This window comes from Idiomarina sp. ST20R2A10, from assembly GCF_051842345.1.
Taxonomy (GTDB): domain Bacteria; phylum Pseudomonadota; class Gammaproteobacteria; order Enterobacterales; family Alteromonadaceae; genus Idiomarina; species Idiomarina loihiensis.
The window spans coordinates 1-57,523 of record NZ_JBNIEY010000001.1; the positions used below are offsets into that span (position 1 = coordinate 1).

A 57,523-nucleotide genomic window follows, 5' to 3' on the forward strand; every position below is an offset into this window, starting at 1 on the left:
GTCATCTTGTCACCTAATTGTCTCTTGGTGCATGATAGCACCTCTAATTAGGTGGCCAAATTTAGTTTGCCACTACATATCGAACTGCACAGGTTGCGAATTAAGCTTCATGACCTCATCGGTTAGTGATGGTTTTTCTCTGATTGGAGAATAGGGCACTCTTCCTTTCGTGTTGTCTACGCTTAATCCTTTTTTCTTGCTTAGTTTTATCTCCACAGAGACACCAGTGGCTAACACTGAGGAGCTATTCTTTAGTCTTAGTATAAGCAGTTCGGCTCCACCCCAAACTTTTAGGTAATCAGCGCGGTGGTGGAAAAAGTCAGGGTGTAAACGCTTGCCCTGATTCACGCCAGGAACTCCTGGTAAATTGAATATAGACTCATAATGAGAGGGAGCCTCCAGTGTTGGAATGCTTTCTCTGTCTGGTAGCTGAGTGATAACCCCTCTCAACTTTATATCAGGAGTTTGAAGTTCCTCCATGTCGATGTTTAACAATTTCAGCTCTAATTCAGGCTTTGCCTTTTTGGTTTGTAGTAGTGCTTCAACTAGGTCTTTTCCTACCGTGATAGCGAAATGATAGACAACGCCAATTAGTATTATAATTAAACCAAGCCAAGGGGTAGTCGTCCCCTGAAATAAATCGATTAAAATTTCTGAGTTACCAAAGAGAAGCTCGCAAAAATAAATTAGTGCAACTTGTAGAATATTTATTTGCGACTCGATAACGATCGTGACGCCTGCTATCACCAGGGACCTAGCGATAATGTTGTACGTTTTAGGTCGAATAATTTCTAGAAAACGCTTTAAGCGCTCCAGCCAAACATCCATTTAACGTGCCTCCGAAGTGCGTTGAAAATTATGTGCTACCCGCGCCTGTACTCGCTCGTTTTCATTGTCTACATCAAAATGAGTAAAAACTATTGGCAGTTAACCCTGCAACCTATCAACTGTCAACAAGGAGCAAAATGTCGAATGTAACGGTGGTACGCACGAAGTTAAAACTAGAACGAGCCATCGAAAGGCGCGATAAGACCAATTGCCTTTAAAAGCGCGAACCAACTTTGAATTGCGTAGTTAAAACTCAGCAGCCTGACACCTTGATTTGACCTTTCATCATGCAAAGTGACGGCTTCACGGCTTTTGAGCCCATTCTAATTTTGGTTTGACAAAATAGGGGCAAAATAACTGGACTAATTAACAGGGTGATATGGATATCCAGCATTTGGGGGCTTACCAAATTCTGAACGGCAACAGCTTCTTTCAGCAAAACTTCAAACCTATATCACGGCTGTGCATTGCCAATAATTAAGGAGAGAAGCTATGCACAGATACTTATGTATGGAAAGTTGTTGTTTGCAGGGCTTTGGTCATGATTAATGAGCATGGGCTATTAGCCATTAAAACTGAGCCTGGCAAAATAACTCTCATTGAGAATCCAAGTGTTATCTTGCTACGTGCAGCTGGAAATTATGTCGAACTGTTCTTTGAGGATGGGCGTTTGCTTCACCGGGCAACATTGCAGTCTATGCTTGGGAAAATGCCTGAATACTTCGTACAAGTTCATCGTAGCTATGTTGTGAATTTAAAACACTTGAAGCACATACAGAGTGAGTTAGGGCGTTATACCGAGTGTATTATGTCAGATGGGCAGCAAATTCCTATAGGTCCCCAATTCAGATCGTTGTTAATGATGCAGCTAGGTCTGCAATCAGACGACTAACCCTCCATATTCACCATCAATATCTACCGTTTACTCCCTTATTCGTTAGTGCTCGTCACAAATTACCATCAATTACTGCAGCGTGTGTAACCCTCTAGTCTGAGTCTATTCGTGTTTATTCATCGAGGATTAGTTAAATGGACGTTCGGGTTTATGGGGTACGCGAGTTACCTGATGTAAAGTTGAAGAAGTTATTACGTGACCACGAGTCTTTCGTCATCGAGAAGGTTCCGCGCAAACACTTCAAAGAGGTTATCAAGACGCTGGAAAGTCATATTGAGACACTCGATATGAAGTGCCGAGTTTTTTCAAAGGGACGTAAGACATTAATGGCAGGGTCTTTCTTTGGTCCAACGGCAATATGGGGTGTCGCTTCAGCGGCGTTTATGGGCGCACACAACGTAGCAACGTGGGACCCGGACTATGAAATTGCTAAGAACCGGGTAACTGGCACCTTAACCGTTACCTACAAGAAAAAGGACGACTGAGGGCTCTAGGAGCCCTCTTTATTTTTTGTCTACTCAAGTTCATTGTGCGTTCAGCAATACGTTGCTCTATCCACTCTTAAATTTCGTTTTTGGAATTCGCTTGTTAATAACGGTTTGTGATTGAGTGAGTGTCCTCACCACGTGATTTTCTGAGGCATTGCATTAGCCATTCGTCGACTTCACTTTCTAGCCAGCCACTAGCTCTGCCGCCAAGTAATACTGGTTTGGGGAATCCGTCGTTTTCTATGCGGCGGTAAATGGATGAACGACTAAGGCCAACTTTGTTAATGACTTCTTCTAAACGAATGAATCTCATGAGTTTTCTCCTATCTGAGTTTGTCTCATGGGATTGGTTGACCCTGTAAGAAATTATTTGAGACTGGTTTACGGCTCGCCTTAAGCTCGAGCATTAATTAGTTCGTTGTCTTTAAGCACGCACTCGCCCTTCATTTTGTCCGTCTGATCACAAACAACCCTGCACTAATTAGGCATGTGGAAATCTGGGCTAACGTTTATTCCAATGACTGAAAGGAGCTAGTCATGAAAAGGGCATTATCTATTGCATTGTTTGCTGGACTTTTAGCTGCGTGTAGCGATCCGGATCCTCAAGTAAGTATTGAGGCTTGGGAGCATACCAACCGGCATACAGGTGGCACGTACTTCGTAATTGAGATTACATCAATTGAAGAGCAGGTAACGGTGGAAGATATGTTGGTTAATCGCGGGAACTGCGACTACAGTGATAAAACGCCTTACTCAAGAAAGCCATACCTACCAACCGATCTGAAGTACGGTGAATCTATTGAGCTTAAAATCTACGATGACTGCTCGCTGACTGAGATTGAAGTGGTAACTGGTAGTGGTTCAACCGTCGTCAATTACTAAAGTGCTCTGGGAGCTTAAGGGCTCCCTAGTGTTATTCATCCAGTCGAATTTGAAACCTATATTACCGCTGTGCATTGATACGTTAATACTTAAGGAATCGATATGCACAAGCAAATACAAAATGATAAGAGCGTTTTGTTCAACTCAGAGCGAGAGTTGTTGAGCAAAGCGCATCTCCTAATCCAGTCACGATTTAAACAGGGAGAAGGCTTTACCGAGCCTTCAATGGTTAAAGAATTCGTCCAGGGGAACTATCAGCAGTGCTCAACAGAAGTTGCGGGTTTACTGCTACTCGATAGCCAACACCGACTCATAGACAACGTTGAGTTTGAAGAGGGTGAAGAACTGGCAGCTTCAATGGTGTACCGCGAAGTTCTCAAGGTTAATGCTGCCGCTGTTATTGTCAGTTACTTCTCACCTTCTAAAGAGCTGAGTCACTCTGGCAAAGAGCATGAGTTATCAACACTTAAGTCGGCCCTGAACCTGATTGACGTAGCACTACTGGACTGCATGCTCGTAACTGATGAGGTCGTCTCGCTTGCTGAGCGGGGGCTACTATGACTGGGCGGCTGTACTGCTAGGGTACAGCCGTTTTGCATCCTGAGTTTTATAAATCGACCAATCTGACCCAACGCTTTCTGCGACCACCTAACCACGTCTTCTTTATTTTTTGGCAAGCCCCGTAGTCTCCGTTTACGTCATAAGCCATTTTTATAGCGGCAGTAAGCGACACAGCCATGTCTTCATCGAGAGCTATATCAGCAATGTCCATAGGCACATGAGGCCGTTGAAGATGGAGAGACTCAACATAGCTTTCAGCTCCTGCATAAGCACCGGAAAGGCAGATAGCTAAAGTTTCATGGTCTGCGTGTCGCTCTACGAAATTGTAAAGGTACTGCTGTGTACAGACAAAACCGTGACCGTAGAGCCTAAGGAAAAGCAGGGCGCAGACCAAAGCCGTATCACCGCTTTGTCTACCAAAAGCGTTTGAGCGAATGAGCTGGTACGCGTAAACGCCAGCCGCTTCAAAAGCTCCATATGTCGGGTTATTCCAAATTTCGTTGGACGCTTGTTTTACTGCAGACTCCAACGCATCCCTTTTAATGTAGTAAGGGTCGTCGTGAAAGTGATTGTGGATGAGTTCGATATGCTTTGCGTCAAAGGTAAAAGGGTTATACATGATGACTCCAAGTTTCTGTTGTGTTGATTGATCGTGCTTGCTTTCAAAGCATCGGTCGGAGCCGTAATGTTTTATTGCGATAGTTAAGAGCCCATCAGATTTCAGACCTATATCACTGCTGTGCATTTACCAAATTAGGAGGTTAACAATGCACACACTTGATAAAGGCTGTTACTCATCAGCCAACAATGAAGCTGAGCGAGACGTTTTTCATCGCGCCAGTCAGATCCTGGAAGAGCGTCACTTACGAGGCCAAGAGCCTTACAACCCGAACGTCATTAAGGACTTCCTGACGTATAAGCTGGCGCACTACGAGCGTGAGGTATTCAGCATCATCTTCCTGGATGAAACGGGACACTTCATCGAGTACCGCGAGCTGTTCTACGGCACCATCAATGCGGCCAGTGTGTACCCACGGGAAGTGGTTCGAGCCGCACTGGAAACCAAGGCGTCTTCACTCGTCCTGTCACATAACCACCCCTCAGGAGAGCCGGAGCCTTCCAATGCGGATATCCGTTTGACGGAGCGCCTGAAAAAGGCCCTGGCTATTATCGACGTTGACGTGAAAGACCACATCGTTGTCGGCAAAGAGTGCGTGTCATTCTCTGAGCGCGGTCTTCTTTAGCGCTAGTTCACTTGTGTAACCAAATACTGGAGTAAAGCTTTATGGCGGCAATATTTAAGACACCGGCATCTAGAAAGTGGGTAGTGCTGGGAATTAAGGCAGCAATAACAGCACTGGCACTTTTACCGCAATTGCGAGAGCGCCAGCAAAACACTGGATGCTTACGGTCAGAGTCAGACTTTCCTAACGCTATGTCAGCAAGCCCACTGGGCCTGCTCCTGCTCGATGAGCGGGGCTATGTCATCACGTCCTACCAAATCCGTCACCACATCAGTGATGACTCTGCGGTTGATAGTGACGGCATAAAGCGGGCAGCGTCCAAAGCGAAAGCGTACGGAGCTGTTTTAACGTTCGACAAAGGTGTCTATGCCAATGGCCTGTCGATAGAGCCTGACGTTGTTGAGAGCGTTAGAGCGGCTTTGGAAGAGGCTGGTGTACGATTATTTAACCAAAGCTTTTCGTCTAGAACGGGACCTTAAAAAGCTGTTCCGTTTCTAGTCTATTAACGACACTACAGCCCTTGTCTAACGAGGGCTTAAAAACGGAGTGTCGTAATTTTTAAAGCATAGAAAAATAAGGAAACTTAACCATGGCTGAAGTACAAGCAGTGAAGGACTTGGACCAGGTGAAGCTTATTGGCCATCTCCTTCGAAAAACCTACGGTCAACAGATAGCTGATATCTGGAACGTAGGCTTAAACTTAGCTTTACGCATTTCTGATTTACTGTCAATTCGGTTCAGTGATATCCAAGGGGATAGATTAGTTCTCAGGGAGAGCAAAACCGGGAAGTTAGCAAGTATCAAACTCAATGATAAAGCTAGAATGGTTATTGAACGGATACGTTCGGAGCACCCTGACCATACTTACTTGTTTCAGTCCTATCGTAATCGCTGGTCTCTTAACCAGTCACCCAGGCCATTGAGCAGCCGGTATGTAAACCGTGCGATCTCAATGATCGGTGAAGAGGTAGGGTTAGACCTGGGAACGCACTCAATGCGTAAAACACGAGGCTATCACCTCTACAAAAACACTAACGACCTTGCACGGGTCATGAAGATGCTCAGACACAGTAATGAGGCGGTTACCTTGCGTTACATTGGTATTACGCAGGAAGACGTTGATAGGGACTTTGTTGAGCTGGAGATTTAAGGGGAATGCTCCCCTTTATTTTTCACTAAAATTTTCAAACCATTATAGGAGTCAGAATTAATTATACTTGCTCGCACAAGCTTAGTGAGCTTAAAGTCTTTATATCATCAAGTCTTCCGGATTAACTTGGAAATGTTTTGACTGAAGCTCGTAGCTCACCTTTACTGCACGTATTGCAGATTCAAGCTGTCGTATAAATGCTCTAGTCTTCCCATGTAGCTCAGGATTAGCCACCATAAATTTTGCTAAAGCGTGCCCCCATTCTTTACCTTTTATTGAGCGGTGTGTTTCTGAGTTGTGCTTATACACTTTCTCAAAATCCTTACCTTTTTTTACCTTCGACCAGTCTGCCTTCATCAAATTGGTTACGTCATGCCCTTTCGATTTGTCTAAATCCACTGCGATACCTATCAGTTCTTCAAGACTGAAGTTTGCGAACTCAAAGTCAGGGTTGTTTTCAGCTACGAGCCCACAAACTTTGCCCTTGTTTACTTGTGTTTTTATTGTTCTAACATTTTCACTTACGTCTTTATCGTAGGTGATAAAACTAAAGCGTCGCAGTTCTATGTCTGCGGATAGGCAGTCAGAAAGTTTTAGAGCTATATTGTGTTTCTCTGTAGCGATATTACCTTTTAAATCCACCACTTCAATATTCAATTTTGCTGGGGAAGGGATTATTGCGAGAACTGCATGTAATTCCGTGGGCCCCTCAACATACCAACGCACGCGGCTACCGCTAAGCAGGCCAAATTTTCGTAATAGGTTATCTTTAGCTAAATATTGATTGTCGAGCGGGTGTACAGAGCCATAAGCTAGAGCTCGAGCGTCGTCTCCCCAGTAACCAGAGCAATAATCTTCTTGATGCCACCTTACATTATGTACTTCTTCGAAACCGAGCCTTAATACTTCAGCTATATGTCGGAGCCACAACGATCCTGCAATAGCACCTTTAAGGGTACTGCGATTTTCCCAATGAGAGAGCCTCAGGAGAAGGTATAGCTCAGAGTTGTCATCCATTTTAGCCGCATCAAACTTGATTGATTGATGTACCTTCTTCCACTGATCAACATCTAGCTTCCCGAGAAGTTCGAAGGCTACTTTTTTGTATTGGAGGACATCTTTATCTCTTGATAATTCGTTGAAGTGGTTGAATCGAATCAACCCAGTTATGGAGGGCCAAAAAACTGGTTCGAGAATGATCGCTAGGTCAACAATTTTGTTCCAAACCGAAGCTTGCTCAAGTAACCCGCAATGCTCTTGTGTTCTGGAACGTAAAAGTCGATTCAAAACCATTAGTCGAAAAGGATGAAAAGTCGGCTTGGTATCATGCAAGTTGCCATCGGACTTTAGAAGCCCAAGACTGTGAAACTCTGAGGGCTCACCTGAAACGACACCACGTATAGGAAGACCGCATTCTCTTGCAAAACGAATAAACTGTGGTTCAGTCTTGAGGTTGTTCTGACTTAGTTCTAACCATTTAGTGTTTATAATAGACTTCAGTTTTTTATCATTAAGCAGTTCAAGCTGGTCTTCACTTAGTTTCATTAGTTCCTGCCTTGTTTGCACGGGTACCATAGCATTTTGCTTAGACTAGCAAGCTTTTGTCTTTTCATGAATCGCTTTGTTAGAGGCTTATCGTAACCGCTTTATACGCTTAAATAGCACATGATGAGGTTATCTTTTTACCGGGTTAAACCGTCGACTAGTTTTCTAATGGGCTAGCTAACCGAGACTATAGCCAATGTTACGGGTACCTTGCCCGTACTCTTTAGTTTCAAGCTTCGCCAAATAGCTGGTACGACGAAATGCCTTTAAAATGCTCTCTTGTGAATATCCTTGCGAAGAATTTACTCTGTAACATGCGTAGTAAGGGAAGTAGACGCCATTAGCCCCAGTTTTTGTGTCAACTTTTAGTGCACTAGCCCAAGACTTGATGACTCGTTTTGCTAGGTTATTGCAGTTACTACTTAATTTACCAAGCCCGTTGTATCGGTTGCCATTAAGAATTAGGACTACGTGATAGTGGCATCCCATAGCAGTTGCTTTTTCTTTAACCCACACATACCTAACTTTGGTTCGATGACGGCGCATACCTATCTTTGCAGCTGAAACCTCTTCGTATTTAATGCGAGCGCGTAAAGACTCGAAGAATGCTGATATGGCAATTGAACTAGGGAGATTTTTGAGCTCTTTGGGGTACCTAAGATCAAACCTAAATATGAATACCTTACTGTATTCATTCATCGCATTGTCGAATACCAGCTTTATAGTGTCGAGATAATCCTTATTTAATGGTCCCTTATGTGTTTGAACTGGTAGACCATTGTAGTTGCTGTTTTGCCATAGGCTCTTAGGTGTATGTGTGTTGGATCCTTTCATTTTTTGTTCCTAGTAGTTGTTGACTCATAGGAACAATGCAGACCAGTATTTTATTACAGGCTTTACTTCATGACCCATGTAATTGGCTTTAATAGTGACAGTAATAGTGACAGTATTATTACAACCTACAACGACCGGAGCTCGAATCAACGGCAAACCCAGTGAACCTGATACTTTTAAGTACAGTGGGACTGAATCTGGTTTTTCCGCAGTTAGGTTTATTTAACCACTGCAGTTTTATCAACTATTTTTGTGCGGCAGTTTCGTTTTGTGGTTGAGTGATGACAAGGACTTTGTCGTTATACTCGTCGACAGTTAACCAAATGTGCTGGTCGTGTTTTAGTTGGATAAACTGGCTCAATTGGAATGCCCAGGTTATTGCTATATCCAGCAACATATTCGCGAATAGATTAAGATTTTGATCCGGCCTTACTGTATTTGAACTTGCTTCGTGCGAGTTTATTTCTTCAGTATCCCCCCTAAAACCGAAGTCAACTAACTTATTGTGTTCAAATTCTATAGATGGGCTTTCTGATGTTCGCTCTTCTAATACTAAATTTTGTCGATTCAAAGCATTAGTTGAAAGGAATGAGTGAAAGGTTTCGATACATGCGCTAATGAGTTCATCTGTTGCTAGTATACGTTCTCGATATTGTCGTACGTCGAGTTTTAAGTTGCCCTCATTAGGGTCACTCAGGGCTAGGTTAGTCGAGTTGTGAATTTTTCTGGCAAGTTTAGCTATAATCATTGAGCAAATAACCGCCTCTCGTTTCCGAAAATGTGCTGGCTTTCTCGTAAATACGGGCTCACAGCTACTCCTCTGATTTAAATCATCACAGTAAGCTGGCGGGTCAGGAAAGTTTGCACCCATGTTTTTTAATGTGAATCGAAGCTCATTACCTCCGAGAACGGGAAGTACATGTCGCTGGAATGGCATGGTCGGGAGTTCAATCGAAAACCTCTCTCCTTTATCAATCAACGCATGATGCGGTGCAAGATCCTCACAAATTTTTTTTATAAGCGAGCGATTGAGTAAGTATGTACTTTTCCATTTGCCGAAAATTCCGCCAGCAGCCCTCCCTGTTGATAGCTGCAGAAGCAACCCAGTTTCAGATAGTTTTCTTATCTGACCTTTCGTTTGTGCATTAGTAAATCCAAGTGCATTTCTGATTTTCGTAGTGGATATTTCGTGAACCTCAAATTCAGTGTTAGCTACGGTAACTAGGTAGCACAAAGTTGCTATGTTCTTGCGAGTTAGCTGCATCTCCCCAATAGAAACCTTCGCATGATAGATGAACTTCCACAGGCATAATGTTAGGTCATTGTGCAATGACTGAATGGTTATTAGGCTTTTCGGGTTCAATTTCCAGTGTGTTTGGTTTCTTAGGGTTTCTAGATCGAAGTGTTCATATCTCGAGATCAGCGCAGCATCTTCAAGTGATCTGAGGCGAGTTGGAGTCTTATTCTTTTCCAGCTGATAGCGAGTTAAAATTTCTTTTGAGTTACCTTTAAAAAGAAAGTCATTATCTTTATTTGCAATTAAAAAATTAAGTAGCACTATATTTTGGTCACTAATTTTTTCTGGAATCTTTGCTATAGTAAACCCCAAAATAAACCCTATTTTTCGTAGTTGATATACTAAAAAATAATCTACATTAAATACTTTATTAAGTAAAATTTTAAAATGCGTTTTAAAAGGTTTTTATTTGTGTTGATTTGTTGATGTAATCTTTTGTTTATTTCTGTAATCTTGTCGGCTTATATGGTTGGTTTTGAGGGCTTGAAATATGGATTTGGCTACCGCGATAAAGCGATTTGATTTAGCGAAGAAGGCTAAGGATGAGGATGACAAAGCGAAGCTTCTAAACTTCGTACAGAAGAAAGTTAGGGACATAAATCCAACGTACCAATGGGTTCCACAACCGACCCAGTCATTTGGGGAGTATCTGGCCGTGAACACGTTTTATGGCGTTGGTTTCGGGGTACCCAGGCTTGAGGCTAAAGAGATGGTCCTATTCAAGCACATTGCCCAGGAGGCTAATAATTACATCAACGGGGTCATACGCAAGAAAAGTAAGGGAGTAATTTCTAAACATGTAGAGCTAACTCCCGACGGGAGACGGGCTTTACGTAAACTGGCCAAGAAGTGGAATGCAACTGAAAACCTGGTCGTTGATACGCTATTGTTAGACGAGAGTCTGTACGAGCAGAAGCATAGCGAATTTATGAAAAATGTTAATGCAGAAGTTACTAAGCTTCGAACTGCTAAAAGGGATCTTGTGGATGAGAACCGGAGTTTTCGAGACAAGGTTTTACACCTCAAGGCTCAACAAGCTGATTTAAAAGAAGCAATTGCTTCAAAGAGCAAAGCGCTGGTGGAAGCTAATGAATTAATCTATAAGCTTTCTCAAGAGCTAATGAGCCAAAATGATAATGAATCTGTGAATATCGATCTTGCGGACAATGATAGTGACGATGATCAGATGAGTAAAAACGACTTAATTTCTCCAACTGAAATAGTGGAAGAGCAGGATAGTGTGGATGAGGTCGAGGAGCCAGAAGGTTCAGATAGGGTTTCAGATAAGTCTTCGACAAGCTTCAAAGCATTTTATACCCAAGATGACCAATTCAAGGCAAGCGTTTTCTCGGTAGCTGGTGTCGAACGAGAGCTGCCATTTAAACGGAATGATCCGCTTTTAGTTCCGGAACCGACTCGAGAGTCCAGCCGACCAAACAGAGCAGCAATTCTTGCTCGAGCTAAAGAAAGCCAAAGCGACAAAGGGCGTAAGCGGTTACAGCGAAAGAACTCTAATACTGACTGACGCGTATACCGGAGCCATTCTGCTCAGTATCAATAATGATAAGGATAACAGATGCATGAACGCCAATTACGGAAGCTAGCAGGTAGACTTCAGGCAGTAACCAGAAATACGACAATAGTTGAAGGTTATCCTTGTGCCGAAATTGCTCTCCAACTTAGAGAGCTGGCTGACTATACCGCTCGTATTTATTCGAGTTCCGAAGTCTCCTCGGGTGATATATTTAGTTACGTTTATGTAAGGTTAATGAACTTCACCACTGAAGTTCTCGCATCTTCAACTCAAGAAGTTTCTGATGGAACTCCTCTATTAGACGTAACCGATCGGGAAAAAATAGAAAAGTTCGAAAATGGATTACTGGAATATTTGACGTCAGCACCTCACGACTACTTGGTTCGCTTGTTAATTCAAACAGGTGTAAATGAAGAAGTTGCTTGTTGGAGGTTAACCGAATTTCTACACTTAGAAGTGTGCCTTGAAGCCCCTGCAGTTCAGAGTCCAGGTGGAGGGAGGTCTCGAAATCTGTATTTAGTGATGCCGGTCAATGGGTTTTACTCACCAAAACTCGAGTGCAGCTTAGCACGTAGGTGCATTCAATTAGTTAAGGTTTTCCTGTTTGTCGCGTGGTCGCTGCATAACAAAACTTATAATTTGGAGTTTAGGAAAGACTATGCGAGTCAGGGGTCTTTTGATAAACATGTAGTGTCGAATCGTTATCTCGAAGTTCTAAAACCAAAAGGGATATGCCCGTTACCAATTAGGCTTCCTCCTGAACTTGCATCTTTTGTTGATGGCTTTGCCCTGAGGAACTGTGTAGGTGAGTTAACGCTTGATTCGTTGTCACCTATAGCCCATGAGTCATCAATAGAAGCTGAGCGTGTTCGAGCGGCTATAGAGTGGTATATTGATGCTGTTATGAGCGAGGCTGAGACTGTGAAGTTTATACAGTTCTGCATTGGATTGGAGTCTTTACTTGGCGATGAGCTTAGTGATGTCCCGCTGTCGAAAACACTGGCTGACAGGTGTTCTTATTTAGTTTCCAATACTATTCATAATAGAGCTGTAATACGAAAGCAGTTTATGGAAATGTATAAGGTTCGTTCAAAAGTTATTCATGGGACCTCGAGAAATATGACTGACAAGGAGAGAGAGCATTTGGAATTTGCGCGTAGGATGTTATCGGCTTGCATAGCAAAAGAGATTGAATATTTGGCAAGTGCGCATGAAAGAGCCTAGTTTAAATGGCGTTAGTCATTCTGAGGTGGGTCAATGAAAGGTAGTAAGTTTTTATGGTTGCAAAGAAAGTAGAACCAGGTGGGCCTCCTTGGAAGGCTAAGCATGATGGAATTCCCCAAAATTGGAAGCATATTGGGGAAGGGGGAAATGCTCATGTATGGGCAGATAAAAGGCTCGCAATCAAGCGACTGAAAGCATCTGTTTCGCTAGAGTCCAGAAAACGCTTTGAGAGAGAAGCTTGGATTTTCGATGAGCTATCTAGGGAAACCGATCTTTCAGTTGTCCCTGTTCTTGAGGTTCGGGAACGTGCTGACCAGCTGGAAATAGTGACGGAGTTATTAGATGGCAACCTTGCCCAAGAGATAGGTGCCTTTAGGGGAGAGGTTGAAAAATCAGTAAAAGCATTGCTCCCTATTGTAAAAACTCTTCATGTATTAGCAAATCGAGAGCAGCGAATCCATCATCGCGATATTAAACCGGAGAACTTGCTTTACAAAAAGCAAGCCGGTGAAATTAAATTATTATTAAGTGACTTCGGTTGTGCCTATCTTGCTGGAGGAGAGCGCCTCACGCCAGACCGACGGGCTATAGGTGCATGGGCTTATAGACCACCAGAGTATAGCGCTGGAAAAGCTGACTTAGTGAATGAAAAAGGGGATGTTTTTAGCTTAGGTAAAGTTTTATGGGCAATGGTAAATGGACAAAGGCATGTTGTATTCCCATGGGGATTATGGTTTTTGGACGAATTCGACTTAGCAGCTAAATTCCAAGATAAACCACTGATGCATCATGTAATGCTTCTAATTGGCCAGGCCTGTGATATTAACCCTGAAAAAAGACCTACACTGGATAGGTTTGCTAGCAATTTAAGGCAACTGATCGAGCTGGAGAATAACTTGAATGATGCTGAGCTAAGCTCTCGTATGCTCAAAAAAGAAGCAGAGAGAGAAATTGCGCATAAGCAGAGAAAGCATTTTGCTTCAAGGTTTGTGCGGACTATTTATTCTGACTTTACCTCGGCAGTTGATGAACTGCATAGAAGGAGTCCAAGCTTAAAACTTTTTCAGGAATGGGCTAACGAGATGGAATCCAGTCGGCAGTCGGAGGATGTTCTTATCTATCAATTCGCCGAGAAGGAGTCAGATGCCCACATTATAAATGTGTTTTTTCTCGATACACTTTTATCGACACGATTTTATCCGGCAGGCCGCATACAGAGTATAAGATTCTCACTCTCATTAGGAGAGAGAGCTGAGGGGGGAAGCTACTCGCAGTTGACGATTTATGGTAAGACTGATGGGCTTACTGCTGAAATGACTTATGCGGATGGGGCAACGTCTGAGGAAGAATATGGGAATAGAACAATTTTTAACTTCTTGCTAGACGCTGCAATACTTCTTCCATAGTTAAGGGTTTTAACGGGTCAGCATGTTAAACGTTGACGAGCCCCTGAACTGTTGGACGATAATATAAAGATGAACTTTTGTATTCCCAATTGTATTCCTAATTTTTTATGATTTTCAAGAAATCGTTATTAATCAACCGTGTATAATTAAAATTAAACTCCCGCCAGCTCCACCACATTGATTGAAGCCCCTGATTTCAGGGGCTTTTTCTTTTTCAGCTCGGTAAATCCGCGTGATCTGGTACACAAACTGGGACACAAGGAGTGGAGCTGAAATGGGATCATTACTGCCATCTTATCTTTTCCAACGCAATCAAATTTGGTATTTTCGACAACGTGTTCCCGTTGAGTTAATAACTGTTTTTGGCCGCAAAGAATTCAAAACGTCACTCAAGACTCGCGATGTTAACGTTGCAAAACGACGAGCCATCTCGATCGCGTCTCGACTTTGGAGCCAATTTGACCTGTTCCAGAGTGAGATGATGAAGAAAGATAACGATGCATTTGCAGAATTAATTACGCTAAAAGACGTGAAACTGGGCGATTCGCATTTTGGCGAAGTGGTGATTGATCACGACGATGACGCTGAAAAAGAGCAAGCGACGTTAAACGCCTTTCTTGATGTTATTCATAAAACCAATCAAGAAGGCTCGCTGTCAAAGTCGACAGTTCAATCACAGACCAGCGTTAGCATTAATACGGCCATTGGCGAATACATTGCAAATAAGCGTGATGAGGTAGATAACGACAGCCTTGCTGATGAAAAGACTATTAATGCCACTGAAGGTAAACTCAAAAGGCTAGTAGAAGTTTTTGGTAATGTTTCGGTTGACTCTTTGATGCGAAAAGACGCCGAACATTTTAGAAATGTGTTGTTGAAGCTTCCCAAGAACATGAACAAGGTTCGTGAATATCGGGATCTAACCCTTACCGAAGTATTAGCCCTGTCACCAACGGACACGCTCAGCACGTCAACCGTAAAGTCCTATACCGAAGTTGTTTCAACTTTCTACAAGTGGTGCAGGCACAATCAATATACCCAGTTTAATCCCTTTGAATCATTGCGAGTGAAAAAGCCCAAGAGTGCAAAAAAGGAAATAGAGGAGCGAGATCCATGGGAGCCGTCTCAGCTCAGTGCAATGTTTGCGACTCCTATCTTTACCAATCATGACTTCAAGCACAGTTTTTACTATTGGCTGCCACTGATAGCTCTGCACACAGGCGCACGGTTGAATGAAATTTGTCAGCTCTATCACGATGATATTGTGACAATAGACAATCGTCTCTTTTTCCGCTTTTGTGAAGATCGCGACGACCAAAAACTGAAAACTCGCAGCAGCAGGCGCGTTATACCTGTCCATAAAGATCTGTTGGAGCTGAATTTTGAAGGCTATTTAGAGGCAAGCAAGATAGCAGGTGATGAACGGGTTTTTCAGTCACTGACGCACTCACGGGACGGATACAGTAAAAACGCGTCGAGCTGGTTTTCTCGTTTCAGGAAAGCCCACAACCTGAAAATAGACGGGAAAAAACAAGATTTTCATAGTTTCCGTCATAATGTGTCTGACTTTTTCAAGCAACAAGACGTTCCTGATACACAAGCTGCCGCGATACTTGGTCACGCTGACCAAACCATAACATACGGCCGATATGGAAAAGACTTACAGGCATCCAAATTAGTTAATTTGATTGATAAGCTGGAATTCTCAGATCATTTAAGGCAAGTTAAACCTTGGGATATTAAAGATTTTTAAATCAAATGGGCTAGTGTTCAGTTACTGTGTTCGGCTGATAATGGCCGTGATTGTAAAGCGCATGTGTTCGAAAATAACTTATTCCTACCAAAGGTATGCTATCGAAAAATTTATTCATAGTGTTATATAGGCAAAATTGCCCATTTCTCATGTTTTATGCAATTGAATGCTATTGGCTCGGTTTCTGATCACAATTTAATTGATAAACGACTAAAAAGGTGAGTTTGTGAAAAAAGGTCATAGAAATCGAGTAGTTTTTCACTCCGTACATGACATTTCAGGAGGGCACAGTTTATCGTTAGCTGAGAAGATACTAGATCAACACTGTGATGAGGACGATTACGGTTACAATATTAATGATATAGTTGAACTCTACAATATAAAATTATTTTTTGATAACGGACTGTATCTTAAAAGTTGGTCTGAATCTGATAAAGAAAAATACATCGATAAAGTCAAAGGCTTAAGCTCGACTATCGGTAGGTTTTTTTCTCAATTAGATGATGCTAAATTTGTTGAACAATACAATCAATTATCATACCAATACCTAGATTATTTTTGGTGTCTGGTTAATAACTATCAAGCTTTCAAAAATATTTCCTCAAGTAACTTCAAAGAAATACTAAAGGTCAACCCTAATCACATTAGAAACGTATTGCGCCAAAAATTTATAGTTAAAAAATATAAAAATGAAATTTGTGAACTTTTAAAGAGCTACGATAGAAGTGCAGAGATACTCCTATCTATATATGAAGTTGATGGGGAGCCAAATAGTTACAAGTTATACTTGCCGGACTGTTTGACTAACGATGATAAAGAAAGAATAGTATCAAACTACATAGCCTCCGAACATTGTGGTACAGGGTATTTGAAACTAATTCAGAACTCAAAAAGACACAGTGACTTTGTTATTTCAGATAAAGTTAGGCTCGAAGCGAAACGAAAATACCAATTAGAAGTAGATAAAATTTTCAACGGCACTTCACGTGGAGTCATGAAGTTCGGGGTTTCTATTCGTTACCGAGAGAAAGCAGAAGAAAAGGTTTCAGTAAGTTTAGAGGGTAGTAGAGTAAATTACGAATACAGCCTTGATTATATTAGAAAAAACAATGAGCTATATTCGCTATATCGAAATTTTAAGATATTATTTGACTATGTAGACAATCAAAACCGAATAACTTTAGTTAGCAAACAAAGCCAATTAGGTGTGCTTGAACGATTCATGGGAGTTCGCTCAAGGAGTGAATACATATATGGAATGGCATTTACTCAATTAGATATGGCATCCAGCGCTCAAATTTTCTCCTATGCTAAGGTGCTGCTCGATTTAGATCAATCCTTAGAAAGTATTCTTCAGTATGTTTTCAATAAACTCTTTTCTGAGCGATATGGATTTCCATCAAACTCCTTTTTAACCGTCCCTACAGCCAGCGCGTCAGCTTTAGAAAAGGTTAGAACAATAGCACCGGAGTTGGAGTCTATTCTAAAACAGTACAAATTATTTGTTGAGAATGGATATATTGACTTTGAATTGCTACAAATTACATCGGGACCTACTTTAATTTGCAATATTCCAAGCCTAAATAAGAATAAATACATATATAGAAATTCAGGTTCAATTGATCGAGCAATGGATTTATTTTGTTCTGATCAAACTCTTTTGGCGTATGTTGAACCATTCAAAGACAAGCAGTATAAAAACTTTATTGAGCTACTGTTGAATGAGAGTGAGATTCTTTTTAGTAATTATGAAAAGTACCAACAGGATAATCTTAATTATCTTATAGATAATAGCTACATATTCGTCGATGAAAACGATCGAGTAAGAGTTAGAAGTTGGGAAAGGGTGATTATAATAAAGGATTTATTTGAAAATGAAGTGTCATCCTTATATAGGTATCCTAAGGAGCTAAGACGCGAAGCAATTAAAATGGAAGAAGAAAGTTTAGTCTATTTTGAGAGTTCTTTATTCTCGATACCAGAGCAAAATTATTTTAACTACTTCCTTAATAAAAGAGAGTTTACTAATGGATTAGATCTTAGAAATAGCTATTTGCATGGAACTCAAGCTAACCCAAGTGAAACAGATTTACATGAAAATTCTTACTTAATTTACCTTAAGCTTTTAACCTTGATTCTTTTGAAGTTAGAAGATGATTTAGCTATTTATTGTGAATTCGACAATATCTGTGATGATATATTAGGTAGGACAACATTTTAATTTAGTTATCTATTATTGATTTACTGAAGTGACATAATATCAGATATGCGGAGATGAGACGGCATGGATGACGAAGTTAAAGATTTTTTTGTAGAGAAAATAATCAAGAATAAAATCAAGCCACCAACACGCTTAAACTTTTCTTTAGAGAAGTGGAATAAAGAGTGGGTGAAGATAGAGGACTGCGCTTCTGGGCGGGACAGAAAAGTCTATAAAGCTGGTGTCATAATCGATAGCGCACTTGGAGATATTCGAGAGAAACTAACTGAGCTTTATAACAGTGCCCCAAAGACTAACTATGAACGATTAATGCTTGCTTATGTAGCTATCTCTAACCGAACAACTTCTGTTGCACTAAAGCTAGCAAAACGGACAACGGTGTCAAACATACAATCGATACTATTAAAAAGCAATGAACAAGGAAATAAGCAAGGTGTAGGTGAGCTTTTTCATGGTGCTGTTGACGGACAACAACTAGCCATCAAAGAGTGCTTACGTAGCCTAGAAAATGGTCGGAAAGTTAAATTATCAAAAGAGCCAATCGAAGAAATCGAATTTATACTGAGGGAATCGTGGTTGTCTCAGTTGTATTGGACCTACACGCATCTTTGGCAATGTGTTTTATGGTCTGATTATCATTTAGTTGAGGTGGATGAGGGAGAAAAGATTTTTTCTATTAAACAGCCAATGACACCTTATGAAGTTGCATTTATGGATAGTGCTAATCGTAAGGAGCGACTTTCTGGACAAATTGCCATGATGGCAACAAGGCCTAATATTAGAGCTAAGTTTTTGGATGATAAGTATGTAGTAATAAAGCGTGAAAACAAAAAGAGAGTAGCTTCGGTTCAACCAGTTAGTGATGCTGGAGATGAGTTAATAACATGGAATACCCAATGGAGAATAACTGAATACGAACTTTACTCTCATTACCCTGAAAGTTGGTTAAATGATGACTATGGACAAGGTTTTTGTTTATCTGAAATATTAGAAATTATGAGATGCTTAATGCTCATGGCTAACGCTGCGAAGAGTAAATTCCCAGAAGATGATAGTGTTTTCAATGTTAACAAGCTGAATGAGTTTTGCCCGAAAGTCCGAGCTTTTTCACTAAAGCGTGCATTGTGTGATGCCACAGGTTTAGATTTTAAAAAAATCAATCATATAGTTGATTTTTTGACAGCAAAGTCATCACTAAAAGGTGACTTGTGGTGCCAGCCACTAATCAAAACAAGTCAGAATGAGTACGCCTTAATGGTTAGCGCACTAAGCTCACCATCAGTATTTAGAGTTTTCGAACAATGGGCCGTTGAGGTTGGAATAGACTTGAGTGAAAAAGGATACACTTACGAAAAAACGGTTGTAGACGAACTCAATTATGCTTTGGAAACAAATCAGTTAGTGGACAACTACGATAAAGGCGTGTCTAAGCGAGTTAAAATCGATTCTGATGAGGAAGAATTTGATTTGTTAGCTAGAATTGATGATCTGATTATTGTCGGTGAAGCTAAATCCATTGTTACAACAGATTCAGAAATTTCGAAGTATCGTACATCTGAGATTCTTCAGCATGCTGGTCAGCAAGTAATTAGAAAAACTGGCTTTTTGAAAGATAATCTACCGGAAGTGTTTGCGCGTTTGGGTTGGACCTTTGATAAAAGCAAAGATTATAAGTTTGTTCAATTTATTCTAAATAGTAGTGGTATTTTTGTTGGGCATAACTTTAATGGCATCCCAGTGATTGATGAGAGAATACTCTCTGCTTATTTCGAATCTAGTCGAATGAATTTAATGAGTGTAGCGTCAAAAACAGGCACAAAGGCAATAGCTTGGTATAAGCTATACGAGAATCTTGAGGAATTGAAAGCCAACTTTCAAATATATGTTTCAAACCCTCCGCAACTAAATGGCAGCGAAGATTGCTATGAATACAATGAGATAGGATTCCCATATATGACAAGTGATTCATTCAGGCTGTCGAAAAACTATCTTGTACTGAAAGAGAAAGGACCTTTAGCGGTTATGGAACGAGAGCATCACTTTCAGGTGATTAAGTCAGCTGATTATGATTTTGAGTCTTCGAAAATAAAGATTGCTATGTAATTTGGCTGGAGGCTTATATGGGAAGCTACGCGAATATAAGTATCAATAACAACGAGCTGTTATCTTGGAAGAACACTTTTGATGAATGGTATTTCAGAAGACAAGATAGGCTTCGTGATGTTGGAGATGACGAAGATCCGAGAGGGTTTATCGGCTATAAAGTGGATGCAAAAACGCTTAGGCGGCGACTGCAATTAGCTGGTCACGATCTACGTTCTGCTGAACTGGATTTCAATGATATAAAAAGCTCATGGATCTTGGAAATGAAAGAAAGTCTTGAGCTTTATCGTGAAAGTTCTGATAGCTTCGATGCGGATATGTCGAGTCAGATAATAGCTGATTTAAAAGTTGTAGAACAACACGGATTTAAAGACTGGTTGCGTAACCTTCCCAAATTTTTTGAAAAATCTAGTGAAAAACTCGAAAGAAATGATTTTAGTTCAAAAGTATACATTGAAGAGGAACCATTACTATCTTTCATGCTGTCAGAGTTTCACAGTGTTTATGACGATGATCAGGGATTTGCAAGTTCAACTTTCCCATGCATGCATTGTGAAACGTATGCCGTAGCTCTATTGGAAATATGTACAGATGAAGATGAGTGTGTACTCGATATCACTGATTTGGTCGAGGGGGGATGGGTTAATGACTTTGATGATATTGCGCAAGTCCAAGCGGGAGAGACTAAGTTTCATGAGCATTTCCGTGCGTCATTAGAAGAGCTTTCGACTTTAAATGAATCGGATGTTAACGTAACGTTACAAAGAATGGTTTTTGCTAGTGTCATTACCGCTATGGAAGCGTACTTATCAGACACTATGAAGCGTCACGTGCTGAACAGAAGTGCAATTAAACGCAGATTTGTTGAATGTCATCAATCGTTTAAAGGGAAGTTGGCTAAAAAAGATATTTTTTTGTTCTTTGATTCATTGGATGAGACACTAAATGATGAAATCGACAAAATTTCTTTTCATAATATCGATACGGTAAAGGAGCTGTACAAAAAAGTACTAGCCTGTGAGTTTTCTGAAGACAAGCTATCTACTCTGCGCCCATCGGTATCCATTAGACATGATATTGTTCATCGTAACGGTAAGAAAGTAGACGGTTTTTCGGTCAATGTTTTGCAACAAGATGTTAGAAAGCTGATCGAGCTAGTGCGTAGCGTTATTAAAGATATTGATCTACAAATAATTGATGGGTTTTTGGCCTAGTCACGAATCGAAGAGCTTAAAATTTGAGAGGAGCCAACCGCTTTACCTCCCTGTAAACGTGAAGCTCACAATCAAATGATAGATACATCAGTATCGCTTTCCTAGAGTCATTAGCAGCGATGCTGTTGGATAAACTCTCTTTAGCAATACAAGTTAAATATCCAGCACAGTAATCAAGGTAACTTAATCAGTCCGAGTATCTGATGTCGCAATTGTCATCAGTTTTCTCTACTTCTGTGTATAAATTTAAAGCAGATTTTGCGACTTCATCAATATCTAGCGTCATCCAAATGTTTCTCATCGAATTCTCAACTGAGAATCCACTCATTTCCCGAATTGAGGGTATTGCCAAATTAACTTTATTTAATTCATCTTTTAACGAAAAAAGTTGGTCTAATTTATAACAGTTAACTGCGAGATTATTTCTTACTAAAAGCTCAATGTGATTAGTGGACAAGCTACGAAATTCAGTCGCTGGAATTCCTGCAAAGTGTTGAACCTTGCCTTTAATAATTAAATCCAGAGTATTTAGGTGTCGTGTTCGTGCTTCTTCAAACACTTTCACCAATGCGGCGAACTCTTGTTCTTCTCGATGATCCTCTTTCCAAGAAGTAATCAGATGCTGTGCGATCGCGAACCAAAGAGATAAAAGTGTAGATAAAACAACCATTCTTTCTATAGTTTTTCCATTCATACCTCGCGCCACAAAAAAATTTCGACATCGTTTTATATAAGAAAGCTTCAGAAATTGATTAAAAAAAACTACTGTCAAAATACAACCTAAAGGCAAAATAATCATTAGAGTATATTCCAATGTACCCAACATAATTCCTCTATTTTTAATTGTTAACTTGGGGACAGTATTAAGAGCGAAGCGACACCGCAAAGTAGATAACGCTCTTGAAAAGGCTAGAGCGCCGCTATAGCCCCTCATTTACTGGCTTGATGCAAAGTTTTGACGCATCTTTTGTCAAAAAACTCTCGACGCTAACCGAGCTAAGTTGATTCGTTGTTACCCATTATTAGATTTTTTTAAAACGGCAGTCATATGTGCATATGACTGCGAAATAAGTGAAGTTGTATTAACCAATATGTCTCGACCGGTATTTTCTCCAAGCCTACGCACGCCGATTCTTAGGCTGTATTCTTCGCCTTGGTCGTTACCACGGATCACAACTTTCTCAACCTTTTCTCTTTCGTTGACGAGCAGAGGACGAAAATCTGGACGCCCTTCGAAGTATTCATTTATGATTTGAATGATATAAGCTCTTGCGTGTTCCTCACCTAACGCAAACTTAATTTTTTCATATTTCTTAGTTGCTATCGACGAGCATAGAATTTCAATATTAGTAAGGCAGGAGTATGGCTGATTCTGTGCCTGTTCGACAAAATTTAATATTATTGCAAATAACCCGTTTACATCGCCCCAGTCGATAGACCAATCTACATGGTATTCAGGTTCTTTTGCCCTTGCGAGAAAAGGGCTTGTAACTTTCGCTATACCCTCAACTACGGTCTTTAAGCCATCATCGAAATTGGTTCTAAAATCCGCATATAATTTCCCTCTTGCAAAAAGAGGTATATCGCAATCCTCAAGTAGTACAGGCATCACAACAACTCGCTTTTCTTCAAGTTCTCGTAGGAGGCCTGAAGAAAGCTCTTTTTTACACCACTCTGATACGACGGAGGACTTTGATAGAATGACTAGCAATGCACTAGCACCGTCTACAGCATCCTGAACTTTGTCAATAATCGATTCGCCAATGCTTAGTTCCCAGCGATCAAGCCATATATTTATATTTCTATGCACCAATTGAACGGCAAGTTGATCTACGAATTCTTTATCTTCATGGGAGTAACTTATAAAAATTGGCATAACTTGTAGTTCTCTTTATATATCTTACGGGTGTAACCGACGCGAGCTGGTAAGCGTTCTAATTGACGGGGTTATTAAACGCTTATCCATTTCGCTGTCGCAAAGGGCCACTGTTGTTTATTAGACTAGTAGAGCTTGATCTGGCTAATTCTATGTACTGTCTTACTGCTTCATGACTTTGGGTGAATGTGCTCCAATCAATCCATACCGCGAATTCAGATTGAATATTGTCGTGCAGTCTATCTGGGACGGTATACTTATTATCTGCATTCAGTGGATTTGTAGGCAAATTCACACCAATCAGGGCATGCTTTTTATCTAGTGTGGCTTTTATTTCCCAATCAACAAATTTTCGCCAAGGTGTTTGTGCGCCACAAAGAACAATTGTGCAAGAGCTACCAGTGATATAATTTTCCCGAATTTTACGAATAACGTAATCTGTTCTATCGCTATTAACTGCACGCTCTACAGAGTTATCTTGAACTACGTTATAGGTATTTGAAAATGAGTTAATAAATGCGTCGTAATAGAAACGGTCATTACCATGGTGGTAACTTATGAAAACTTTCCTTTTAACTGCGCCAAGACCGGAGAGTAATCCATTAGTCATTTTAAGTCGTCCTTCCGTTTGGTTTTGTGTTTTCAACGCTTGCTTGAGTGTATTGAGACCACGTACTGTTTTCTTTGGAAATTAGACTTTCGACTCTTTGAACGAAAAGACGGAATGGCTCTTCTTCGTGATAAGGCTCTGCTTTAGTCAAGTAAAGAAATTTCTCGTGCTTTAAGGACTCACACGTAGTTCTATATTCAGTCCAATTCTCTTGGAATTGATTCAAGCTAATGGCCGCTGAAATTACGGCGATAGATGCACCTAGAACTCCAAGAACCAAAGTAACCGGAAATGGTTCTGTAGCGAAGCCAGCGATTAATGGAATGGCGGCAGCGGCAACTATTTCTGCTCCTCTAAGGCGCTTAAACCATCTTTGAGCTCCTTGGCTCTTTCGGTCATACCAGTCAATTTGGTTGTCGAGTCTAGAACTTATATATTCCTCATCATCCATGCGCTGTTCCTACTTTTGTTTAAGTTTCAAATGCACTCTTTGAGGGCTTTACTTACTTTTTTTGCTCTAAAACCATATACCCAGTTCGCACCCACTCCTTTGAGCTCCTTGGGTGAGAGATCACTTCTATCTTGTTTGACAGCAACAATTGGCTTGGACAGACGTACCGCTTCTCTAATTTCATAGTTAATCCACTTACGAGAATGAGTGCTACTTCCTATTAGGACGAGCACAATATCGGACTCTTTAATTCGCCTTGTAAGCTCTCGTTTTAGCTCATTGTCTGTATTGGTTGCAAGCGAAATGTCTGCCGACATATCTTCGAATTGAATATCAAATTTATCATTTTTGCTCCAAGCCTTGAGCAAGCGTTTCAAAGCTCTATCTTTCTCATAGTAATAACTAACAAATACCCTGTTTTCTCTGAACAACTCACTCACCAGCCTGTTGGTTGTAAGAAGTACTCCTAGTCCACCTAAAATCGTAACTAATGGGTGCAAGTTTGTATCCTTTCTTTCTAAGCTTAACGTTTGAGTAACGCGCCCGAGTTAACAGCTTGGCCTTTGATACGTTTGTTATGCGTTTTTTCCACTTGTCTTTTCATTCTTACTTAAAGCTAAAGCTATACCAACTGCTGACTCTAGTAACTTTGGATCGAAACTATTCGATACTATTTCTTTAAATGCCGAGTCATTATTTATATTCCAGTGCTGAAAGACTTCTTTAACGTCATCGGGAGTTACAACATCACCGTATGCTTGCAGGTAAAATTTACCAAAAGAAATAGCGTGTAAACGGTCTGAGTTTTTCAGTGATTCATTCATGTATGATTTGCCAAGTGTGAAAGCATACTTAGAGGACGCAACTAGAAGACCCACTCCCATTAAACCTTTAACCGTTAACAGAGCAATTGTTATTGTATCAAAATCTTTCCCTAAGCTTTCGTTGATAAGAAAGAATGCAAAGTAGACACCTAAGATTAGCGCCATATATCCAGCGGCGTACCATATATTCGCACTAAACTTTAAGGAGCTCTCTCTTTTATTCAATTTCTCTTCGGCGTCCTGAATGAACTCTGTTTTACTAACCTCTAATTTTTCAGCTTGCTCTCTCTTAAACTTTATTTTTTCTTGGCGTTCTGCGCTGTGACGCTCTATTGCTCTATGAATATTTGAAACTACCTTATTTAAGCGAGTATCTATAAGGTTTGGAACAGTTTCAACAAATCGATCCAATAGGAAGTCAGGAATTTCAATATCCTCACCGATTACAAGTGGAAGAAATAAACTATCACCGACTGCATCCATTTGTGCTTGAGCAACTGCGATTTCATTTAGAACGTGTTTAGAATTCAACGAGTTTTCAGTGATTATTGCTACTACTGCATCAGCAGAGTGTAGAAGGGCATTTAGCTCTTTAGATAAGTTTGAACCCATGGATACTGAGTCAACGCTCACTACTTCGTGACCAAGCTCTACAAGCCCTTTTTTTAAGGCATCATGAAGGCCTTTATCCATATGGCTGTGAGAAATGAATATCTTACTCAACTTAAACTCCTATTAGACACATGACATGTGTTTATTGTGTGTGCACACTTTGCAATTCGTTCAATTTGTAGTTGCCAGCTTTACTTACTGGAAAAAAGCAGTACTGCTTAGAAATTCTCATACAAAGCAAAAGAAATTTGAGCATGCTTAGTTTCACTATCAATGAAGCACAACATGCAACTTTTTTTCACTATGTGATTGACATTAAACGACTTAAATACACAACACAACAACTAACCGAGCGATGTTATTTATATAAGCGTCCAGTGTTTAGTAAGTATCACCTAAATCCACTAAAACAGGACGGTTATCCATTATTTGAGGTAGCCGGAGCTCATAGCAAGGCCAAAGGCTTGTTATTCACTTTATGTAGTTTGTAGAACTGGCTCTTACACTTTTCAGTAAAAGTGTAAATTCAGAAATCAGCTAGTACATTTAGCCACAAAGTATGTGCATCAGCATAGCTCTCTCAGAGTCATTCTCAGTGCCGTTGAGCTGCTTATACGGTTCAATACCATTTGCCAACAAAAAGGCTCTATATAGCGTTACATGCTCTCGGTGTATAGACACATCACTTAATTCGACACACAGTTTTTTTGAAAAATCTTGTGAAGTGGAGAATGTTGCTAATATATCTAGCGACTTTATTTCATCGGAAGCCAGCGGTCTGGCTATCGTTTTGTGCTTTTTAAGTGCCAGTTTTTCTATATGACTAAATTGCTGCTTTTTATTTTCATACTCTATGCTTTTTGCCATAAAACCAAAGCACTTAATCGCCCTAAAGCGGTACGCTTCGATTAGTAGATTTTTGTCGGCCACGCAATGCTTAAAAAAATCAGGCATATGAGTAAAAATGCCCTTAAGGTAATTATCATCGTCATTTCTAAGTGCGTTTAGGATTTTATTGAGTATATTGTCCAATTGAGCTTCTGTTTCAAATAAGTAATTCATTTTCCTTGCCCCCATCTCTAAGGTATTTTATTGGGCTACGTCTAGTTCTATCTGATTTTCCACTGCGATCTCTTTTTCCTTTTTCACTTGCTTATAGGAGACAGCTAGCTTGGCACGATTATCGGTGGCATATTGCTTCGATAGATCCGATAAAATTTTCTCTTTGCACATTTTTTTTGATTGACCGTTGTCATAATTACTCAGATCTTCTGTACCCAAGTACAGGTGACATTCATCTTTATGCCGAGACATTGCGACATATACGGTTTTCCGGCTCATGAAAGGGCTGTTTAGTACATACACATTTCCCTCAATGGTTAAACCTTGGCTGCTGTAGATAGTTTGAGCGTAAGAGGGGATTAAATAGCATTGGCCTTTTTCGTCTGCGTATTCATTTGTGTTTACGGTTACAGTTGAACCGTCGTCTTTTTCAATCAAAAGTGACAGCACGCCTTTACCGCGACGCACAATATTTTTGACGATTCCTGTATCACCATTGGTAAAGTCCAAGCGATAGTCGTTCTTAGTGAACCTGACGCGCTCATTTTTAGAAACAAGAAAGTTAAATGGGGTTTTACCGTTGATGCCTTTAAGTGGAATGTTTTCATTGCCCAATAACTCAGATTCTATTAGCTTTTCCCTCGCGGCTTGATTCAAGAGTTTCACTTCTTTCCATGAGTGAGCCAGCATCATGGACTGCTTATTTTGGTTGTCTGATTGATACGCAAACCAATCATCGATAAGGTTATGTTGAGCTTCAATTCTGGTCGATTTAACATGAAATCTGTCATGCTTTGCGTAGGCTTCTAACGCTCGTTTGGTGTGTCCATCTCGAAGGTCGCCGACCGCTTCCTTATCCCAGCTTTCTCGTTGACGCCTAATGGTTTCAATACGGCTTGTTCCAATCACTTCAGGGTTCGATAAATAACTTAAAACACCACCATGCTCAATGGCATCCAATTGTTTATCTTCACCAACCATGATGATTTTGAAACCTTGACGCAATGCTGCGGTGATTAAGTACGTTGCTTGAGCGGTTCCAAGTTGCCCAGCTTCATCGATGACAAGTACATCACCTTTTTTTACTTTGGATGTACCTTCTTCGAGCTGATTGATTAAGCTTTGTACCGTTTGGCTTTTAATGCCAGTTTCAAATTGCAAATTCTTCGCTGCTGATTTAGCAATTGCAGTACCGTGTACTTCGATACTATAGCGATTGCAAACTTCTTTTAAGACTTCTGTTGCCTTAGACTTTCCGGCACCCGCACTACCACTAATAATTTTTAGTGACCCATGCTGTAGCACTTGTTCTACGGCTTTACTTTGTTCTTCAGATAACGTAATCCCTAGCTTAGATTCGGCTTTTTGGATATCCGCTTTTGATGCGTTTAGGGCGTGTCTATGGCTGGAAAGTGACTTAGCATCGTTGATCAGATTCTTTTCACGTTCTAGAACTTCCTTCGTCGTAAAAAGTTTAAGTTGTCTGTCGCCGCTCTCTAACTCGATACACAAATCTGATAATATAAATTCTTCAGCAATAGTAACCCCATGGCTTGCAGGCAACCCCTGATGCATTGCGTATTGAATAGCGGTGTCATATATCTCACTTTCCTTAACTGTGTTCTTGGTGACTGTTAAAACGCTTTCTAGCCGTTTAACAGCGTCAGTGGTATCGAGAGTAAAATGATCACTTAGATGAATGCCTAAAGACTTTCGACGTACCTTTTCGAAAACCGATTTTGAAAACCCTAATTTATCAAGCTGGGATTGCCACTTAGGGAAAAGGACATCCCTGTTAATCATTCCTTTGGCTTTCCTCGTCGCGAGAGCGGAAATATTTGCTGCTCTGGCTCCATCCAGACCCAAACTTTCCATATGCTTTTGTATTTGTTTTGTACGTGTAGAAAAATGATCTCGAAGATTTATATCAACACGGGCGACTTCAACAGCTCTGCCATTTTGTTCTGTGTCATATCCTAAAGCCCTCAGTTCTTGAGCTAGATTTGCTTGGTAAATGGAAGTGGCCGTTTTACCCCATATAGCTAGATACCTAGCCTCTATAGTTCCAAAAGAGCCATCGACTCGTGGAGAACAGTTGTGAACAATTGCATGAATATGAGCATGAGGTTCGATTTCCCTGTTGGTCATATGTTCAAACAATGTTGCCACTAGACCGATAGTCTTTTCGTGCTTAATGCCATTTTTTCCCCTTCTCGTGTAGCAGGCTTTTTGCTCAAGGAAATTAAGTGCTTTTTTTACTGCTTTTTTATTTGCATTCAACAGTTCTTCCCTGTGTTGCTCATCTGCTCTTGCTACCACCAGTGAAAAGGACTTTGAGGCATTAAAAGTCAGGTCATACCCAGACCGATGGTTTTTACCGTTTTGCTGGTATAAAAGCTCTTTGGTACGGGGGTGGATGCCATTCATTAAATCCAAATAGTTCTCCTCTGAGATCTCATCTCTAAGACCCATAACCGCAGCACCCAGCCCATAACTTTGTCCCGCAGGCTCACCACCTTTATGGTAATAGTCGTCAAGAGCAAGCTCGATGTAGTAGCGAACGTTCTTCACCTGAATAAAGGTCATCATTAGCTGGTTTCCTTTTTATATTTCCGCATTGGCCTGCGGTTAAGCCTATTTTTTGATCTCGGTTCACCTTTTCTAGCGGTCGCTTTTTTGCTCAAACCAGAGGTTTTTAGGCTACTATTGGAGGATTGAGGCGGTATTTTGGGGTAAGGCCACTTCAGTCGATAGACTGCTTCGCTGCCGCCGATCAGAAGGTATCCTTCCACGCCACTCGCGTTGGCAAGTGGTAAATGAACAATATCCTCTTTTGGGACAACGGGTCTTTCCTGAGAGATGTAACTAATAGAACGGCTTCCGTCAGACTGAATTGTCTCGTTAATCTGTTTGACTTTACAATTTCCCAGAGCGTGAGATGCGGTCTCGCTGCTTGATCCTGATGCACCAAGTCGCATAGCTACAATGACGCCAAAGAGTGACAAGATGGACTCCGTTGAGGCTTTGCCGTAAACCTCTTCCACCATACTGATACTTTGTGTACCGGCTATCATTCTTCCGCCTTTTGAACGAGACAGTGATAACCATCTTTTTAGTGCAGGGGACTTTGGTAGATTTCCTAGCTCATCTAATACCATCCACACTTGACGTTTTTTGCTATCTCGCATATCAAGCAAGCTGTTTGTAATGATTGTCATCATAGAGCTTACTAAGCTTCGACTTTTCGTAGGCTTTTTTGATGACGCTTTCAGTACGACATGGCGTTTAGTAGCGTTTGTATTTAACCAGTCTGATATTGAGAAAGGTTTCATAGTCTCAACTTTTGGCATCGAGGCAATCCAAGATAATTGAGCACTGATCAGAGACCGCACTGACTGCGTTGTCTTAGACTCAGGTATAATAAATGGTAAGGCTGGAGGACACACCTTCTGAAGTGCTTTTTGAAGCTCTTCATCTGAGCAAAATAGAAGGGCGGATAATTCTGACCAAGACCATCTATCGTGAGTCTCAATGAGATAATAAAAAACACCTGTCAAGACTGTTCTAGCGGCATCAACGAAAAAATCTCGCTCTTTTATGGTGTCTTCTATCATTCCATGGGCAATTAATTCAGCGACATCATTGCTTTTGATGTCACTACCAATGTCCCAATAGTGGGACTTCTCGTCAACGGATAACATGATGGTGTTGGAATTATTAACAAGAAGCTCTTGATACTCACCTTTTTCATCGTAAATAAAAGACTTACAGCCTTTTCGTCCGACGATTTGGAGTAACCACTGTTTGATTAGTGTGCTTTTACCAGCACCTTGCATACCGAAGACTAATGTATTCAGGCCTTCAAGTTTTGAAGACAACTTTAGAGAGGGATGTATAGCAAAGCCTGTCCTTGTTTTTTCTTTTTTCAAAAAGTTCGCAAGGTGTTTTATTGCATGTTTTCGAGTAAGTAGAACTGGGCCGTCTTGATGCGCTCCTTCTTCGGATGGATGTATAACGGTCTTTAAATAGGTACGCCATAGTAAAAAAGAGCCTAGTGCGAAGACGCAATACATGAGAAGTGCTATCGCGACCTCGAAGTGTGATGTACCGAGCTTGTAGGCGCTTTGTCTAACAAATTCAAAGCGAAATAAGCTTTCACCGACAATAGTTCCAATTCGGTATATATCATCTGATCTTATCAACCACTCAGAAATAGTTTTATGGCTAATGATGACAGCCCCAATCGGAATAAGAAGGCAAGTAAATAGTATCCCGCTGATAAACCTTTTAAGTTCGTGGTTCATTATCGCTGTCCTTTTCTTTTAAGTAGCTCTTTGTATCTGGTAGAAGAGTCGGCTATTTCTGCGTCACTTAGTCCGGCGATGGCGCTGTTTAAAATAAACAGACGTTTTATCAACCGAGCTTCTAAGGCGGTTAACAGGTCTTCAATGTTTTGGTACCTATCAAAATTCAAGAGTGCCTCTCTCGCATAGTCTGAAAAGCTCATATCTCGTTGAAGGGCTTGTGCTTTAAACCGCTCTGCATCATACTCAGTGGCTCTGAAATTAAGTGTTTTGGTTGCAGAGTTATCTGGCTTGCGTTTCATATAATCTCCGTACTACGTGTATTACACCCGATTTATAAGGCTTGCAGGCTTATCGAGTGTTGAAGTGGGAAAAATCTTATAAGTGACTCAAGACCTTTGTGCGTAAGGAATTGAGCCACTTGAATCAAGCACGTAATGCATCATAGATGCGAAGCGTGTATATATAGTTATTTATCTAGAAGTTCTGACAGATCTCGCAGATACTTTCGTCTATCATTCCTGTATGCCATAAACCATTTTCGGTTTTCTTATCGACCGTGAGTAACGAATCAAATAGATACTCGATAAAGTTTTCATTATTGAAAACCTTTCTAAGATGAGGCTTTTCGTTCAAGACTCTTCCTAAACTCTCGATGATCAGTCGGTCAGGGATTTGGTTACTTAATTTATTCATAGTCGACTCCTTATGTAGTCAGGTGTTGGCGTTAATCAGTTCAGATTAACGTTCTAAATTGAGAACAAAATTCATGTTCTCTAACTACTAGTAAGTCCCCAGATTCCAGAATCGCGTCACCGCCGTTAAAAAAAATTTGAAAAAACAAAATTTTTATGCGGTTTGGATGAGAAGTTAGGTAAAATTGTTCAGGAAAATCCTTAAACGAGACGTAAATGATGAGCAGTAAACGACAAGAGAAATTGAACGAGAGTTATCAAACCATTATGGATAATTTCGGTGGCCTGATGACTTACATTATCCATAATGGATACACTAAGAAGCTTAAAATGACAGGTTCAAAGATGTCACAAGAGGATTTTTTTGAAGAGGTAAAGTCACGGATTTGGATATCTCTTCTTACTAGCTCCATTAATAAAGACGGGTCATTCAGTGATGAAAGAATAAACAAGGCTTTGATTTCTACGGTAGCCAGAAATCAAGTTCAAAAAGTAGTCAATGAGAGAAATGACCATAGAGAGCAGGTCGCAAACGGCACTATTAAGCGAAATACGTTTTCTCATGAGAGCGGCTTGGATGAAGCTTCTAAGGAAGAATACCTAATCGCATCTGAGTTATTTTCCTATCATGATAATGAAGAACTGCTTGATGATTTAATCAGTCTCGCAGGATTGGAACATGACGAAGGAGTAGCTCTAAGAATGAAATTTCGAGCGTTCCCGATAAAAGAGATTGCGGAGCAAATGCAAGTTTCAAATTCAACAGTAACGCGCCGACTCAGAATGGGGCGAGAGAAACTTGAGAACTATATTGATGCCAGCAGTTAGCCTCGTGTTGGGGATTAAGGCAACAGTGTTGAAGACTGCTGTCATTAATACTTGATTATAGGCATTGAAATGGTACACAAAGTGGTACACACTAAGCAATCTTGAAGCGAATAGCACGCGTATTTACTGGGCTGAAGGGCCGATAACAATGTTTTTGTGGAGCATCCCGCCAGCTCCACCAATTCCATATAAAAAGCCGCTCACTCGAGCGGCTTTTTTTGGTGCATAAAACAGAACCTAACCCACTATTTATCTTTGCTCGATAAATTGTCCCTCAGCGAGTTAACCCAGCTCGTAAATTTATTTATTAAGTCACCGCCTTTACCAAGCAGTTCTCTTAGCTCCTCTTCAAAGTGTGTTTGCTTTTTCTCCTCCGGTTCGGGCAGCGGCGGCAGTATGTGGGCAAAGTAGGTTTTGTCGAGTAAGCGGTGCAGCATACGCTCACCAATAAAAGGCTTATTACTATTGAGCGCTCTGGCACCTTTTATGATGTTGCGAATGTCGTATTGCGTGGGGCTTATATCAGGCACCTGCTTGGGAATATTCAGCAGCTTATACACACCAATACGGGCGGTGCGAATTGAGGCTTCCATGGTGAATATTATGTCGTTTCGGGTTTCTACAAACTGGCCAATTAAACCTAAATTGGTGCAGCCTTCAGGCACTACTCTGGGTCTGTCGCCTGCTGCTCTGGGCATAAACTGGGCGGTAATGTAAGGCATAAGCGCAACGCGTATTTTGGTGTTGGCTATAACCTCATCTAACTGGTCTTCAATACCCAGGTGATGGCAAAGCTCGGTCAGAATTTCTTTGCCGGTACATTCCGGCATGGTTTTGTCTACACGGTTGCCTTGTTTATCCATCAACAGGCCATAAACCCATAATACCAATGTGTCGTCTGGCTGATCGGGGAAGTGCGGTTGCCGATTACAGGTAACGCTCAACAGCCAGTTAGAGTCAGTAAACGTCACTATTCCGCCGGTTACGGTTCGACCTGAGTATGGGTCGTTTACCGATAAGGTTTTCAGTTTATCGACCAGGGGCGAGGGCTTGCAGGTAAGGGTGGCAGATTCCCATATAGACTTGTCTACGTCACCATAAAACTTTTCTGGCTTACCAAAAACAGGAGATTTTTTGGCGAGGTTCTTCCATAAGTTCCAGCCGCTTTCGCTACCCGGGTCATGCTTTTCACAGCTAAGCTCCGGCGCATCATCCATACCGGCATAACCTGTATTTTCAGTCATTGAGCCGGTGAGGGCGAACACTAAATCATTCTTGCCAACTTCAATATATTGCTCTTCACCTTTAACAACGGCCTGAATTCCGGTTACTGTCTTATTGTTTCCGGTAAAGCTTATATCAAGGTCATCTACTCTGGCTTCAAAGGTAAATTTCACTCCTTTTTCACGCAGAAAATCGGTCAGTGGTTTTATAAAGGTGTCGTATTGATTGTATTTAGGGAAAAGCAGAACAGACATGTCAGCAAAACCGTCAATTGAATCCAGAAAACGATGCAAATAGAGCTTGGTTTCCAGCAGACTGTGGCAGTTTTTAAAAGCAAACATAGTGCGAAATAAGAACCAGAAGTTACTTTGTAAAAAGCCTTCACTGAAATATTCCTCAATGCTGGTGTCGTCTAACTCTTCCTTTCGTTTCAGCATTAAGCGGATAAGTTCCCATTGCTGAGATTTACTCAGCCCCAGGTCTTCTGAGTCAAGAATCTCGCCGGACTTGTTAATTAAACGGGCCTTAGAATAATTCGGGTCGTTGTCGTTTATCATTCGGTATTCATCGAGAACCGAGTAGCCTTCAGGAAGTTCAAGGGCAGGAATGTCCTGGAATAGATCCCAGAGTGTGTCGTAGTTCCAGTTCATTTCACGACCACCGCGAATAATGTAACCGTCTTCAGGGTTACCCGCACCATCCATAGAGCCGCCTTCCACACTCATTTCTTCTAGAATAGTGATGTTTTCGGCGGGCATATGACCATCGCGAATTAAATAAAATGCAGCAGCAAGCCCCCCGACACCGCCACCAATTATCCAGGCTTTACGCTTTTCGACTCCCGGAGTAGGTAAGGTTTTATGACGCGAGTAGGGCGATATAAAATCACCCGGTGGCAAAGTGTTAATCGGTTTATGGCACCAAAAACCGCCTGCTGCGTCAGGCTCATGCTCAAAACCTTCTGGTGCAGTTGCCGAGATATCAAATTTCGCAATTGTCTTTTTAGCCATTACGGATTCCTTCCCTTACTGAATAGAAATATTTGCTGTTCTCGCTGATACCCTTAGTGGTATTGCGAACGGCACTTTCAGTATAGTCGGCATCATGAGTTACCTAATGTAGTTAGATCAATTTAATTCCCGTTAATGAGCTTTCTCGGATTTTACAGCTTAGCTTTGATCCAATAACCCCTCATAAGAACTACAATTGAATACACACTCTAGTTAAAGGACTACCAACATGACTGAGAAAATTAAAGCGCTACGGCTCAAAAAACCGTTTGGCCTGGATAATATTCAAGTAACCGAAATGGAAGACCCTGGCCAGCCCGGGCCGGGAGAAATTCGCGTTAAAGTTAAAGCAAGTTCGCTTAATTTTCATGACTACGGCGTAGCTGCCGGTTTTATCCCAACAGAAGATGGACGCATTCCAATGTCTGATGGTGCAGGCGTTGTTGAAGCCGTTGGCGAAGGAGTGGAAGAATTCGCGGTAGGCGACAATGTTGTTTCTACATTTTTCCCGTATTGGCAAAGTGGACCGGCGCCAGTCGGCGACTTCCGCAATACGCCGGGTGATGGCATTGATGGCTACGCCCGAGAAGTTGTCGTGCGCCCGACTCAGTTTTTCACTCATCAGCCTAAAAACTACAGCCATGCTGAATCGGCAACGCTGACGACTGCGGGGTTGACGGCCTGGCGCGCTTTGGTCGTGGACGGTGGCATTAAACCGGGCAATACGGTGCTGGTGCTCGGCAGTGGTGGTGTTTCTGTATTTGCCTGCCAATTAGCGAAAAGCCTGGGGGCAACGGTATTTGCGACATCATCGTCTGACGACAAACTCCAGCAGTATAAAGAGCTCGGTGCGGATCATTTGATTAACTACAAAGAAGACCCGGAATGGGGCAAAACGGTTCGTAAATTAACTGGTGGCCGTGGTGTCGACCATGTGATTGAAGTTGGCGGTCCTGGCACCTTGCCGCAGTCTATTAACGCGGTCGCGATAGCGGGGCACATTGCGTTAATTGGTGTGCTGACTGGAAGCGAAGGTGAAGTTCCAACCGCCAAATTAATGGCCAAGCAAGCCAAGTTACAGGGGTTAATTGTTGGCAGTCGCGACAATCAGAAAGACTTTGTGCGAGCCCTGGAAGCCAATGGTGTGAAGCCGGTAATTGATAAAATTTTTGCTCTGGATGAATTAGCGGATGCATTCCGTTACGAGGAGTCTGGCAAGCACTTCGGCAAAATTTGCATAGAGTTTTAGCTTTCTGAAAAATATTTTAAGAAAATGTGCATTCTCATACTAATATCAGATAGGTAGCCTAAGGCGATATTTGATTAGTATGGGTACTCAAAAATGATGAATGACTCTAAAGCGCGTTATGGTTCTATAACGCGCTTCTTCCACTGGTCGATGGCCATTCTGGTTAGCTGGCAATTTCTAAAATTCTTTGACCGTATAAACGATGGTGAACACTGGGTGGGTGAAACGCTGGTTCCCTGGCACATATCCATTGGTTCCCTTCTATTGGTACTTATTGTTTTACGCTTAGGTTGGACAGCAAAAGAAAAGGGAAACCGGCCCGAACATGAGTCTATTATTGGCGTTCTGGCAAAAATCGGCCACGGTTTGTTGTATGCCGCGTTGGTATTGATGCCTGTGACCGGAATTTGCTACATGGTGGGTAACGGTTATGGGCTGAGTGCATTTAACCTTGAAATTATTGCAAAAGGTGAGGAAGTTAGCTGGCTGATAAACATTGGTAATCTGCATTCTTACATAGCCTGGGGCTTATTGTTTCTAGTTGCAGGTCATATCGGTATGGCTTTCATCCATCAGTTTATTATAAAAGATGGAACACTAAAACGGATGATGTAAAAGCCTTGCTGCTTTGATTTTGCCGTAACGGGCTTTCTATAACAGTTAAAACAATAATCTGTTATTATTTAGCTCGTTCGGTTCATCAGAGTATTTTCATGAAAAAGTATGAGCTACTGGCAAATCAGCTAAGGCTTCAAATTGAGAAAGGCATATGGTTACCCGGTGAAAAGCTACCTTCTTTAAGAAGACAGGCGGAGCAGTCCGGTTACAGCCTGATGACGGTTTTACACGCTTATCAAATGCTTGAGTCTCAGGGCGTTCTGGCGGCGCGTGAGCGTTCAGGCTACAGCGTTTCTGCCTCGGTAAAATATCCTCAAAATCCGTCTCATTCTATTCAGCCAACTGAAGCTGTTAGTGTGAACGATTTTGTATTTGAAGTGCTGCAGGCGTCTCGTAACGTTCATACGTTAAGTTTAGGTTTTGCGTATCCTGACCCTTCTTTGTCTCCGCGTCACCAACTGAATAAGGCGGTTGTTTCAGCAGCAAAACAGTCTTCTTTAATGACTGCGCTGGATAACCTGCCACCCGGTAACGAAGAGTTGCGGCATCTAATTGCTAAGCGTTACGCGGCACGGGGTATGAATATTTCTCCCGATGAAATTGTAATAACCGCAGGGGCGCTGGAGGCGCTGAATTTGAGTCTTCAGGCCGCGACTCAACCCGGCGACTGGGTGGTGATTGAAGCACCTGCTTTTTATGGCGCCATGCAGACCTTAGAGCGGCTTGGTCTTAAAGCTATTTCTGTGGCGGTTGATCCTGAGCATGGTTTGGATATGTCGTCTCTGGAGCGGGCGTTTCAGAGCTATGATGTTAAGGCCTGCTGGTTAATGTCGAATTTTCAAAACCCGGTGGGCTATTCGCTAAGCAATGAAAAAAAGCAGCAGGTGGCGCAACTGCTGGAAAAGTACAACGTGGTCTTAATTGAGGACGATGTGTACAGCGAGTTGTATGAAGGAGATACGGCACCGCTGGCGGTAAAACAGTTTGATAACAGCGATAACGTGATGCTGTGTTCATCATTTTCTAAATCGCTTGTAGCCGGGTTTCGTATTGGCTGGGTGGCCGCCGGTAACCGCGCACTGGAAGTACAAAAACGTCAGCTAATGAGCACCTTAGCGACCAGCGCGCCTATTCAGTTATCCTTAGTGGAATATCTGTCGACAAAAAATTACGAGAAGCACCTTAAAGAATTACGCAAAACGTTGGCTTCCCGAAAACGTAAAATGCACGAGTTTTTGCAGCAGCAGCAGCTAAGCGACATTGCCAAAATCTATAACCATAGTGGCGGTTATTTTTTGTGGCTGGAGTTTGACGCCAGCGTCGATACCACGGTGTTATACCGGGAGGCGCTGGATAAAAATATTACGCTGGCTCCGGGCAAACTGTTCGCGTTACAGGATGAGTTTAATCATTGTTTACGGGTGAATGCCTCATTTGAATTAACCGACGCTAACAAACAGCTTCTGCAACAACTTTGCCGCCACCTGAGGGAGCACATTGCTCGCCGTTCTGCTGACTGATCTAGCTTTTTAGTCCGTTTCTGTATCTACCCCCGAAAACCACGGTAATTAGAATTCCTCTGTGTTGTTCATTGCGGAGTAATTACGGTGAGTTCCAAGCAAGTTTCAAAAAAGGATGTCATTTTCCAGACTGGCGTGCCAGATGGGAAAATTTATATAAAAGAGGAAACCGGTAAATATCAGCGAAACCGCCGTTACCTGAACGTTTTCCTGATGCTTCTTTTCATTGCCATTCCATTTATTCAATACAATGGACAACAGGCTATTTTGTTCGACGTAGCACAGCAGACCCTCAGGTTTTTCTCCATTAAGTTGTTTCCGCAAGACCTCATCATATTCAGCCTGATATTTATCCTTGCTGCCTTTGCTTTGTTTTTTGTGACGGTTCGTTATGGCCGGGTGTGGTGTGGTTTTACTTGTCCGCAGACAGTCTGGATGTTGATGTTCAACTGGATCGAGCGTCGTATTGAAGGAACTGCGAACCAGAGTAGGGCGTTAGATAAAGCGTCTCTGAGCGTTGAAAAAGTCGCGAAAAAAGGATTTAAACACTTCATATGGGTGACGGTTGCTTTACTTACTTCGCTAACTTTTATGTCCTACTTTACTCCCGTAAAAGAACTTTATTCTGGCTTTTTTACCCTTTCAAGTTCTGGTCTTATTTACGGCTGGGTTCTTGTTCTGGCTGCCTGCACATACGGCAATGCTGGCTGGTTGCGTGAAAAAATGTGCCAGCACATGTGCCCCTATGCCCGCTTTCAATCCGCAATGTTTGATTCCGGTACCAAACTCGTGACTTACGACGCTACCCGTGGTGAAGACAGAGGGCCGAGGAAAAGAGGGAGTGCTCCTTCGGAGCTGGGTGATTGCGTTGATTGTAAGCTATGCGTACAAGTTTGCCCGGCGGGTATCGATATTCGCAACGGCTTGCAATATGAGTGCATTAACTGCGGTTTGTGTGTGGATGCCTGCAATAAAGTGATGGATAACTTTGGTTATGAAAGGGAGCTCATCGGTTTTCGTAGTGAGCAAAAGTCTGCACGCAATGGCGGCGGGCAATGGTTATATGGCGTGGTGTCTGCGCTCATCATTACCGGGATAATTGTCTGGATGCTGACATGGCAGAGTTTTGAAGTAGGCGTGATAAGAGACCGTCAGGCTCTGTATCGCATTAATAACGAGGGGCTGGTTGAAAACGCCTACACCGTCACTTTGCTGAATAAATCCAGTTACGTAAAAAACTTTGAAGTAACGGCCTCCGGATTGGCTGGTGCTCAACTTTCTGAAAATGGTCCTTTTGCCGTAGGCCCCGGAGAGAAGCGAAGTGTTGTACTGACATTAACGACGGAAGAAGAACCGCAGACTACAATCTCACATTTTGATTTCGTTATTGAGTCTCGGGAGTCTGACGAAACCGTTGTTCATGAAACTATGTTCTATTCAGGGTGATGCTTAACGCTTAGTTTTAAAGTGCTCTTAATTGCTTCCTGAGACGTAGGTATTTAATAGATAAAACCAGGAGTAATTTATGAAAGTACTGTTTAGTCTGATTTTATGGCTCGGTATTTGTGGTGCTTTGGCGGCAACCGAGTATTCAATAGAGAAGGTTAAGGGTAATGTTTATCGGTTTTCTGCCGGGCATTACCATTCGGTGTTTATGGTAACTGAGCGGGGGATTTTTGTTACTGATCCTATTAATGCGGATGCGGCAGCTTACCTTATAAAGGAACTCAACGAGCGTTTTGAGCAACCGGTACGATACTTAGCTTATAGTCATAACCACGTTGATCACACCTTGGGCGGTGATGTTATCGCCACGGATAATGTAGAGGTGATTGCGCATGAGTATGCGGATGAAGATTTACGCTGGACTAAAACGCCAACCGCTTTGCCCACAATGACGTTTAGCGATGAGCTGACTATTAAACTCGGCGAACAATCGGTTCAAATGAAATATTACGGACCAAACAATGGGCGTGGTTCTGTTAGCATGCGCTTTATGCCTGAGAATGTGCTGTTTGTGGCTGACTGGATTGTGCTGGGCCGCATGCCTTATCAAACGCTTCCGGGCTATGATATTCACGGAATGATACGCTCGACAAAAGCCGTGTTAGATGAAAAGCCATTTGATGTGTTTGTTGGTGCTCATGCGGATATGGGAACGCGTAAAGATGTTGAACGCTATTTAAGCTATCTTCAAGCCTTATACGCTGAGGTTCGCGACGGTATGTTGGCTGGCAAAAGTTTGGAAACACTTCAACAGGACATAAAGCTTGATGAATTCTCTGATTTAAAAATGTACGACCAGTGGCTGCCGCAGAATATCGAAGGTGTTTATAACACGCTAAATGAGCAGTCTTATTTTGACCGACGTTAGGGGGAATTAAAGCTGCTCATTTTTCGCCTTCTCTTTACGCGCTTTCCACCAGTGGTATAGCGCTGAAAAAACGAGCGCTATGATAAGATCCTTAAACTCGAGATTGTGTAGAGTAACCTCACCCGATTTAAAAGAGCTGGCGATGGTACCACCAACAAGGTAGGCGCCAATAAAAACCAGCGCCAAGTATATGGTCGAAAGTATTTTATTATCTGTTTTCATATCTGCAACTCATAGCATTCTCAGTGTTTCTGAAACCATCCTCGCATGGCAGCCAGTGCGGAGTCATTAATACTGTTGCCATTTTCTTTTCAAGATTATTAGTTAAGCCCTTTAATCACAAACCATTCTTTTCGGGGTGACCGGGAGCAAATGAATAAACGCTAAACGACAACTTTTGGTAGCATGCTTTCAAAGTATTTTAGTAACCATAAGCATTGGAATAAACCAACATGACCATAAAGCCGGGTATTTACGAACACTACAAAGGCGGACGTTACCGCGTTATTGATACCGCCCGTCATAGCGAAACTGAAGAGTGGATGGTGATTTATCAGCCCCTTTACGGTGAACAAAAGCTTTGGGTTCGACCCTTTGAGATATTCGTGGAAACGGTCAACATAGACGGCAATAACGTGCCCCGATTCTGTTTTATTGGCAATGAGTAAGGGAAGACAATGAACGAAACCGATAACAAACTCTTTTTAGTTTATGTGGGCGGCACGGCGCCTGGAGCCAACATTGAGCTGCATGACATTCGCTTTGTAGTAGGGCCAAGCATAGAAGAGACTTATTCGGCTATTAGAAAAGGCTGGTTCGGCATGCAAAAAGGACTGCACCTGGACAGCTTTGTTCATTTGCACCATGTGGATGGCTACCGAATTCATCTTACCTCTAAACCGCCTGAGAAACCTGCGCAAAAACACTTGTACTTCGTTAACTTCGGTGGTTATTTTCCGAATAAGCTGGCCGAGTATCATGACTTTACCGTGGTGGTCGCAGACTCACTGCAATCTGCAAAACAACTGGCTCGCGCACAAGTTTCCAAAGCCGGCTTAGCGGACGCTGAGCAAATTCATAAAGACGACTTACTGACGGTGGACGACTGCTTGTGTGTCGATTTGGTGGATAACCACTATGTGACGCTTGAATTTGACGGTGAACAGCAGCCGTTGGTGCCGGACTGGAAAGGGTATCAGCCGTTACCATAAATTTTGCACCTAAATTTATCCAGCTTTTCGTTTTCTTGTTATTTTAATCATCATAAAGTAAGTTGTTAAAAGTGTTGATTAAATGTTTTTTAGCGACAAGTCGGAGAAAAAAAAGTGATAAAAATAATTAAACAAACCGTAGTTTTTACACTGCTTACGGTAGCTGGTTTTATCGCTATGCCTGCGCAGGCGGAACTGGATGTCGAGTTAAAGGGCTCAAGTGAGTGTTTTAGAGGCCCTTTTGCCAATTACGATAGCTGGCTAAAAATGCTAACTAGCCGAGGTTCTGATGATGCTGACCCTGAGCAGTTAATGGAAAAAATGAAGGCCTTTTATAAAAAGGAAGACTTTGAAAGATACAAGGAAAGCCTTGAATGCAAGAACTTCATATATAAAGTCAATGACGCCATGGTTCATGGCTATTATGTGGCTCCTAAAGGTCAGTCAGACTTACCAGTGATTATCCATAATCGCGGGGGGAACGGGAGCTATGGTGCCTGGGTTTTTACCAGAGCTTATAACCAGCTTTTTGGTTTAGCTAAAGAAGAAAATGTTGCTATTTTTGCCTCCAATTATAGGGGCACAGCACCTAAACTACCCGGTAAAGATGAGTTTGGTGGTGCCGATGTGAATGACGTGGTTGCTTTACCACAGCTGTTTAAACACTTCCCTAACGTTAATCCAGAAAAGGTTGGGGTGTATGGTGCCAGTCGCGGTGGCATGCAATCTTTGTTAGCGGTAAAGCGTGGTTTAGAGGTTGATGCAATAGTTCTTTATGCGGGTCAGTACGATTTATTCGAGGGACAAAAGCATCGCCCTAAAATGGAACGGGTACATAAAGCACGTATTCCAAATTATGATGAAAATAGAGATGAAGAGTTAAGAAAGCGCTCAGCTGTTTTCTGGATGGACGAAATTGATAACGACATTCCTATTCTGCTAATACATGGCGATAAAGACGAACGTGTTTCAGTGGAGTCCAGTATTGCTTTGGATAAAGTGCTTGAGAAAGAAGGGTTCACGCATAAACTTTCGATTTATGAAGGGCTAGGCCATCGTTCTTTCCCCAAGAAAAAAGAAATAAGAAGCGAAATGATGTCCTGGTTCAGAACGCACTGGGAATAATATGTTGCGGTAGCAAGGCTACTTGCCGGTTGTGTGTTCTGCTAACGCACAACCGGAACATAAAGCCTGTTTGTCACTACGCTGTCACCGTTAACAACAACCTGAAATAAGTCACCGTAGTCATCTTCTTCAAGTGTTTTGGCGGTTCCGCCTGCGGCTTTTACTAACTCCGATATCGTGTTGCTGTGACCGATAATAAGTGCATTCTTTTTCAGGCCTTTGATACTGGCTATTATTCCATCAAAATCTTTAGAAGGGTAACTCTGAACGGAGAGGCCAAGATGCTTTCCAAGAGCTTCGCCTGTCTGTTTGGTGCGTTTAAAATTGGTAGAAAATATAGCCTCAATATTACTGTTTTTTAAAGTTTGAGCCAGCATGTGCGCCCGCTGTTGACCCGCAATACTTAGCTCGGGGTCAGTTTTCTCATCGGTTTTCTCCATGTGACGAGTAAAGTAAAGAGTATAAGTGTCTGCAAATGCCATAGTAGTGAAAGTACTAACGAAAATTAAAAGACAAAGTAAACGGCGCATAAGATTTAGAGGTCATAGTTTGTGTTTGGTTTTTGAGAGTAAAACATAACTTTATGTTCCTTCTGGAGCAAGTTTGTGGCGCATTCTTTTTATTAAGCTTTTAACGTTTAAAAACCTTATGCTCTCGTTTGCGTTGCTGCTGAACAGCTAATAGCGCGGAAATAAGCAGTGAAGCGAAAGTCAGAATACCAAACCAGACCAGTATTCCGTCTACAGGGTTTGGCATTAAGCTTGTGCCGGCCAGAGCAAGACTGAGCAATATAAAGCCTGCAATTTTATAGATCCGCTCGGCACGCTGGCTTAACGGCTTTAAATGAAATAGCTTTCGGTGCCGGGCTGTGACAATACACAATAACCAAAAGCCCGCTACGCTCAGAAGCCAAAGGGTAATAGATATCATGATGTCACCTCTGTTGAGGTTGGCTGGTTTGAATTATGTGACTGCAGTTGCGTAAAGCCAATAGTCAGAGCAATGCCACACAGCAACAGTATGAGACTTGTTTTCAGTAATTTGCGAGTGGCGATAATCCACATAATCAGGCCGCAGTAGACGCCGAAACTCAGTAACATCATCCACATTAAGCTTGTGGCTTTATTCCAGCCAAAAACCGATAAAAACAGTTCAGGTGTGAAGACTGTAATAATAAGCGTAAAAATAAACCCACCGACTGTTGCTAGCAAAACTCGATAACTTACGGACAGTTTAGACGGCGCATTTGCTATTTTATCTTTAAACATTACTTGTCACTCTCCTTTGAATTCCATTTGCGGAATAGGTACCAGTTAAGTCCTAAAAACGCGGCTGCTGTTAAAATGAAACTGGTATCCATGCCAAATAGAGGCCAGTCGCGCGGATACTGATAATTCAGAAGGTGCCGGTCGACAGTAATAAAGCTGATAAAAGGCAAGCTTAGGTAGGCAAGACCATTAAGCAGTGCACCGTCTCGCCAGGTTTTTTTGGCGCCGCGAAGCAGCGGGTAGCAGACCATTAACAACCAGCCAAAGAAGAACCAGGCAATTTCAAGTTCAGCCCGGTTATCGGCAGCTATGGGCAGCAAACGATTACTGAGGAAGTAGGTGGCAACGGCAAGTGGAAGACCCATAATAAAACCTGCGTTTAACCCGCTTACTAAGTAATGGCCGAATGACAGGTTGCCACTGGCTTGCAGTTTCTTTTTGCGTTTTTCAAACCATAAGACCAAGCCTGTGGCTATCATCAAGGTGCCTAGAATTCCTGAGAAGAAGTACAGCCAACGCAGCTGAGTATCGGCAAAGCGACCAGCGTGCAGGCCTATCATGGTCCGCCGTGTCAGCTCTGCGCTATTTTCTACGGGTTGGACATGCAGTTGCTCACCAGTTACGGCTGAATAAGTCAGCGTCGTATAGTCTGACATAAGCGATTGGGTAGGCGCTTCGTAAAAAGTGACGGTGGCATTCGTATCTCCGGGATGACTAATTTGAGCTAAACGAATGGGGTTGCCCTTTATGTCTTCCCGCGCTTTAAAATAAAGCTCCTGCAAGTCAGCTAAATCTGCGCTTTCACCACTTGCCTGTAGCGTAGGGGGTTGGGACTGTAAGTCGTTAAAAAACTCACCCCTGTCGCCATAGCTTAATGACACCGCCGAGGACATATACATCAGCATTAATGTGACTAAGCCGGTGTAGGTGATCATAAAATGGAAAGGTAGAGCTAATACCGACGTAATGGTATGGCCGTCGAGCCAGCTGCGTGGACCTTTGCCGGGCTGAAAGGTGAAAAAGTCTTTGAATATTTTTTTATGTATGACTATGCCGGTAACTATGGCTATCAGCATAAGCATGGCGCATATGCCGACCAGCCAGCGAGCAATAAATACCGGCATATAATGCAGATCAAAATGAAAGCGATAGAGGAAGTTGCCGCCGCGGGTTTCACGTTGCTCAATTTTTTTACCATCGCCGTCAAGAACGGCGAACTCAAAACCACGGCCATTACTGGCATTAGGGTCACGCCAAAAGACCGTGGTAATGGGAGAACGCTCATCGGGCAAGGTAATGGACCAGCCTGGCGAGTCAGCGGCTTGCTCTTCAAGGTAGTCTTGTGCTTGTGCAACCGCTTTTTCGGGGGTGGCATGTTGCTTTACATCGGGAAGCATCCATTGTGTAATCTCGAACTGAAAATAGGCTAATGTTCCGGTCAAAAAAACCGCAAACAGTATCCAGCCTACAACTAATCCAGCCCACGTATGGAGCCAGGTCATACTGTCTCTGAATCGTGCTTTCATAATAGTAAAAGTGATTTGTTTAGTTTTTGTCAGAGCAGTATTAAATCACAAAATGCATATTAATGAAAACCATTATCATTTGCGTTATCAGTGTTTAACTTAACTTTTGGAGACTTTATATGGTTGCTAAAGCGAACGAGGTTATCGAGTTCTGGTTCAATGAGCTGACGCCAAAGCAATGGTTCGTCAAAAGTGACGAGCTGGATAAATCGATTAAGAAGCGGTTTTCTGACACCCTGGAAGCCGCTGAAAAAGGGGAGCTTTGGCATTGGCGTGGGACTGAAAAAGGGCGTTTAGCCGAGATTATTGTACTTGATCAATTTTCGCGCAATATCTATCGGGATACGCCGAAAGCCTTTGCACAGGACGCTATAGCTTTGGTGCTGGCGCAGGAAGCAGTAGCTCAGTGTGCAGACGAATCGTTAAAATCCCATGAAAAATCTTTTTTATACATGCCTTATATGCACAGTGAGTCGAAGTTGATTCACAAGCAGGCTATTGAGCTTTTCGACCAACCAGGCCTAGAAAACAACTATCAGTTCGAAGTGAGGCATAAAGAAATTATTGATCGTTTTGGTCGTTACCCGCACCGAAATGCCATATTAGGTCGTGAATCCACCTCTGAAGAGGAAGCGTTCCTTAAACAGCCGGGGTCCAGTTTTTAACTTTGTCGCCAGATTCAGCCTTTTGCTCTCAAATTTTCACCGCGAGCGCTTTCCGTAAGGTAAACTGCGAAAAATTTTGAGAAGGGATAACTCCGTCAATGAAGACTTTTAAGTTCGCGTTTCTTTCTGTGGTTGTTTCAGGTGCTTTGTTTAACTCCGCGCAGGTAGATGCGCACGATGGTATTGAACGAATATTAGTTTCTGGGCATCAGGCGAATTTGCTGGGGCAGGCCATGTCGGCTTCTGAAGGTGTGCTGGGGCAACCTGAAATAGAAATTCGGCCTATGTTGCGCACCGGCGAGTTAATGGAACTGATTCCGGGAATGAGTGCAACTCAGCACAGTGGCAGCGGCAAAGCGAACCAGTACTTTTTACGTGGCTTCAACCTCGACCACGGCACTGATTTCGCCACTTATATTGATGGTATGCCAGTTAATATGCCAACTCATGGACACGGTCACGGCTATACCGATATTAACTTTCTTATTCCTGAGCTGATTGAACAGGTGACCTATCAGAAAGGTTCTTATCACGGTGATGTGGGCGACTTTTCCAGTGCCGGTAGCGTGGGTTTCAGTACCCAAATGAACCGGAAAAAAGGCCTTGCAAAAGTGAGCCTGGGTGAAGACGCTTATCAGCGGGTTTTGCTGGCTGACAGCGTTTCTCAGAACAGTACTAATACGACATTATATGGGCTTGAGTATCAGACTTATGATGGCCCCTGGACGGATATTGACGAGGACGTTGATAAAATCAATGCGGTAATACGTCACAGCATCCGTACTTCTGAGGGTGTTCTCACCTTTGGAGCTATGGGTTACGAGAATGAGTGGAACAGTGCTGACCAAATTCCTTCCCGGGCGGTAAGTCAGGGCATTATTGATGAGCTGGGTTCTATTGATGACACTCTGGGCGGCAAAACTCATCGCTACAGCGTCAATGCCATTTACACAACGGCCGATTACGCGCTAACCGCCTATGTTATCGACTACGAGTTGTCGTTATTCTCAAACTTTACGTATTACCTTGATGATCCTGTGCTGGGCGACCAGTTTGAGCAAGTTGATGACAGAAAAATTTACGGTGCATCGGGTAGTTGGCATCCGGATGACAACCTGACTCTGGGCTTCTCAACCCGCTACGACGACATTGGCGAAGTCGGCCTGCACAAGTCGCAACAACGAGAACGACTGGGTACGGTAAGAAGCGATGAGGTTAACGAATGGAGCACCGGCGTTTATGCCAGCTACGACTATCAGTGGACGAGTAGACTACGAACGAATGTGTCATTGCGCTATGACTACTTTGATTTTGACGTTAACTCCTTAGTTGATACTAATATCTATAACGTGGCTCTTGCTCCGAACGACGGTGAAACTTCGGATGACCTCTGGTCTTTTAAAGGAAGTGCCAACTATTTATTAACTGACGACGCGGAGTTGTATCTGTCAGCGGGGCAGGGCTTTCATTCCAACGATGCAAGAGGCACGGTGACAAGTGTTGACCCGAATAATGGCGACGCCGTTGATTCAGTTGATCCGTTGGTCAGAACCTTTGGTTACGAAGTTGGTGTGCGCTGGCGGCCTAATGCCAAATTTAACAGTTCACTGGCACTGTGGTCATTAGAACAGGACAGCGAGTTATTGTTTGTGGGAGACGCTGGTAATACAGAGGCCAGCCGTCCATCAAAACGGCAGGGCATCGAATTGGCTGCCTATTACAATTACAGTGACCAGCTAAGTTTTGATCTTGAATACGCCTATACCGATGCGGAGTTTGATGACAGCAATGTGCTTGAACAGGAAATACCCGGTGCTATGGAAGACATTCTTCAACTGGGCGTGACAAAACGCTTTGATGACAACTGGTTTTCAACGGTTCGTCTGCGCTATTTGGGAGAGCGTCCGTTGGTTGAAAATAACTCAGAGCGTTCCGACAGCTCGACGGTTGTAAACTTCATGGTTGGCAAGAAATGGAACGCATGGGCGGTGAACCTACAGGTTCTTAATGTGTTTGACAGCAATGATCATGACATAGACTACTTTTACGCATCGCGGTTGCCGGGCGAGCCGGCAACCGGTGTGGAAGACTTGCATTATCATGTAATGGAGCCAAGAACCGTTCGTTTTGAACTGTCGTACGAGTTTTAAACCTCACTTTATATTTTCAATCAGCTGTGAAAGCGAGCTTACGGTAATAGTAGGCTCGACTCCCCATGGGTCAAACTGAGCCTCTTTAGTCCGTTTTACCCAGGCGGTTTTCCAGCCCGCGGCGTTAGCTCCAATAATGTCAAAACTGTTACTGGAGATAAGCCAGGTGCTGTCAGCCTGACCGTCCGTTTTATCAAGAAAGTATTGATAAACTTCCGGGTCAGGCTTGAAGCTTTTAATGTCTTTGCAGCTTATAACCTCATTAAAATAGCTGCTTAACTCGGCTTTCTCCAGTAACCCGGAAACGGCCTCCTGGCTGCCATTGGAAAAAGCAAAGCAACCCATGCCCGATAAGCTCAACTTGCTAAGCGCCGCCCTGGCATCATCAAATGCGGGTAGACGCGTATAGGTATCGAGCAAGTCTTCTTTTTGCTCTTCATTTAAAGGTGAACCGTATTCGTTGTTGGTAAACTCCAGGGCTTCTTTAGTGCAAATTGCAAAGTCCTGATATTGCCGCATAAGTCCGCGACGAAACGAATATTCTAATTGCTTATCACGCCAACGACCGGAAAAACTCTCTGCTTTGTCTGTGCCAAGGTATGAACTTAATGTTGAAACCACACCTTGTGCGTCGATAAGCGTGCCATAAACGTCAAAAGCCAAATTCGTCAAAACTACACTCCAGATACTTTAAATACAGGTTCTTCTTCTACGAAAAAAATGAGGATTTAGCTCGCTTTTGTTTTTAGTAATGCGAATTGTTGTTATTTGTATTTACATTTGTAAACAGCATGGGTAGCATACGCAACCGCTTAACTCACACATTTAAGGATAAACAGAAATGGATAAACTTCTACCCAGTTCACTGGCAATACTTATTGCATCGGCTCTAGGAAGTAGTGCCTTGGCAGACGAATACACGGTTCCTGACGATATTGAGCGTATTGTCGTAACAGCCGCTGGATTTGAGCAGAAAATTACCGAGGCACCTGCAAGTATTTCTGTTATCTCAAATGAAGAAATCCGCTCGCGTTCTTTCACTTCGCTGCTCGATGCGGTGAAGTATCAGGAAGGTATCGATATAGGAACCAGCCGCGATAAAACCGGTCAGGGCAGTATCAGTATGCGGGGGTTAACCGGCGACTACACGTTAATACTGGTGGACGGTATACGACAGAACAACCATGGTGATATTTATCCGAATAACTTCGGTGGCAATGCTTTTAACCATATTCCTCCACTGGAAACCATTGACCGAATTGAAGTTATTCGTGGTCCGGCTTCCACCTTATATGGCGCCGATGCGCTTGGCGGTGTCATTAACGTCATTACTAAAAAACACACGGAGGACTGGTCAGGTGCTGTAACCTTCGGACGTAGTCTGCAAACGAACGACAATTTTGGTGATGACTTTACAACGGACTTCAGTGCCACAGGTCCGTTAATTAAAAATGTTTTAAGTCTGGGAGTACGTGGAAGCCTGTATGACCAGCAGGCGTCTTCTCCAGAATTTGAGCCGGCAGTTGATCCAAATGGCACAATACATGTTCGTCAGCTGGGTTTTGGCAGTGGCGGGCGTACTGTTGACAACAAAGACGAGCACTACGGGTTTTCCTTGTCTTACACGCCAGCAAAGAATCATCATATAAAATTTGATTACGATGACTCACATCAGTCTTACGACAATACGCCTTCTTATGATGTTGAAAATGACACTATTACTTATCCTCTGGGCACCAAAGACAGCATAGAAGCTCTTTGGCAGGCGCGTGGAGGAAATGTAAACCCTCGTGCAGGTTATGCGGCGGATCAGACTTTTGATCGTACCTGGTGGTCAATCGCGCATGATGCGGACTGGTCGTTTGGTACCAGCATGATTTCCTTATCCTATGTAGACACACAAAATAATGGCAGAACTTTGCCGTTAAGCGTGGATGAGCGTTTGTTATTGCAGGAAATGTACGATGGCACCGGTGAGTATGCTGGCTTGGGCGAAGATGAGCGGCGCTCAATTGCAGAAGAAACTTTCTTGCCACGGCCGGCTCGTCAGTTAGACAGCAGTCAGTATACCGTTGATGCACGACTGGACATTCCTGTCTCTGGTTTTGCCGGACATCATAACTTTGTTATTGGCGGTCAGCTTATTGATGGTGAACTGGAAGACGGTGTATTTGGTTTAGAGGAAGGCAGTGCTGGCGCTATTCAAGAGCAGAAAATGTACTCTTTGTTTGTGGAAGATAACTGGATGCCAATTGCTGACTTCACCCTGACCGGTGGTGTTCGTTACGACAAACACGACGTTTTCGGAAGTCAGGTATCGCCGCGCCTTTATGCGGTTTATAACCTGAGTTCCGCATGGACGCTGAAAGGAGGCGTTAGCACCGGTTATAAAACGCCGAAAACCACCGACTTGTATGATGGCATCGTTGGGTTTGGTGGACAGGGAACCATGCCTTTTGCCGGTAATCCGGAGCTACAGCCTGAAACCAGCGTAAACTCTGAAATTGCAGTTTACTGGAATTCAGATAACGGCGATCACAACTTTAACATCACCTACTTTAATACGCGGTTTGAGGACAAAATTGCCCGTGGCGATACAGTTTTAAGCTGTGAAGCAACCGATAACGTGCGTCCTTGCGTTAACTTAGGTGAATATGAGCAGCTGGGTTATGACTCATGGGCGCAAAGTATCAACATTGACGAAGTCGATGTGCAGGGCGTTGAGGTTGCAGCGCGTTACGCAATAAGCGAAGCCTGGTCACTACGCGGTAATTATACATGGACAGACAGCGAGCAGAAAAGCGGTAGTCAGATTGGTCAGCCTTTAACGAATACAGCGGAGCACATGGCCAATTTATGGCTGAACTGGAGTGCTTCGGATGATCTTTCTATCTACTTACAAGGTGAATTCCGTTCCGATCGCTACCGTGGTTATGACAGTGTTACCGAACAACAACTGTACTTTGAGAACTACAGCTTGTTTAACTTAGGCGCTAACTACAAGTTAACGGAGTCGGTAGACTTGAACCTGCGCATCAATAACTTATTGGATCGCGATTTCACAACCTACTCAACAACTTATACTGACCTTAACGGTGATGGTGAGTTTGAATACATTACCGGACGAGGTGCCGTTAGCGAAGTTGTTTTCACTGATGATTACAATGTGAAAGATAAAGCCAGAAACTTCTGGTTTGGTGTTACCATTAGCTTCTAAATTGCCAGCAGGTAAGGCACTATTATTCAGTGCCTTACCTGTTCTGAATTCTCTGGATTGAAGATATGGACATCAAAACGTTTGCAAAGGAACTGTGGTTATTTGGTGTAAAACAAGCTTACGCCTGCGTTTTCGGTGGTTTTTTACTGGCACTCATGTTGATAACCAAGTTCTGGTATCCGCTGGAAGCATTACATCGTTACGACTTCATTTTCCTGGCCGCCATCGGCTTTCAAATTCTTCTTTTAGTCTTCAGGCTTGAGACTCTGCGTGAATGCGTTGTCATTCTGGTGTTCCATATTGTAGCAACGATTATGGAGTTGTTTAAAACCTCAGACGCAATAGGTGCCTGGGTTTATCCGGAAGATTATGTCTTTGGTATTGCCAACGTGCCTCTATTTACAGGGTTCATGTATAGTGCCGTCGGAAGTTATATTGCCCGGGTCTGGCGCATCTTCGAATTTGAATACTCTTATTATCCGCCCAAGAGCCTCACTTTGGTGTTAGTAACTCTGGTTTATATCAACTTTTTTAGTCACCACTATATTTGGGATATGCGCTGGGTTTTACTGGCTTTTACATTCTTTCTGTTTTATCGGACAGCTATTTATTACAAAATCAACAGCACACATCGTAGTATGCCTATTTTACTGGGATGGTTCCTGGTTGCGCTATTTATCTGGTTTGCTGAAAATATTGCCACTTATGCCAATATCTGGATTTATCCGAACCAGTCTGGCGAGTGGCAAATGGTGCCGCTTGCCAAATTAAGCTCCTGGTTTTTATTAATGCTACTGAGCTTCGTATTAGTGGCTTCAATTAATAGAATTAAAATACGCAGAAGAAACGAAGCGATATAAACAGACCACAAAGGAAGTGCCATGAGGTTTTCCATTTCTCATATTATGGCTGGGGCGACAGCTGTTTTTGTTGGTTACAGCAGTGCGGTTGTTTTAATTCTCGAAGCCGTAAAAAGCCTCAATGGCTCGGTGGCGTTGCAGAGTTCCTGGTTGCTGGCTTTAGGTTTAGCTATGGGGCTAAGCAGTATTATTCTGTCGTGGCGATATAAAGCCCCGATATTGACTGCATGGTCCACACCGGGTGTTGCACTACTCATTATTGCACTTGCCGGTGTTTCAGTCGCTGAAGCGGTTGGCATTTTTATTTTTTCATCGGGTTTAATTTTACTTAGCGGCCTAAGCGGTATCTCTGACCGACTTTTAAAATACATTCCTGTCGAAATAGCGGCTGCTATATTGGCCGGAATTTTACTTAAGTTTGTGCTCGCTTTAGTTCCGGCCTTTGATAATCAGCCTTTAATTACTGCAACTTTAGTCATTGTTTATTTTGTGATGCGGAAGCTTACACCCAAGCTGGTTTTTTTCTGGGTGTTGCTGGCTGCAGTGGGCTTGCCAGTACTGACGAAGCAGTTTGATGCAAGCAAATTGATTGTCTCCGCTCCAGATTGGGTCTGGGTATGGCCTGATTTCAACTTCTCTTTACTGGTTGGGGTTGGCATTCCTTTGTATGTTGTCACTATGGTTTCCCAGAACCTGCCGGGCATTATGATGTTGCGCAGTAACGGCTATGCGGTGCCGCTGTCACCGCTGTTACGGGTGACTGGGTTATTCGGTGTCATTATGGCTCCACTTGGGGTTTTCGCAATAAATCTGGCCGCAATTACAGCCGCAATTTGTCAAACCACAGATGCCGATACTGATCGCAATCAGCGTTACAAAGCGGCCATAGCAGCGGGCGTTTTCTATATTATTGCCGGGCTTGCTGGCTCATTAATTGTTGGGCTGTTTCTGGCTTTACCAACCGAAGCAACGTCGGCTCTGGCTGGCTTAGCTTTACTACCTGTGCTTGCGGTTAATTTTCGGCAGGCGTTTAGTTCTGAAGATACTTTGCTTGCTTCGGTTATGGCTTTTATTGTTACAGCATCTGGGGTCAATTTCTTAGGTATTAATAGCTCATTCTGGGGCTTATTAATTGGTTTAGTCGGGTATTATTTTCTGAGTAATGTCAGCAGGGAAAAGTAGATGAAAAAATTTATTTTATTAAGTGCATTCATATTATCTGGTGCAGCATTCGGAGATACGCTGACAACAGAACACTATATTGTTGAAATTGAACGCCACTGTCAGGAGGGTTCTGTTACATGCGATAACGTGAGTTATGTCGGCGTGTCGAAAATATCAGGCAATCGCATAGAGCTTAACGGCAAAACTCTTCATTCACTTTGTGCTGATGGAGTGACTCCTTGCCGTTTTCAGGGGTATCAATTCAAAAACGGGAATACGACTTATAAAGTCTTTGAATCAGGTTTACTTCAAATTATTCAAAATAATGAAGATGTTCTGGTGGAAGAACAGGGCGACTGGTCATATTAAGTACTTAATTGAATTATCAGTGTAAAGGATCTGTTAAGACTGGCAGTCTGTATTGAGCCAGGATTTAATACTGCTTATTATATGACTTTATTCATATTCGTTTATAAATTTTAAGGAAGCTTATGTTAGGGCGTCTATCATTCGTGGCTTTTTCAGCTCTTCTCGTTGTAGCTTGTTCTGAAAGTGGCCCTCCAACGACCTTATCGTTTAACCCCGATGACGGTGAGCAGCGACGGTATCAAATGTACTCGGATACCAACATCAAAGTTGAGAGTAAGCATTACGGCAACCGTTCAGAAAGACTCAAAACTATGATGTTACTGGACTATGAAGTGTCCGATAAATCCGATGTCTACAGCATAAGAATGAAACCTCAGTATATGCGAATGGAGTTTCCGCAAGGAGATTTTACGAGCTTTGAAGATGATGGTCGTGGAAGCTCTGGTGATAGCATTCGGAAAATGATGGATGCCGGGTTCACGGTTGATATTGATAAAGACACCAGTGCAATGGTGGACTTTACTATTCATGAAGAGCCGGAAGATCTTCGTAAGCAAGGGTTGGATCCTTTACAAGAAATATTAAACGACGAGTTCGGACGTCCGGGTTTTATTAATGACTTAAAAGTTGAAAAAGGCGCAACTCAGACCATAGAGCTAAAAAAACCATTACCGGAAATTACCTTTCAAGTAGAAGACTTTACCGATAGTACGGTGACTTTATCAGCGACTGGTGAAAATAATGAGGCAAAAGTGTTCGGTTATGTTGTGCTGGAACGTGACACTGGCTGGACTGAACGTTTAACTATGATTATGGATATGCCGCTTCCTGAAGAAGCTGCGGTATCTAATGGCTCAATGCGAATGGTGACGTCAATTTACCCGGAAGACTGGCTGTATGGTCAGAACCTGGAGCATTTGGGTTATGACGAGCCTTTTACCATTGATAATACGGACTTTAGCGAACTTAACTCAAACAACAAAGCGACCGATGCAGAAGTATTAGCTAATGATTCAGGAAAAATCGATTTTTACGGCGGTCATATTTCTTTGACATATAGCCATCCCGGGGTAAGTTTTGAAAGTATGGGCTCTATGTCGATAAAAGCGAAAGACTTTATAGCTAAAGATAGTGAGGGGAACGCTCTTGATATTAAGCTTCATGAAAATGGGGTTTTTACATATACAGACAGTAGTAACGAAAAATCAGAAACGTTAATGCATTTACTCCCTTTGGGCTGGACTGATGTCGTTGATGATTTTGAGCAAATGACATCAATAGAAGCGACTCTGGAACGCTATGAAACAAGCTATGAAATTGTTGAGTTTCCAATAGATAAAGATGGCTCGAGCATAGAAATGCATGGCGCCAAAGCGATTTTGGTTCCCACCAAAAAGGACAAAGAGTTTGAACTGAAATTAACGGCCACTAATGACGCTTATTTCGATAGCCAGGTAAATGGGGTTAGCCGGGCGGTTTTAAATTACGACACAGATGCATCGGCACCTGACTGGGTATCTAGTGCAGAGAGCCGCGCGTTAGCTATTGCCAAACGAGGAGACTATGCGGTAACTCTGAGAATAGCGTTTGAGGATGAATTGCCTGAGACAATTGAGCTTAAATTTAACCGTGTTACAGATAATAAAACTTCTGAGAAGAAAATTGTTTTTTATGATGAAGAAACGCTTAGAAGTGATACCTCGATTGCCCCGGTTGATACCGTTCCTTTGTTCAAATCGGATGAGATGGCGGTCTCAGTTAATGATCGGGATCTTGAGTTTTCTACATCGACATTGGGTGAGTTAGAGCCTACCAGTTTTGACCGCCCTCAGCTGTACTTAACTCTAAGCCCTGAACAGGCGGGTGTTTGTGAGCTGGATACCGAGGGCAAAAGTGAGGGAAACAAACATAAGCTGGTCATGAGAGAAAATGCTGATCCCAATAGACGTAATGTTGTTTCGCATTTAAAAATGCCGAAAAAAGTGGTCTATCAATTAATGACAGACGACGGTGTACAGCGTTTCTTTTACGATACTGAAGTTGTCTTAGAACTTCGTTGTGACGGGCGGCCGGAATGGCAGTCAGTCGATATCGCTTTAGGTGAAAAAAGCTGGATGATTCCGGTTGAATCTCTATTGGGTGAAGACTGGGACGAACAGCAAGCAGAAGTCGTTATGAGTGAGTTCTTAAGAAAGTATCGTTTTTTGAACGCTAAAGGAAAGGCGTTAGCAGTCCTGCCACAGAACGATGGAGGCTATTCTGTCGACTACTTAAATTCAGAGTTTAGTGACTTTGTGTCCGATGACGGTTTTTTACGCATTGGTGGGCGAGTAGACAAAGTTGAGCAACTTATTGCTAAAGGTGACCCGGTAACAAAAGAATGGACTCACCAACTGCCCCCTATGCCTGATTTTGAATCTTTACAGGAGGCCAATTAATGACTTTCAGTAAAGTACTTTTTGCTATCGCTTCCAGTTTAATTGTGTCTAATGCCTTTGCATTTTCTGCCGAGCAAAATGGTCAGAATAATGAAGTGCCGGAAACAGTGGCTGAAGCTGAGAAGTCAATTAAATGGCTGGATGATGAATTACAGCCAACAGATGACAGAAGTGAAGCCGAATATTTATTAGATAAAGTAGAAAAGACAGACGACGGTTTTCGTCTTTTTATCAACTACATTGATGGCGGGCCTTATTATGAAACCGGCTCAGATTCCCTTAATTTTGCTGAGGCCATAGCGATTGGGCCGTATAAAACCTACTTTGAATCTGGTGTTTTAAGATCGGAAGGTCAGCGGGATACTAATGGTGAACAGCAAGGTGAAACTACCGTTTACTCCAAAAATGGTCATAAAAAACGTGAGATGACCTATAAAGATGGTGAGCTCAATGGACCTTACAGAACTTATGCGTCGACAGGTTACTTATTGACCGAAAAAACCATGAAGGACGGCGAGCGTAATGGTTTGATGCGTCATTATTATGAAAATGGTCAGGTTAAGTATGAAGCTGAATATAAAGATGATGTTGAGCAAGGAATAGGAAAACGTTGGGACTTTGAAGGGAATTTGGTTAAAGAATCCTTTTATGAGGATGGTGTGCTTAATGGTTTGTCAACTGACTATTATGAGGATGGTTCGGTTAAACGAACGCAAGAATATAAAAATCGTAAACGGGTAGGCGAAACTAAGCTGTATCACAAAAACGGCGAATTAAGGCAATATGAAAAGCGTAACGACGATGGAAAACTGCTTACATCCCGTAGCTATGATGAAAACGGTCAGTTAATTCGTTCAAGCGAACATGTTGAAACCGCCGAACACGGCTTAGTTAAAGTAAAAAAATGGTACAACGATTCGGAGCAACTGACCCGCTTAAACCGTCAGGCTGTTGATAACAGCTGGCGATTAAATGAAAGTTATGACGAAGATGGAAACGTGCGAGACCGCCGTGAGTTTAAAGGCTACGATCTGCATGGCCTTTATATTTCTCGATATGGAAATGGTCTGGAAAAAGTCCGTTTTGTTGAAGGT

General features: G+C 42.4%; 55 protein-coding genes (1 of these 55 cut by a window edge). 31 read left to right on the forward strand and 24 right to left on the reverse strand.

Translation table 11 applies throughout. The annotated features are described in order from the left end of the window. Positions 1-72 precede the first annotated feature (72 nt). Positions 73-828, reverse strand: coding sequence for a hypothetical protein (locus ACP7H9_RS00005; protein WP_439222015.1), 756 nt, complete (start codon positions 826-828; stop codon positions 73-75). 541 nt (positions 829-1,369) lie between these two features. Between ACP7H9_RS00005 and ACP7H9_RS00010 the strand changes: the two genes are divergently transcribed. Further along, positions 1,370-1,720 carry a LytR/AlgR family response regulator transcription factor gene (locus ACP7H9_RS00010; protein WP_286822717.1) on the forward strand — a complete coding sequence of 117 codons (351 nt, stop codon included), beginning with the start codon at positions 1,370-1,372 and terminating at the stop codon, positions 1,718-1,720. A 137-nt stretch (positions 1,721-1,857) separates the two neighbouring features. Then, entirely contained in the window at positions 1,858-2,208 is a 351-nt protein-coding gene (locus ACP7H9_RS00015; protein WP_286822718.1) for a hypothetical protein, read from the forward strand. Between the two features lie 103 nt (positions 2,209-2,311). Here ACP7H9_RS00015 and ACP7H9_RS00020 read toward each other — a convergent pair whose 3' ends face one another. After that, positions 2,312-2,524 (reverse strand): AlpA family transcriptional regulator, encoded by a 213-nt coding sequence (locus ACP7H9_RS00020; protein ID WP_110013356.1) that lies wholly within the window; start codon positions 2,522-2,524, stop codon positions 2,312-2,314. Positions 2,525-2,748: 224 nt separating this feature from the next. Here ACP7H9_RS00020 and ACP7H9_RS00025 point away from each other — a divergent pair, with 224 nt between their 5' ends. Both ACP7H9_RS00025 and ACP7H9_RS00030 read left to right on the forward strand, forming a co-directional pair. Continuing rightward, positions 2,749-3,093 carry a hypothetical protein gene (locus ACP7H9_RS00025; protein WP_286822719.1) on the forward strand — a complete coding sequence of 115 codons (345 nt, stop codon included), beginning with the start codon at positions 2,749-2,751 and terminating at the stop codon, positions 3,091-3,093. A gap of 102 nt (positions 3,094-3,195) precedes the next feature. Then, on the forward strand, positions 3,196-3,654 hold the full coding sequence (locus ACP7H9_RS00030; RefSeq protein ID WP_286822720.1) for a JAB domain-containing protein: 459 nt from the start codon (positions 3,196-3,198) through the stop codon (positions 3,652-3,654). 46 nt (positions 3,655-3,700) lie between these two features. On the opposite strand, the gene ACP7H9_RS00035 is transcribed toward ACP7H9_RS00030, so the two are convergent. Next, positions 3,701-4,273 carry a death-on-curing protein gene (locus tag ACP7H9_RS00035; RefSeq protein WP_286822721.1) on the reverse strand — a complete coding sequence of 191 codons (573 nt, stop codon included), beginning with the start codon at positions 4,271-4,273 and terminating at the stop codon, positions 3,701-3,703. 148 nt (positions 4,274-4,421) lie between these two features. Between ACP7H9_RS00035 and ACP7H9_RS00040 the strand changes: the two genes are divergently transcribed. From ACP7H9_RS00040 to ACP7H9_RS00050, 3 genes are all read left to right on the forward strand, one after another. Further along, positions 4,422-4,898, forward strand: a complete 477-nt coding sequence (locus ACP7H9_RS00040; RefSeq protein ID WP_110013352.1) for a JAB domain-containing protein — start codon at positions 4,422-4,424, stop codon at positions 4,896-4,898. A 41-nt stretch (positions 4,899-4,939) separates the two neighbouring features. Next, positions 4,940-5,377 carry a hypothetical protein gene (locus tag ACP7H9_RS00045; protein ID WP_286822723.1) on the forward strand — a complete coding sequence of 146 codons (438 nt, stop codon included), beginning with the start codon at positions 4,940-4,942 and terminating at the stop codon, positions 5,375-5,377. A 110-nt stretch (positions 5,378-5,487) separates the two neighbouring features. Continuing rightward, a complete protein-coding gene (locus tag ACP7H9_RS00050) occupies positions 5,488-6,048 on the forward strand; it encodes a site-specific integrase (RefSeq protein WP_439222016.1) in 561 nt (186 codons plus the stop codon). 99 nt (positions 6,049-6,147) lie between these two features. Here ACP7H9_RS00050 and ACP7H9_RS00055 read toward each other — a convergent pair whose 3' ends face one another. The 3 genes from ACP7H9_RS00055 to ACP7H9_RS00065 form a co-directional block, all read right to left on the reverse strand. After that, positions 6,148-7,593 carry a hypothetical protein gene (locus ACP7H9_RS00055; RefSeq protein ID WP_439222017.1) on the reverse strand — a complete coding sequence of 482 codons (1,446 nt, stop codon included), beginning with the start codon at positions 7,591-7,593 and terminating at the stop codon, positions 6,148-6,150. Positions 7,594-7,770: 177 nt separating this feature from the next. Continuing rightward, positions 7,771-8,427 carry an inovirus Gp2 family protein gene (locus ACP7H9_RS00060; RefSeq protein ID WP_439222018.1) on the reverse strand — a complete coding sequence of 219 codons (657 nt, stop codon included), beginning with the start codon at positions 8,425-8,427 and terminating at the stop codon, positions 7,771-7,773. A 244-nt stretch (positions 8,428-8,671) separates the two neighbouring features. Beyond that, on the reverse strand, positions 8,672-10,036 hold the full coding sequence (locus ACP7H9_RS00065; RefSeq protein WP_439222019.1) for a hypothetical protein: 1,365 nt from the start codon (positions 10,034-10,036) through the stop codon (positions 8,672-8,674). 178 nt (positions 10,037-10,214) lie between these two features. On the opposite strand from ACP7H9_RS00065, the gene ACP7H9_RS00070 reads away from it, so the two are divergent. The 7 genes from ACP7H9_RS00070 to ACP7H9_RS00100 all read left to right on the forward strand — a co-directional run bounded on the left by ACP7H9_RS00070 (position 10,215) and on the right by ACP7H9_RS00100 (position 21,179). After that, a complete protein-coding gene (locus ACP7H9_RS00070) occupies positions 10,215-11,249 on the forward strand; it encodes a hypothetical protein (RefSeq protein ID WP_439222020.1) in 1,035 nt (344 codons plus the stop codon). 51 nt (positions 11,250-11,300) lie between these two features. Continuing rightward, positions 11,301-12,482, forward strand: coding sequence for a hypothetical protein (locus tag ACP7H9_RS00075; RefSeq protein ID WP_439222021.1), 1,182 nt, complete (start codon positions 11,301-11,303; stop codon positions 12,480-12,482). A 53-nt stretch (positions 12,483-12,535) separates the two neighbouring features. Next, positions 12,536-13,888 carry a protein kinase domain-containing protein gene (locus tag ACP7H9_RS00080; RefSeq protein WP_439222022.1) on the forward strand — a complete coding sequence of 451 codons (1,353 nt, stop codon included), beginning with the start codon at positions 12,536-12,538 and terminating at the stop codon, positions 13,886-13,888. Positions 13,889-14,162: 274 nt separating this feature from the next. Then, positions 14,163-15,641: a DUF6538 domain-containing protein gene (locus ACP7H9_RS00085; RefSeq protein ID WP_439222023.1), complete on the forward strand. Its 1,479-nt coding sequence runs from the start codon at positions 14,163-14,165 to the stop codon at positions 15,639-15,641. Positions 15,642-15,867: 226 nt separating this feature from the next. Then, complete coding sequence (locus ACP7H9_RS00090; RefSeq protein ID WP_439222024.1) at positions 15,868-17,862, forward strand: hypothetical protein; 1,995 nt, start codon at positions 15,868-15,870, stop codon at positions 17,860-17,862. A gap of 63 nt (positions 17,863-17,925) precedes the next feature. Further along, a complete protein-coding gene (locus ACP7H9_RS00095; RefSeq protein ID WP_439222025.1) occupies positions 17,926-19,965 on the forward strand; it encodes a hypothetical protein in 2,040 nt (679 codons plus the stop codon). Positions 19,966-19,982: 17 nt separating this feature from the next. After that, the gene (locus ACP7H9_RS00100) at positions 19,983-21,179 is read left to right on the forward strand and encodes a HEPN/Toprim-associated domain-containing protein (protein ID WP_439222026.1); all 1,197 of its coding nucleotides are present in this window, start codon (positions 19,983-19,985) and stop codon (positions 21,177-21,179) included. 187 nt (positions 21,180-21,366) lie between these two features. Here ACP7H9_RS00100 and ACP7H9_RS00105 read toward each other — a convergent pair whose 3' ends face one another. The 11 genes from ACP7H9_RS00105 to ACP7H9_RS00155 form a co-directional block, all read right to left on the reverse strand. After that, complete coding sequence (locus ACP7H9_RS00105; protein ID WP_439222027.1) at positions 21,367-22,005, reverse strand: hypothetical protein; 639 nt, start codon at positions 22,003-22,005, stop codon at positions 21,367-21,369. A 186-nt stretch (positions 22,006-22,191) separates the two neighbouring features. After that, positions 22,192-23,055 (reverse strand): toll/interleukin-1 receptor domain-containing protein, encoded by an 864-nt coding sequence (locus tag ACP7H9_RS00110; protein WP_439222028.1) that lies wholly within the window; start codon positions 23,053-23,055, stop codon positions 22,192-22,194. Between the two features lie 82 nt (positions 23,056-23,137). Then, positions 23,138-23,665, reverse strand: a complete 528-nt coding sequence (locus ACP7H9_RS00115) for a TIR domain-containing protein (protein ID WP_439222029.1) — start codon at positions 23,663-23,665, stop codon at positions 23,138-23,140. 1 nt (position 23,666) lies between these two features. Beyond that, positions 23,667-24,116, reverse strand: a complete 450-nt coding sequence (locus ACP7H9_RS00120; RefSeq protein ID WP_439222030.1) for a DUF4231 domain-containing protein — start codon at positions 24,114-24,116, stop codon at positions 23,667-23,669. Between the two features lie 26 nt (positions 24,117-24,142). After that, positions 24,143-24,616, reverse strand: a complete 474-nt coding sequence (locus ACP7H9_RS00125) for a TIR domain-containing protein (RefSeq protein ID WP_439222031.1) — start codon at positions 24,614-24,616, stop codon at positions 24,143-24,145. A gap of 75 nt (positions 24,617-24,691) precedes the next feature. Then, positions 24,692-25,663 carry a toll/interleukin-1 receptor domain-containing protein gene (locus ACP7H9_RS00130; RefSeq protein ID WP_439222032.1) on the reverse strand — a complete coding sequence of 324 codons (972 nt, stop codon included), beginning with the start codon at positions 25,661-25,663 and terminating at the stop codon, positions 24,692-24,694. A gap of 435 nt (positions 25,664-26,098) precedes the next feature. Further along, positions 26,099-26,614, reverse strand: a complete 516-nt coding sequence (locus tag ACP7H9_RS00135; protein WP_439222033.1) for a hypothetical protein — start codon at positions 26,612-26,614, stop codon at positions 26,099-26,101. 27 nt (positions 26,615-26,641) lie between these two features. Further along, positions 26,642-29,203: a MobF family relaxase gene (gene mobF, locus ACP7H9_RS00140; RefSeq protein WP_439222034.1), complete on the reverse strand. Its 2,562-nt coding sequence runs from the start codon at positions 29,201-29,203 to the stop codon at positions 26,642-26,644. Next, on the reverse strand, positions 29,203-30,918 hold the full coding sequence (locus ACP7H9_RS00145) for a type IV secretory system conjugative DNA transfer family protein (RefSeq protein WP_439222035.1): 1,716 nt from the start codon (positions 30,916-30,918) through the stop codon (positions 29,203-29,205). The genes mobF and ACP7H9_RS00145 overlap by 1 nt, the downstream gene beginning before the upstream one ends. Next, complete coding sequence (locus ACP7H9_RS00150) at positions 30,918-31,220, reverse strand: plasmid mobilization protein (RefSeq protein WP_439222036.1); 303 nt, start codon at positions 31,218-31,220, stop codon at positions 30,918-30,920. The genes ACP7H9_RS00145 and ACP7H9_RS00150 overlap by 1 nt, the downstream gene beginning before the upstream one ends. A gap of 175 nt (positions 31,221-31,395) precedes the next feature. After that, complete coding sequence (locus ACP7H9_RS00155; RefSeq protein ID WP_439222037.1) at positions 31,396-31,614, reverse strand: hypothetical protein; 219 nt, start codon at positions 31,612-31,614, stop codon at positions 31,396-31,398. Between the two features lie 215 nt (positions 31,615-31,829). On the opposite strand from ACP7H9_RS00155, the gene ACP7H9_RS00160 reads away from it, so the two are divergent. Further along, complete coding sequence (locus ACP7H9_RS00160) at positions 31,830-32,441, forward strand: RNA polymerase sigma factor (protein WP_439222038.1); 612 nt, start codon at positions 31,830-31,832, stop codon at positions 32,439-32,441. Positions 32,442-32,686: 245 nt separating this feature from the next. On the opposite strand, the gene ACP7H9_RS00165 is transcribed toward ACP7H9_RS00160, so the two are convergent. Next, positions 32,687-34,675: an oleate hydratase gene (locus ACP7H9_RS00165; RefSeq protein ID WP_439222039.1), complete on the reverse strand. Its 1,989-nt coding sequence runs from the start codon at positions 34,673-34,675 to the stop codon at positions 32,687-32,689. A 229-nt stretch (positions 34,676-34,904) separates the two neighbouring features. On the opposite strand from ACP7H9_RS00165, the gene ACP7H9_RS00170 reads away from it, so the two are divergent. The 5 genes from ACP7H9_RS00170 to ACP7H9_RS00190 all read left to right on the forward strand — a co-directional run bounded on the left by ACP7H9_RS00170 (position 34,905) and on the right by ACP7H9_RS00190 (position 40,436). Next, positions 34,905-35,924: a zinc-dependent alcohol dehydrogenase family protein gene (locus tag ACP7H9_RS00170; RefSeq protein WP_114981145.1), complete on the forward strand. Its 1,020-nt coding sequence runs from the start codon at positions 34,905-34,907 to the stop codon at positions 35,922-35,924. A gap of 93 nt (positions 35,925-36,017) precedes the next feature. Next, a complete protein-coding gene (locus ACP7H9_RS00175; RefSeq protein WP_114981147.1) occupies positions 36,018-36,539 on the forward strand; it encodes a cytochrome b in 522 nt (173 codons plus the stop codon). Between the two features lie 98 nt (positions 36,540-36,637). Next, positions 36,638-38,062: a PLP-dependent aminotransferase family protein gene (locus ACP7H9_RS00180; protein WP_114981148.1), complete on the forward strand. Its 1,425-nt coding sequence runs from the start codon at positions 36,638-36,640 to the stop codon at positions 38,060-38,062. Between the two features lie 87 nt (positions 38,063-38,149). After that, the gene (ccoG, locus tag ACP7H9_RS00185; protein WP_114981150.1) at positions 38,150-39,508 is read left to right on the forward strand and encodes a cytochrome c oxidase accessory protein CcoG; all 1,359 of its coding nucleotides are present in this window, start codon (positions 38,150-38,152) and stop codon (positions 39,506-39,508) included. A gap of 79 nt (positions 39,509-39,587) precedes the next feature. Next, positions 39,588-40,436, forward strand: a complete 849-nt coding sequence (locus tag ACP7H9_RS00190) for an MBL fold metallo-hydrolase (RefSeq protein ID WP_114981152.1) — start codon at positions 39,588-39,590, stop codon at positions 40,434-40,436. A gap of 6 nt (positions 40,437-40,442) precedes the next feature. Here ACP7H9_RS00190 and ACP7H9_RS00195 read toward each other — a convergent pair whose 3' ends face one another. Next, positions 40,443-40,658: a hypothetical protein gene (locus ACP7H9_RS00195; RefSeq protein WP_114981154.1), complete on the reverse strand. Its 216-nt coding sequence runs from the start codon at positions 40,656-40,658 to the stop codon at positions 40,443-40,445. 230 nt (positions 40,659-40,888) lie between these two features. Here ACP7H9_RS00195 and ACP7H9_RS00200 point away from each other — a divergent pair, with 230 nt between their 5' ends. From ACP7H9_RS00200 to ACP7H9_RS00210, 3 genes are all read left to right on the forward strand, one after another. Then, positions 40,889-41,104 carry a DUF1653 domain-containing protein gene (locus tag ACP7H9_RS00200; protein ID WP_114981155.1) on the forward strand — a complete coding sequence of 72 codons (216 nt, stop codon included), beginning with the start codon at positions 40,889-40,891 and terminating at the stop codon, positions 41,102-41,104. A 9-nt stretch (positions 41,105-41,113) separates the two neighbouring features. Continuing rightward, positions 41,114-41,647, forward strand: coding sequence for a DUF1543 domain-containing protein (locus ACP7H9_RS00205; RefSeq protein ID WP_114981157.1), 534 nt, complete (start codon positions 41,114-41,116; stop codon positions 41,645-41,647). Positions 41,648-41,761: 114 nt separating this feature from the next. Next, positions 41,762-42,772, forward strand: a complete 1,011-nt coding sequence (locus ACP7H9_RS00210; RefSeq protein ID WP_114981159.1) for an alpha/beta hydrolase family protein — start codon at positions 41,762-41,764, stop codon at positions 42,770-42,772. 41 nt (positions 42,773-42,813) lie between these two features. Here ACP7H9_RS00210 and ACP7H9_RS00215 read toward each other — a convergent pair whose 3' ends face one another. The 4 genes from ACP7H9_RS00215 to ACP7H9_RS00230 form a co-directional block, all read right to left on the reverse strand. Next, positions 42,814-43,254: a histidine phosphatase family protein gene (locus ACP7H9_RS00215; RefSeq protein ID WP_114981161.1), complete on the reverse strand. Its 441-nt coding sequence runs from the start codon at positions 43,252-43,254 to the stop codon at positions 42,814-42,816. Positions 43,255-43,402: 148 nt separating this feature from the next. Next, a complete protein-coding gene (locus tag ACP7H9_RS00220; RefSeq protein WP_114981163.1) occupies positions 43,403-43,702 on the reverse strand; it encodes a DUF3325 domain-containing protein in 300 nt (99 codons plus the stop codon). Continuing rightward, positions 43,699-44,040: a hypothetical protein gene (locus ACP7H9_RS00225; RefSeq protein ID WP_114981165.1), complete on the reverse strand. Its 342-nt coding sequence runs from the start codon at positions 44,038-44,040 to the stop codon at positions 43,699-43,701. The genes ACP7H9_RS00220 and ACP7H9_RS00225 overlap by 4 nt, the downstream gene beginning before the upstream one ends. Further along, positions 44,040-45,542, reverse strand: a complete 1,503-nt coding sequence (locus tag ACP7H9_RS00230; protein WP_114981167.1) for a PepSY-associated TM helix domain-containing protein — start codon at positions 45,540-45,542, stop codon at positions 44,040-44,042. Before ACP7H9_RS00230 ends, ACP7H9_RS00225 begins: the two co-directional genes overlap by 1 nt. 143 nt (positions 45,543-45,685) lie before the next feature. Between ACP7H9_RS00230 and ACP7H9_RS00235 the strand changes: the two genes are divergently transcribed. Continuing rightward, positions 45,686-46,231 carry a DUF924 family protein gene (locus tag ACP7H9_RS00235; RefSeq protein ID WP_114981169.1) on the forward strand — a complete coding sequence of 182 codons (546 nt, stop codon included), beginning with the start codon at positions 45,686-45,688 and terminating at the stop codon, positions 46,229-46,231. Between the two features lie 98 nt (positions 46,232-46,329). Beyond that, the gene (locus ACP7H9_RS00240; RefSeq protein ID WP_114981170.1) at positions 46,330-48,381 is read left to right on the forward strand and encodes a TonB-dependent receptor; all 2,052 of its coding nucleotides are present in this window, start codon (positions 46,330-46,332) and stop codon (positions 48,379-48,381) included. 3 nt (positions 48,382-48,384) lie between these two features. Here ACP7H9_RS00240 and ACP7H9_RS00245 read toward each other — a convergent pair whose 3' ends face one another. Beyond that, complete coding sequence (locus ACP7H9_RS00245; RefSeq protein ID WP_114981171.1) at positions 48,385-49,053, reverse strand: haloacid dehalogenase type II; 669 nt, start codon at positions 49,051-49,053, stop codon at positions 48,385-48,387. 169 nt (positions 49,054-49,222) lie between these two features. Here ACP7H9_RS00245 and ACP7H9_RS00250 point away from each other — a divergent pair, with 169 nt between their 5' ends. The 6 genes from ACP7H9_RS00250 to ACP7H9_RS00275 form a co-directional block, all read left to right on the forward strand. Next, a complete protein-coding gene (locus ACP7H9_RS00250) occupies positions 49,223-51,598 on the forward strand; it encodes a TonB-dependent receptor domain-containing protein (protein ID WP_114981172.1) in 2,376 nt (791 codons plus the stop codon). 65 nt (positions 51,599-51,663) lie between these two features. Beyond that, positions 51,664-52,458, forward strand: coding sequence for a DUF817 domain-containing protein (locus ACP7H9_RS00255; RefSeq protein WP_011234816.1), 795 nt, complete (start codon positions 51,664-51,666; stop codon positions 52,456-52,458). A gap of 21 nt (positions 52,459-52,479) precedes the next feature. Continuing rightward, positions 52,480-53,640 (forward strand): benzoate/H(+) symporter BenE family transporter, encoded by a 1,161-nt coding sequence (locus tag ACP7H9_RS00260; protein WP_114981173.1) that lies wholly within the window; start codon positions 52,480-52,482, stop codon positions 53,638-53,640. Then, positions 53,641-53,991, forward strand: coding sequence for a hypothetical protein (locus tag ACP7H9_RS00265; protein WP_114981174.1), 351 nt, complete (start codon positions 53,641-53,643; stop codon positions 53,989-53,991). It abuts the gene before it with no gap. Between the two features lie 122 nt (positions 53,992-54,113). After that, positions 54,114-56,429 (forward strand): hypothetical protein, encoded by a 2,316-nt coding sequence (locus ACP7H9_RS00270; protein WP_114981175.1) that lies wholly within the window; start codon positions 54,114-54,116, stop codon positions 56,427-56,429. Continuing rightward, positions 56,429-57,523, forward strand: partial view of a toxin-antitoxin system YwqK family antitoxin gene (locus tag ACP7H9_RS00275; RefSeq protein ID WP_114981176.1) — the 5' portion only. The gene runs 630 nt beyond the window's last position; 1,095 of the gene's 1,725 nt are visible here — the first part of the coding sequence; its start codon is at positions 56,429-56,431; the stop codon falls past the right edge of the window. The genes ACP7H9_RS00270 and ACP7H9_RS00275 overlap by 1 nt, the downstream gene beginning before the upstream one ends.

Excerpts from the sequence above, each read along its gene's own strand:
- ACP7H9_RS00005 (WP_439222015.1), bottom strand. The coding sequence starts at position 828 with ATGGATGTTTGGCTGGAGCGCTTAAAGCGTTTTCTAGAAATTATTCGA.
- ACP7H9_RS00010 (WP_286822717.1), top strand. The coding sequence starts at position 1,370 with ATGATTAATGAGCATGGGCTATTAGCCATTAAAACTGAGCCTGGCAAA.
- ACP7H9_RS00015 (WP_286822718.1), top strand. The coding sequence starts at position 1,858 with ATGGACGTTCGGGTTTATGGGGTACGCGAGTTACCTGATGTAAAGTTG.
- ACP7H9_RS00020 (WP_110013356.1), bottom strand. The coding sequence starts at position 2,524 with ATGAGATTCATTCGTTTAGAAGAAGTCATTAACAAAGTTGGCCTTAGT.
- ACP7H9_RS00025 (WP_286822719.1), top strand. The coding sequence starts at position 2,749 with ATGAAAAGGGCATTATCTATTGCATTGTTTGCTGGACTTTTAGCTGCG.
- ACP7H9_RS00030 (WP_286822720.1), top strand. The coding sequence starts at position 3,196 with ATGCACAAGCAAATACAAAATGATAAGAGCGTTTTGTTCAACTCAGAG.
- ACP7H9_RS00035 (WP_286822721.1), bottom strand. The coding sequence starts at position 4,273 with ATGTATAACCCTTTTACCTTTGACGCAAAGCATATCGAACTCATCCAC.
- ACP7H9_RS00040 (WP_110013352.1), top strand. The coding sequence starts at position 4,422 with ATGCACACACTTGATAAAGGCTGTTACTCATCAGCCAACAATGAAGCT.
- ACP7H9_RS00045 (WP_286822723.1), top strand. The coding sequence starts at position 4,940 with ATGGCGGCAATATTTAAGACACCGGCATCTAGAAAGTGGGTAGTGCTG.
- ACP7H9_RS00050 (WP_439222016.1), top strand. The coding sequence starts at position 5,488 with ATGGCTGAAGTACAAGCAGTGAAGGACTTGGACCAGGTGAAGCTTATT.
- ACP7H9_RS00055 (WP_439222017.1), bottom strand. The coding sequence starts at position 7,593 with ATGAAACTAAGTGAAGACCAGCTTGAACTGCTTAATGATAAAAAACTG.
- ACP7H9_RS00060 (WP_439222018.1), bottom strand. The coding sequence starts at position 8,427 with ATGAAAGGATCCAACACACATACACCTAAGAGCCTATGGCAAAACAGC.
- ACP7H9_RS00070 (WP_439222020.1), top strand. The coding sequence starts at position 10,215 with ATGGATTTGGCTACCGCGATAAAGCGATTTGATTTAGCGAAGAAGGCT.
- ACP7H9_RS00075 (WP_439222021.1), top strand. The coding sequence starts at position 11,301 with ATGCATGAACGCCAATTACGGAAGCTAGCAGGTAGACTTCAGGCAGTA.
- ACP7H9_RS00080 (WP_439222022.1), top strand. The coding sequence starts at position 12,536 with ATGGTTGCAAAGAAAGTAGAACCAGGTGGGCCTCCTTGGAAGGCTAAG.
- ACP7H9_RS00085 (WP_439222023.1), top strand. The coding sequence starts at position 14,163 with ATGGGATCATTACTGCCATCTTATCTTTTCCAACGCAATCAAATTTGG.
- ACP7H9_RS00095 (WP_439222025.1), top strand. The coding sequence starts at position 17,926 with ATGGATGACGAAGTTAAAGATTTTTTTGTAGAGAAAATAATCAAGAAT.
- ACP7H9_RS00100 (WP_439222026.1), top strand. The coding sequence starts at position 19,983 with ATGGGAAGCTACGCGAATATAAGTATCAATAACAACGAGCTGTTATCT.
- ACP7H9_RS00105 (WP_439222027.1), bottom strand. The coding sequence starts at position 22,005 with ATGTTGGGTACATTGGAATATACTCTAATGATTATTTTGCCTTTAGGT.
- ACP7H9_RS00110 (WP_439222028.1), bottom strand. The coding sequence starts at position 23,055 with ATGCCAATTTTTATAAGTTACTCCCATGAAGATAAAGAATTCGTAGAT.
- ACP7H9_RS00115 (WP_439222029.1), bottom strand. The coding sequence starts at position 23,665 with ATGACTAATGGATTACTCTCCGGTCTTGGCGCAGTTAAAAGGAAAGTT.
- ACP7H9_RS00120 (WP_439222030.1), bottom strand. The coding sequence starts at position 24,116 with ATGGATGATGAGGAATATATAAGTTCTAGACTCGACAACCAAATTGAC.
- ACP7H9_RS00135 (WP_439222033.1), bottom strand. The coding sequence starts at position 26,614 with ATGAATTACTTATTTGAAACAGAAGCTCAATTGGACAATATACTCAAT.
- mobF (WP_439222034.1), bottom strand. The coding sequence starts at position 29,203 with ATGATGACCTTTATTCAGGTGAAGAACGTTCGCTACTACATCGAGCTT.
- ACP7H9_RS00145 (WP_439222035.1), bottom strand. The coding sequence starts at position 30,918 with ATGAACCACGAACTTAAAAGGTTTATCAGCGGGATACTATTTACTTGC.
- ACP7H9_RS00150 (WP_439222036.1), bottom strand. The coding sequence starts at position 31,220 with ATGAAACGCAAGCCAGATAACTCTGCAACCAAAACACTTAATTTCAGA.
- ACP7H9_RS00155 (WP_439222037.1), bottom strand. The coding sequence starts at position 31,614 with ATGAATAAATTAAGTAACCAAATCCCTGACCGACTGATCATCGAGAGT.
- ACP7H9_RS00160 (WP_439222038.1), top strand. The coding sequence starts at position 31,830 with ATGATGAGCAGTAAACGACAAGAGAAATTGAACGAGAGTTATCAAACC.
- ACP7H9_RS00165 (WP_439222039.1), bottom strand. The coding sequence starts at position 34,675 with ATGGCTAAAAAGACAATTGCGAAATTTGATATCTCGGCAACTGCACCA.
- ACP7H9_RS00170 (WP_114981145.1), top strand. The coding sequence starts at position 34,905 with ATGACTGAGAAAATTAAAGCGCTACGGCTCAAAAAACCGTTTGGCCTG.
- ACP7H9_RS00175 (WP_114981147.1), top strand. The coding sequence starts at position 36,018 with ATGATGAATGACTCTAAAGCGCGTTATGGTTCTATAACGCGCTTCTTC.
- ACP7H9_RS00180 (WP_114981148.1), top strand. The coding sequence starts at position 36,638 with ATGAAAAAGTATGAGCTACTGGCAAATCAGCTAAGGCTTCAAATTGAG.
- ACP7H9_RS00190 (WP_114981152.1), top strand. The coding sequence starts at position 39,588 with ATGAAAGTACTGTTTAGTCTGATTTTATGGCTCGGTATTTGTGGTGCT.
- ACP7H9_RS00195 (WP_114981154.1), bottom strand. The coding sequence starts at position 40,658 with ATGAAAACAGATAATAAAATACTTTCGACCATATACTTGGCGCTGGTT.
- ACP7H9_RS00200 (WP_114981155.1), top strand. The coding sequence starts at position 40,889 with ATGACCATAAAGCCGGGTATTTACGAACACTACAAAGGCGGACGTTAC.
- ACP7H9_RS00205 (WP_114981157.1), top strand. The coding sequence starts at position 41,114 with ATGAACGAAACCGATAACAAACTCTTTTTAGTTTATGTGGGCGGCACG.
- ACP7H9_RS00215 (WP_114981161.1), bottom strand. The coding sequence starts at position 43,254 with ATGGCATTTGCAGACACTTATACTCTTTACTTTACTCGTCACATGGAG.
- ACP7H9_RS00220 (WP_114981163.1), bottom strand. The coding sequence starts at position 43,702 with ATGATATCTATTACCCTTTGGCTTCTGAGCGTAGCGGGCTTTTGGTTA.
- ACP7H9_RS00225 (WP_114981165.1), bottom strand. The coding sequence starts at position 44,040 with ATGTTTAAAGATAAAATAGCAAATGCGCCGTCTAAACTGTCCGTAAGT.
- ACP7H9_RS00230 (WP_114981167.1), bottom strand. The coding sequence starts at position 45,542 with ATGACCTGGCTCCATACGTGGGCTGGATTAGTTGTAGGCTGGATACTG.
- ACP7H9_RS00235 (WP_114981169.1), top strand. The coding sequence starts at position 45,686 with ATGGTTGCTAAAGCGAACGAGGTTATCGAGTTCTGGTTCAATGAGCTG.
- ACP7H9_RS00240 (WP_114981170.1), top strand. The coding sequence starts at position 46,330 with ATGAAGACTTTTAAGTTCGCGTTTCTTTCTGTGGTTGTTTCAGGTGCT.
- ACP7H9_RS00250 (WP_114981172.1), top strand. The coding sequence starts at position 49,223 with ATGGATAAACTTCTACCCAGTTCACTGGCAATACTTATTGCATCGGCT.
- ACP7H9_RS00255 (WP_011234816.1), top strand. The coding sequence starts at position 51,664 with ATGGACATCAAAACGTTTGCAAAGGAACTGTGGTTATTTGGTGTAAAA.
- ACP7H9_RS00260 (WP_114981173.1), top strand. The coding sequence starts at position 52,480 with ATGAGGTTTTCCATTTCTCATATTATGGCTGGGGCGACAGCTGTTTTT.
- ACP7H9_RS00265 (WP_114981174.1), top strand. The coding sequence starts at position 53,641 with ATGAAAAAATTTATTTTATTAAGTGCATTCATATTATCTGGTGCAGCA.
- ACP7H9_RS00270 (WP_114981175.1), top strand. The coding sequence starts at position 54,114 with ATGTTAGGGCGTCTATCATTCGTGGCTTTTTCAGCTCTTCTCGTTGTA.